The 56029-nt window shown below is 66.3% G+C and carries 56 protein-coding genes, 1 tRNA gene and 1 pseudogene (1 of these 58 cut by a window edge); 45 read left to right on the top strand and 13 right to left on the bottom strand.

Annotation, left to right across the window (positions count from 1 at the left end; all coding sequences use genetic code 11):
- Positions 1–1261 carry the 3' portion of a type II secretion system ATPase GspE gene (gene gspE, locus CFB50_RS00320; protein ID WP_069246749.1) on the top strand. Its footprint begins 239 nt before the window's first position, so 1261 of the gene's 1500 nt are visible here — the last part of the coding sequence; its start codon lies beyond the left edge, outside the window; the stop codon is at positions 1259–1261.
- Positions 1262–1265: 4 nt separating this feature from the next.
- Complete coding sequence (gene gspF, locus CFB50_RS00315) at positions 1266–2483, top strand: type II secretion system inner membrane protein GspF (RefSeq protein WP_069246748.1); 1218 nt, start codon at positions 1266–1268, stop codon at positions 2481–2483.
- 35 nt (positions 2484–2518) lie between these two features.
- On the opposite strand, the gene CFB50_RS00310 is transcribed toward gspF, so the two are convergent.
- Entirely contained in the window at positions 2519–2929 is a 411-nt protein-coding gene (locus CFB50_RS00310) for a type II secretion system protein N (protein ID WP_089444729.1), read from the bottom strand.
- Positions 2930–3105: 176 nt separating this feature from the next.
- Here CFB50_RS00310 and gspG point away from each other — a divergent pair, with 176 nt between their 5' ends.
- The 8 genes from gspG to CFB50_RS00270 are packed head-to-tail and all read left to right on the top strand — an operon-like array spanning position 3106 to position 9123.
- Positions 3106–3558 carry a type II secretion system major pseudopilin GspG gene (gene gspG / locus CFB50_RS00305; RefSeq protein WP_011350483.1) on the top strand — a complete coding sequence of 151 codons (453 nt, stop codon included), beginning with the start codon at positions 3106–3108 and terminating at the stop codon, positions 3556–3558.
- A 38-nt stretch (positions 3559–3596) separates the two neighbouring features.
- Positions 3597–4166, top strand: coding sequence for a GspH/FimT family pseudopilin (locus tag CFB50_RS00300; RefSeq protein WP_089444728.1), 570 nt, complete (start codon positions 3597–3599; stop codon positions 4164–4166).
- Positions 4163–4603, top strand: a complete 441-nt coding sequence (gene gspI / locus CFB50_RS00295; protein ID WP_069246745.1) for a type II secretion system minor pseudopilin GspI — start codon at positions 4163–4165, stop codon at positions 4601–4603. Before CFB50_RS00300 ends, gspI begins: the two co-directional genes overlap by 4 nt.
- A gap of 7 nt (positions 4604–4610) precedes the next feature.
- Entirely contained in the window at positions 4611–5270 is a 660-nt protein-coding gene (locus CFB50_RS00290) for a PulJ/GspJ family protein (protein ID WP_373452939.1), read from the top strand.
- Between the two features lie 2 nt (positions 5271–5272).
- The gene (gene gspK, locus CFB50_RS00285; protein ID WP_089444726.1) at positions 5273–6412 is read left to right on the top strand and encodes a type II secretion system minor pseudopilin GspK; all 1140 of its coding nucleotides are present in this window, start codon (positions 5273–5275) and stop codon (positions 6410–6412) included.
- A 26-nt stretch (positions 6413–6438) separates the two neighbouring features.
- Entirely contained in the window at positions 6439–7800 is a 1362-nt protein-coding gene (gene gspL / locus CFB50_RS00280) for a type II secretion system protein GspL (protein WP_089444725.1), read from the top strand.
- Positions 7797–8303: a type II secretion system protein GspM gene (gene gspM, locus CFB50_RS00275; RefSeq protein WP_069249188.1), complete on the top strand. Its 507-nt coding sequence runs from the start codon at positions 7797–7799 to the stop codon at positions 8301–8303. Before gspL ends, gspM begins: the two co-directional genes overlap by 4 nt.
- A 31-nt stretch (positions 8304–8334) precedes the next feature.
- On the top strand, positions 8335–9123 hold the full coding sequence (locus CFB50_RS00270) for a type II secretion system protein N (RefSeq protein WP_069246742.1): 789 nt from the start codon (positions 8335–8337) through the stop codon (positions 9121–9123).
- Between the two features lie 30 nt (positions 9124–9153).
- Here the strand turns inward: CFB50_RS00270 and CFB50_RS00265 are convergent, their stop codons facing one another.
- Together CFB50_RS00265 and CFB50_RS00260 are read right to left on the bottom strand one after the other, a co-directional pair.
- Positions 9154–10725, bottom strand: a complete 1572-nt coding sequence (locus CFB50_RS00265; protein ID WP_089444724.1) for an efflux transporter outer membrane subunit — start codon at positions 10723–10725, stop codon at positions 9154–9156.
- Between the two features lie 276 nt (positions 10726–11001).
- Complete coding sequence (locus CFB50_RS00260) at positions 11002–11286, bottom strand: multidrug ABC transporter ATPase (protein WP_011350474.1); 285 nt, start codon at positions 11284–11286, stop codon at positions 11002–11004.
- Positions 11287–11460: 174 nt separating this feature from the next.
- Between CFB50_RS00260 and CFB50_RS00255 the strand changes: the two genes are divergently transcribed.
- The 4 genes from CFB50_RS00255 to CFB50_RS00240 all read left to right on the top strand — a co-directional run bounded on the left by CFB50_RS00255 (position 11461) and on the right by CFB50_RS00240 (position 14407).
- Positions 11461–11952: a MarR family winged helix-turn-helix transcriptional regulator gene (locus tag CFB50_RS00255; RefSeq protein WP_089444723.1), complete on the top strand. Its 492-nt coding sequence runs from the start codon at positions 11461–11463 to the stop codon at positions 11950–11952.
- Positions 11953–12129: 177 nt separating this feature from the next.
- On the top strand, positions 12130–13692 hold the full coding sequence (locus CFB50_RS00250; protein WP_089444722.1) for a DHA2 family efflux MFS transporter permease subunit: 1563 nt from the start codon (positions 12130–12132) through the stop codon (positions 13690–13692).
- An 83-nt stretch (positions 13693–13775) separates the two neighbouring features.
- Positions 13776–14024, top strand: a complete 249-nt coding sequence (locus CFB50_RS00245; RefSeq protein WP_089444721.1) for a type II toxin-antitoxin system Phd/YefM family antitoxin — start codon at positions 13776–13778, stop codon at positions 14022–14024.
- On the top strand, positions 14021–14407 hold the full coding sequence (locus CFB50_RS00240; protein WP_089444720.1) for a type II toxin-antitoxin system VapC family toxin: 387 nt from the start codon (positions 14021–14023) through the stop codon (positions 14405–14407). The genes CFB50_RS00245 and CFB50_RS00240 overlap by 4 nt, the downstream gene beginning before the upstream one ends.
- Positions 14408–14428: 21 nt before the next feature.
- Here the strand turns inward: CFB50_RS00240 and CFB50_RS00235 are convergent, their stop codons facing one another.
- The gene (locus CFB50_RS00235) at positions 14429–15355 is read right to left on the bottom strand and encodes a LysR family transcriptional regulator (protein ID WP_089444719.1); all 927 of its coding nucleotides are present in this window, start codon (positions 15353–15355) and stop codon (positions 14429–14431) included.
- Positions 15356–15494: 139 nt separating this feature from the next.
- Here CFB50_RS00235 and CFB50_RS00230 point away from each other — a divergent pair, with 139 nt between their 5' ends.
- The 17 genes from CFB50_RS00230 to CFB50_RS00150 all read left to right on the top strand — a co-directional run bounded on the left by CFB50_RS00230 (position 15495) and on the right by CFB50_RS00150 (position 33375).
- Complete coding sequence (locus CFB50_RS00230) at positions 15495–15971, top strand: CidA/LrgA family protein (protein WP_069246736.1); 477 nt, start codon at positions 15495–15497, stop codon at positions 15969–15971.
- A gap of 13 nt (positions 15972–15984) precedes the next feature.
- Positions 15985–16707, top strand: a complete 723-nt coding sequence (locus CFB50_RS00225; protein WP_069246735.1) for an LrgB family protein — start codon at positions 15985–15987, stop codon at positions 16705–16707.
- Between the two features lie 237 nt (positions 16708–16944).
- A complete protein-coding gene (gene fliL / locus CFB50_RS00220; protein ID WP_069246734.1) occupies positions 16945–17481 on the top strand; it encodes a flagellar basal body-associated protein FliL in 537 nt (178 codons plus the stop codon).
- Between the two features lie 22 nt (positions 17482–17503).
- Positions 17504–18502: a flagellar motor switch protein FliM gene (gene fliM, locus CFB50_RS00215; RefSeq protein WP_069246733.1), complete on the top strand. Its 999-nt coding sequence runs from the start codon at positions 17504–17506 to the stop codon at positions 18500–18502.
- Positions 18495–18986: a flagellar motor switch protein FliN gene (fliN, locus tag CFB50_RS00210; RefSeq protein ID WP_089444717.1), complete on the top strand. Its 492-nt coding sequence runs from the start codon at positions 18495–18497 to the stop codon at positions 18984–18986. Before fliM ends, fliN begins: the two co-directional genes overlap by 8 nt.
- On the top strand, positions 18983–19543 hold the full coding sequence (gene fliO / locus CFB50_RS00205; protein ID WP_089444716.1) for a flagellar biosynthetic protein FliO: 561 nt from the start codon (positions 18983–18985) through the stop codon (positions 19541–19543). The genes fliN and fliO overlap by 4 nt, the downstream gene beginning before the upstream one ends.
- 36 nt (positions 19544–19579) lie before the next feature.
- Entirely contained in the window at positions 19580–20341 is a 762-nt protein-coding gene (gene fliP, locus CFB50_RS00200; protein ID WP_089444715.1) for a flagellar type III secretion system pore protein FliP, read from the top strand.
- Positions 20342–20361: 20 nt separating this feature from the next.
- Entirely contained in the window at positions 20362–20634 is a 273-nt protein-coding gene (gene fliQ, locus CFB50_RS00195; RefSeq protein WP_039351961.1) for a flagellar biosynthesis protein FliQ, read from the top strand.
- A gap of 23 nt (positions 20635–20657) precedes the next feature.
- Positions 20658–21440 carry a flagellar biosynthetic protein FliR gene (gene fliR / locus CFB50_RS00190; RefSeq protein WP_069246730.1) on the top strand — a complete coding sequence of 261 codons (783 nt, stop codon included), beginning with the start codon at positions 20658–20660 and terminating at the stop codon, positions 21438–21440.
- A gap of 175 nt (positions 21441–21615) precedes the next feature.
- The gene (locus CFB50_RS00185) at positions 21616–22620 is read left to right on the top strand and encodes an ABC transporter substrate-binding protein (RefSeq protein WP_089438880.1); all 1005 of its coding nucleotides are present in this window, start codon (positions 21616–21618) and stop codon (positions 22618–22620) included.
- Between the two features lie 121 nt (positions 22621–22741).
- Positions 22742–23539, top strand: a complete 798-nt coding sequence (locus CFB50_RS00180) for an ABC transporter ATP-binding protein (RefSeq protein WP_069246729.1) — start codon at positions 22742–22744, stop codon at positions 23537–23539.
- A 38-nt stretch (positions 23540–23577) separates the two neighbouring features.
- Entirely contained in the window at positions 23578–24435 is an 858-nt protein-coding gene (locus tag CFB50_RS00175; protein ID WP_089444714.1) for an ABC transporter permease, read from the top strand.
- An 88-nt stretch (positions 24436–24523) separates the two neighbouring features.
- Complete coding sequence (locus CFB50_RS00170) at positions 24524–25891, top strand: sensor histidine kinase (RefSeq protein ID WP_089444713.1); 1368 nt, start codon at positions 24524–24526, stop codon at positions 25889–25891.
- Between the two features lie 13 nt (positions 25892–25904).
- A complete protein-coding gene (locus tag CFB50_RS00165; RefSeq protein WP_069246727.1) occupies positions 25905–26582 on the top strand; it encodes a response regulator in 678 nt (225 codons plus the stop codon).
- A gap of 281 nt (positions 26583–26863) precedes the next feature.
- Positions 26864–27994, top strand: a complete 1131-nt coding sequence (locus CFB50_RS00160; protein WP_069246726.1) for a porin — start codon at positions 26864–26866, stop codon at positions 27992–27994.
- 336 nt (positions 27995–28330) lie between these two features.
- The gene (locus CFB50_RS00155; protein WP_089444712.1) at positions 28331–30349 is read left to right on the top strand and encodes a site-specific DNA-methyltransferase; all 2019 of its coding nucleotides are present in this window, start codon (positions 28331–28333) and stop codon (positions 30347–30349) included.
- Positions 30349–33375 carry a type III restriction-modification system endonuclease gene (locus tag CFB50_RS00150; RefSeq protein ID WP_089444711.1) on the top strand — a complete coding sequence of 1009 codons (3027 nt, stop codon included), beginning with the start codon at positions 30349–30351 and terminating at the stop codon, positions 33373–33375. Before CFB50_RS00155 ends, CFB50_RS00150 begins: the two co-directional genes overlap by 1 nt.
- A gap of 258 nt (positions 33376–33633) precedes the next feature.
- Here the strand turns inward: CFB50_RS00150 and CFB50_RS00145 are convergent, their stop codons facing one another.
- From CFB50_RS00145 to egtB, 5 genes are all read right to left on the bottom strand, one after another.
- Positions 33634–34017, bottom strand: a complete 384-nt coding sequence (locus CFB50_RS00145) for a hypothetical protein (RefSeq protein WP_089444710.1) — start codon at positions 34015–34017, stop codon at positions 33634–33636.
- 189 nt (positions 34018–34206) lie between these two features.
- Positions 34207–34461 (bottom strand): hypothetical protein, encoded by a 255-nt coding sequence (locus CFB50_RS00140; protein WP_089444709.1) that lies wholly within the window; start codon positions 34459–34461, stop codon positions 34207–34209.
- Positions 34462–34504: 43 nt separating this feature from the next.
- Positions 34505–34807 (bottom strand): hypothetical protein, encoded by a 303-nt coding sequence (locus CFB50_RS00135; protein WP_089444708.1) that lies wholly within the window; start codon positions 34805–34807, stop codon positions 34505–34507.
- A 294-nt stretch (positions 34808–35101) separates the two neighbouring features.
- Positions 35102–36115: an L-histidine N(alpha)-methyltransferase gene (gene egtD, locus CFB50_RS00130; protein ID WP_089444707.1), complete on the bottom strand. Its 1014-nt coding sequence runs from the start codon at positions 36113–36115 to the stop codon at positions 35102–35104.
- Entirely contained in the window at positions 36099–37322 is a 1224-nt protein-coding gene (egtB, locus tag CFB50_RS00125; RefSeq protein ID WP_089444706.1) for an ergothioneine biosynthesis protein EgtB, read from the bottom strand. The genes egtD and egtB overlap by 17 nt, the downstream gene beginning before the upstream one ends.
- A 551-nt stretch (positions 37323–37873) precedes the next feature.
- Here egtB and CFB50_RS00120 point away from each other — a divergent pair.
- From CFB50_RS00120 to tnpC, 5 genes are all read left to right on the top strand, one after another.
- Positions 37874–38350 carry a carboxymuconolactone decarboxylase family protein gene (locus CFB50_RS00120; RefSeq protein WP_069246718.1) on the top strand — a complete coding sequence of 159 codons (477 nt, stop codon included), beginning with the start codon at positions 37874–37876 and terminating at the stop codon, positions 38348–38350.
- The gene (locus tag CFB50_RS00115; protein WP_089444705.1) at positions 38350–39231 is read left to right on the top strand and encodes a sigma-70 family RNA polymerase sigma factor; all 882 of its coding nucleotides are present in this window, start codon (positions 38350–38352) and stop codon (positions 39229–39231) included. Before CFB50_RS00120 ends, CFB50_RS00115 begins: the two co-directional genes overlap by 1 nt.
- A gap of 151 nt (positions 39232–39382) precedes the next feature.
- Positions 39383–39859 (top strand): IS66-like element accessory protein TnpA, encoded by a 477-nt coding sequence (gene tnpA, locus CFB50_RS00110; protein ID WP_144020614.1) that lies wholly within the window; start codon positions 39383–39385, stop codon positions 39857–39859.
- On the top strand, positions 39835–40185 hold the full coding sequence (tnpB, locus tag CFB50_RS00105; protein WP_027810102.1) for an IS66 family insertion sequence element accessory protein TnpB: 351 nt from the start codon (positions 39835–39837) through the stop codon (positions 40183–40185). Before tnpA ends, tnpB begins: the two co-directional genes overlap by 25 nt.
- A gap of 31 nt (positions 40186–40216) precedes the next feature.
- Positions 40217–41773, top strand: coding sequence for an IS66 family transposase (tnpC, locus tag CFB50_RS00100; protein ID WP_089444703.1), 1557 nt, complete (start codon positions 40217–40219; stop codon positions 41771–41773).
- A 72-nt stretch (positions 41774–41845) separates the two neighbouring features.
- Here tnpC and CFB50_RS00095 read toward each other — a convergent pair whose 3' ends face one another.
- Entirely contained in the window at positions 41846–42349 is a 504-nt protein-coding gene (locus tag CFB50_RS00095) for a DUF2628 domain-containing protein (RefSeq protein ID WP_069246716.1), read from the bottom strand.
- Positions 42350–42657: 308 nt separating this feature from the next.
- A tRNA-Val gene (locus CFB50_RS00090) sits at positions 42658–42734 on the bottom strand.
- 588 nt (positions 42735–43322) lie between these two features.
- Between CFB50_RS00090 and CFB50_RS00085 the strand changes: the two genes are divergently transcribed.
- From CFB50_RS00085 to CFB50_RS00055, 7 genes and pseudogenes are all read left to right on the top strand, one after another.
- Positions 43323–43577, top strand: a complete 255-nt coding sequence (locus CFB50_RS00085) for a hypothetical protein (protein ID WP_069246715.1) — start codon at positions 43323–43325, stop codon at positions 43575–43577.
- Between the two features lie 142 nt (positions 43578–43719).
- Entirely contained in the window at positions 43720–44436 is a 717-nt protein-coding gene (locus CFB50_RS00080) for a hypothetical protein (RefSeq protein ID WP_144020613.1), read from the top strand.
- Between the two features lie 179 nt (positions 44437–44615).
- Entirely contained in the window at positions 44616–47390 is a 2775-nt protein-coding gene (locus CFB50_RS00075; protein WP_089444702.1) for a type VI secretion system Vgr family protein, read from the top strand.
- 2 nt (positions 47391–47392) lie between these two features.
- Entirely contained in the window at positions 47393–48970 is a 1578-nt protein-coding gene (locus CFB50_RS00070) for a hypothetical protein (protein ID WP_089444792.1), read from the top strand.
- Positions 48967–50040, top strand: coding sequence for an Imm72 family immunity protein (locus tag CFB50_RS00065; protein ID WP_069246712.1), 1074 nt, complete (start codon positions 48967–48969; stop codon positions 50038–50040). Before CFB50_RS00070 ends, CFB50_RS00065 begins: the two co-directional genes overlap by 4 nt.
- An 88-nt stretch (positions 50041–50128) precedes the next feature.
- A pseudogene (locus tag CFB50_RS00060) lies at positions 50129–50967 on the top strand (Imm72 family immunity protein).
- A gap of 681 nt (positions 50968–51648) precedes the next feature.
- Positions 51649–52209, top strand: a complete 561-nt coding sequence (locus tag CFB50_RS00055; protein ID WP_256978635.1) for a hypothetical protein — start codon at positions 51649–51651, stop codon at positions 52207–52209.
- A 248-nt stretch (positions 52210–52457) separates the two neighbouring features.
- Here CFB50_RS00055 and CFB50_RS00050 read toward each other — a convergent pair whose 3' ends face one another.
- The gene (locus CFB50_RS00050; RefSeq protein ID WP_069246710.1) at positions 52458–53216 is read right to left on the bottom strand and encodes an anti-sigma factor family protein; all 759 of its coding nucleotides are present in this window, start codon (positions 53214–53216) and stop codon (positions 52458–52460) included.
- Positions 53213–53734 carry a sigma-70 family RNA polymerase sigma factor gene (locus tag CFB50_RS00045; protein WP_089444700.1) on the bottom strand — a complete coding sequence of 174 codons (522 nt, stop codon included), beginning with the start codon at positions 53732–53734 and terminating at the stop codon, positions 53213–53215. The genes CFB50_RS00050 and CFB50_RS00045 overlap by 4 nt, the downstream gene beginning before the upstream one ends.
- Before the next feature lie 156 nt (positions 53735–53890).
- Here CFB50_RS00045 and CFB50_RS00040 point away from each other — a divergent pair, with 156 nt between their 5' ends.
- Positions 53891–54985: a catalase family peroxidase gene (locus CFB50_RS00040; protein ID WP_069246708.1), complete on the top strand. Its 1095-nt coding sequence runs from the start codon at positions 53891–53893 to the stop codon at positions 54983–54985.
- Complete coding sequence (locus CFB50_RS00035; RefSeq protein WP_069246707.1) at positions 54985–55515, top strand: cytochrome b; 531 nt, start codon at positions 54985–54987, stop codon at positions 55513–55515. Before CFB50_RS00040 ends, CFB50_RS00035 begins: the two co-directional genes overlap by 1 nt.
- The last annotated feature ends 514 nt before the right edge of the window (positions 55516–56029 follow it).

The raw sequence follows: 56029 nt of genomic DNA, 5'->3' as shown, positions 1-56029 counted from the left end.
GCTCGCGCAGGCGATCAACCATGCGTACGCACGCCAGGACGGCAGCGCCGCGCAGGTGGTCGGCGAGGTCGAGGGCGAAGTCGACCTGTCGCGGCTGATGCAGGACATCCCCGAAGTCGAGGATCTGCTCGAATCGGAAGACGACGCGCCGATCATCCGGATGATCAACGCGCTGCTCACGCAAGCGGCGCGCGAACAGGCATCGGACATCCACATCGAGCCGTTCGAGAACGCCTCGGTCGTGCGCTTTCGCGTCGACGGCACGCTGCGCGACGTCGTGCGGCCGAAGAAGGCGCTGCACGGCGCGCTGATCTCGCGGATCAAGATCATGGCGCAGCTCGACATCGCCGAGAAGCGCCTGCCGCAGGACGGCCGCATCACGCTGCGCGTCGGCGGCCGGCCGGTCGACGTGCGGGTGTCGACGCTGCCGACCGGGCACGGCGAGCGCGCGGTGCTGCGTCTGCTGGAAAAGGATGCGCAGCGGCTGAACCTCGAAGCGCTCGGGATGGGCCGCGACACGCTCGTGCAGTTCGACAAGCTGATCGCGCGCCCGCACGGCATCGTGCTCGTCACGGGCCCGACGGGTTCGGGCAAGACGACTACGCTGTATGCGTCGATGTCGCGGCTCGAAACCGCGACGACCAACATCATGACCGTCGAGGACCCGATCGAATACGACCTCGGCGGCATCGGCCAGACGCAGGTGAACGAGCGGATCGGGATGACCTTTGCCCGTGCGCTGCGCTCGATCCTGCGCCAGGATCCGGACGTGATCATGATCGGCGAAATCCGCGACCTCGAAACCGCGCAGATCGCGGTGCAGGCATCGCTGACGGGCCACCTCGTGCTCGCGACGCTGCACACGAACGATGCGGCCTCGGCCGTCACGCGTCTGACCGACATGGGCGTCGAGCCCTACCTGCTCGCGTCGTCGCTGCTCGGCGTGCTCGCGCAGCGGCTGGTGCGGCAGCTGTGCCCCGTCTGCAAGGAAGAACGCCAGGAAGAAGGCCGCACCGTGTGGCATCCGGTCGGCTGCGACAAGTGCGGGCATTCGGGTTATTCGGGCCGGCGCGGCGTGTACGAACTGTTGCTGGTCGACGAGTCGATCCGCTCGCTGATCCACCGCAACGCGGCCGACGCGGAGATCCTCGCCGCCGGCCGTGCGGAAGGGATGCGCACGCTGCGCGACGACGCCGAGCGCTGGCTCGCGTCGGGCGCGACGTCGCTCGAGGAAGTGCTGCGCGTGACGGGAGGCGCATAGCGCGATGCCGGCATTCCGTTTCGAAGCAATCGATTCGGCGGGACGCGCGCAGAAAGGCGTCATCGATGCCGACAGCGCACGTGCCGCGCGCGGCCAGCTGCGTACGCAGGGGCTCACGCCGCTCGTCGTCGAGCCGGCCGCCAGCGCGACGCGCGGGGCGCGGTCGCAGCGGCTCGCGTTCGGCCGCAAGCTGTCGCAGCGCGAACAGGCGATCCTCACGCGCCAGCTCGCGAGCCTCCTGATCGCCGGGCTGCCGCTCGACGAGGCGCTCGGCGTGCTGACCGAGCAGGCCGAGCGCGACTACATCCGCGAACTGATGGCCGCGATCCGCGCCGAAGTGCTCGGCGGCCATTCGCTCGCGAATGCGCTGGGCCAGCATCCGCGCGATTTCCCGGAAATCTACCGCGCGCTCGTCGCGGCCGGCGAGCACACCGGCAAGCTCGGCATCGTGCTGTCGCGCCTGGCCGACTACATCGAGCAGAGCAACGCGCTGAAGCAGAAGATCCTGCTGGCGTTCACGTATCCGGGGATCGTCACGCTGATCGCGTTCGGCATCGTCACGTTCCTGCTGAGCTACGTGGTGCCGCAGGTCGTCAACGTGTTCGCGAGCACGAAGCAGCAGCTTCCCGTGCTGACGATCGTGATGATGGCGCTGTCGGATTTCGTGCGGCACTGGTGGTGGGCGATCCTGATCGCGGTGGTGCTCGTCGTGTGGTTCGTGAAGGCGACGCTGTCGCGCGACGGGCCGCGCCTCGCATTTGACCGCTGGGTGCTCACCGCACCGCTCGCGGGCAAGCTCGTGCGCGGCTACAACACGGTGCGTTTCGCGAGCACGCTCGGCATCCTCACCGCGGCGGGCGTGCCGATCCTGCGCGCGTTGCAGGCGGCCGGCGAGACGCTGTCGAACCGCGCGATGCGCGCGAACATCGACGACGCGATCGTGCGCGTGCGCGAAGGCTCCGCGCTGTCGCGCGCGCTGAACAACGTGAAGACGTTTCCGCCGGTGCTCGTGCACCTGATCCGTTCCGGTGAAGCGACGGGCGACGTGACGACGATGCTGGATCGCGCGGCCGAAGGCGAAGCGCGCGAGCTCGAGCGTCGCACGATGTTCCTGACGAGCCTGCTCGAGCCGCTGCTGATCCTGGCGATGGGGGGCATCGTGCTCGTGATCGTGCTGGCCGTGATGCTGCCGATCATCGAGCTGAACAACATGGTGCAGTGACGGCCTGACCGCGGGTCGGGCCGTCGCCTTCGGCTTCAGCGCACGTAGATCGCCGGGGACGGCGTGTTGGCGGGCAGCTGGACTTCGGTGCGGGCGCCGTTGCGCTCGACGATGATCGAGCGGGGGCGGACTTCGGCGAGCTTCGCGCCGGACGTGACGTCCGCGCCGAGCGACACGGCACGCGGCGGTTCGCCACCGACACCGATGATCGCGGCACCGCCGTGGTCGAGCGCGAGGATGCCGAACAGGTGGATGTCCTGCACGGGATTCTTGTCGAGCTGACCGCCGAAGAGCGCCGCGGCGTCCTCGGTGCGGATCGGCATCCGCGCGGCGGCGGCGGGCAGCGGCGCTTCGCGGGCGGACAGCGTGACGACCCAGTAGGTGGCCGTCGCGCACAAACCCGCGAAGAGGGCTAGGGAGAGGATCCGGATCGAGAGCGCGTTCATGCGCGCTATTGTACGGATGTATATGAAATTTGCGTTGGGTGAAAGCCCTCGGCAATGCGCGCCTTACAATGCGTGCTCCGCGCCCGCGGGTTCGGAAGGTTGCCGTCAGGCCATCGTCCGGTGCGCCGGGTGCGTCACTCAAACCACGACATTTTTTTGGAAAGAGGTAGTCAGTCATGCAAACGTGGATCACTCGCCGCAACGCGGCCGTGCGTCGTCAGCGCGGTTTCACGCTGATCGAGATCATGGTGGTGGTCGCGATCCTCGGGATCCTGGCGGCGCTGATCGTGCCGAAGATCATGAGCCGCCCGGACGAGGCACGCCGCATCGCCGCGAAGCAGGACATCGGCACGATCATGCAGGCGCTCAAGCTGTACCGTCTCGACAACGGGCGCTATCCGACCCAGGATCAGGGCCTGAACGCGCTGATCCAGAAGCCGTCCACCGATCCGATTCCGAACAACTGGAAGGACGGCGGCTATCTCGAGCGCCTGCCGAACGATCCGTGGGGTAACGGCTACAAGTACCTGAACCCGGGCGTGCACGGCGAGATCGACGTGTTCAGCTACGGCGCCGACGGCAAGGAAGGCGGCGAAGGCAACGACACCGACATCGGTTCGTGGCAATAAGCGCTCACTGACCGGCCCGACGCTTCGTTCCCTTCTTCATGCTCGCCACTCGCACGACCTTCCGCTGCGGCCGCGATTGCCGTGTGCGTCGCGGCGCGGCTTCGTCCGTGCCGGTGCGTGCCGACGGCGGGCAGGCGTTGCGTGGTGCGCGGCGTCATCGCGCGCGCGGCTTCACGCTGCTCGAAATGCTGGTCGTGCTCGTGATCGCGGGGCTGCTCGTGTCGCTCGCGTCGCTGTCGCTCACGCGCAATCCGCGCACCGACCTGCGCGAGGAAGCGCAGCGCATCGCGCTGCTGTTCGAGACGGCCGGCGACGAAGCGCAGGTGCGTGCCCGGCCGATCGCGTGGCAGCCGACCGCGCACGGCTTCCGTTTCGACGTGAGCTCGCCCGACGGCTGGCGCACGCTGCGCGACGACCTGCTGCGCCCGCGCGACTGGGACGGTGGCGTCACCGGCGCCGACATCGACTATCCGGGGGCCGACACGCATGCGAATCGCGTCGTGTTCGGTACCGAGAGCATCGACACGCCGGTGCGCGTGACGCTGCATTCGGCGGTCGGCAGCGCGACGATCGTCAGCACCGGCAATGGCCGCTACGAGGTGCAATGACGATGCGTCGTCGCCTGCCCTTCCCCGTTGCTTCATCGCGCCGCCCTTCCCCGACGGGACTTTCTTCGCGCCGCGGTTTCACGATGATCGAGGTGCTGGTCGCGCTCGCGATCATCGCGGTCGCGCTCGCCGCGTCGATCCGCGCGGTCGGCACGATGGCGACCAACGCGTCCGATCTTCATCGCCGCCTGCTCGCCGGCTGGAGCGCCGACAACGCGCTCGCGCAGATGCGGCTCACGCACGCGTGGCCGGAGATCGGCGAACAGAGTTTCGACTGCTCGCAAGGCAACGTGCAGCTCGTCTGCACGCAGCGCGTGAGCACCACGCCCAACCCGGTGTTCCGGCGCGTGCGGATTTCGGTGAGCATGCCCGGGCACACCGGCGTGCTCGCGCAGATGGTGACGGTGGTCGCGAATGAAACCAGCCGTCCGCTCTGACGCGCCGATGCGACGCCCGCTCGCCCGCCCCGCCCGCGGCTTCACGCTGATCGAGCTGATGATCGCGATCGCGATCCTCGCGGTGGTCGCGATCCTCGCGTGGCGCGGGCTCGACCAGATCATGCGCGGTCGCGACAAGGTCGCGGCCGCGATGGAAGACGAGCGCGTGTTCGCGCAGATGTTCGACCAGATGCGCATCGACGCGCGGCTCGCCGCGACCGACGACGAAGCCGGCCAGCCGGCGATCGGCGTGGCCGGCAATACGCTGCAGATCGTCCGCGAACTCGAGGTGCCGGGCGTGGCGCCGCGGCTGCAGGTGGTCCGCTACCGGATCGCCGGCGGGCGCGTCGTGCGCTATGCGTCGCCGCCGATCGACGACGCGAACCGGCTGCGCGGCATGCTGAAGGACAGCAGTGTCGAAGGCTGGAGCTGGGTCGCCCTGATGGGCGGCGTCGGCGCGATCGACGCGAAGCTGTACGTGTCGCGCGTGGGCTGGACCACCAACCTGCAGACGGCCGACGAAGCGCTCGCGCAGAACAACGATGCGCTCAAGGTGCCGCAGATCGGCAACGCGCCGCCTGCTCGCGCGGTGACGGGACTGCAGGTCAGCATCGGCGCGACGTCGCTGCGCGTGCCGGTCACGCGCATCTTCCTCGTCGGGGAATGACGATGCGCGCGCGCCCTCCCCGCTCATTGCTTTGCGCCCGCGCCCGCGCCGGCGGTCGCGCACGGGCACGCGGCCGCGAGCGCGGCGCGGCGATCATCACCGCGTTGCTGGTCGTCGCGCTGTCGGCGATCCTCGTCTCGGGGATGCTGTGGCGCCAGCAGGTGCAGATCCGCCGGATCGAGAACCAGCGCGTGATCGCGCAGGCGCAGTGGGTCGCGCGCGGCGCGCTCGACTGGACGCGGATGATCCTGCGCTCCGAAGGCGACACGGCGCCCGGCATCACGTATCTCGGCGGCATCTGGGGCGTGCCGATCGCGAAGACGAAACTGTCGGACTTCCTCGGCCGGATCGGTGCGCCCAACGACACCGGCGGCGAAGACACCTATATCTCCGGCTCGATCGAGGATGCGCAGGCGAAGTTCAACCTGCGCAACCTCGTGGCGTCGCCGGCGCCCGGCGTGCTGCAGTTGAACGTCACGCAGGTCCAGGCGTTCCAGCGCCTGCTGACGACGCTCGGCTACGACGGCGCGTTCGCGAAGCGCATCGCGCTGCAGGTGCGCGCGAGCCTGCTGAATTCCGCGACGCGCTTCCAGATGCCGACGCTGCCGGGTGGCGGCACGGCGCCGCCGGTCACCGCGCCGGTGACGACCGATCAGCAAGGCGGCGGCGGCTTCACCGACGATCCCGGCATGACGGGCGGCGATCGCGGGCCCGCGCCGCTGATGATGACGGGCGTCGACAGCCTGCTCGACGTCGACGGCGTGACGCCCGAGATGGTCGCGCGGTTGCGCCCGTTCGTCACCGTGCTGCCGACCACGACGCCCGTGAACATGAACACCGCGCCGGCCGAGGTCATTGCGGCGCTGATGCCGGGGATGAGCGTGTCGTCCGCGCAGGCGCTCGTGTCGCGCCGCGAGACCGTGTTTTTCCGCAACGTCGCCGACGTGCAGCTCGCGCTGCGCGGCGCCGGTGCGCCGCCGAACGTGACGCCCGACTCGAGCCTCGTCGACGTCAATTCGAGCTATTTCATCGTGCATGGCCGGATCCAGCATGACCGGGCGGAGGTTGATCGCACCTCGCTCGTGTATCGTGATCCGACCACGCACTCGACACGGGTCGTGCGCATCCGCGACCAGCTATAACGACGCCAATCGGGAGAGGAGCTCTTGTGAGCACGTTGATTGTTTCTTTGCCGCCGCGCGAGCCTGCCGTGCCGTTGCAGGAATGGCAGTGGCCCGAGCTGCCGTTCACGCTCGTCGACAAGGCCGGCCACGTGCAGCGCGCCGGCCGCGCCGCGCTTGCGTTGCTGCCGCGCGCGAATGCGACGGTGCTGATCGTCGCCGCGCGCGACGTGCTGCTGCTGGCCGCGACCGTGCCGCCGCTGAAGGGACCGAAGCTGCGCCAGGCGCTGCCCAACATCGTCGAGGATCAGCTGATCCAGGATCCGCTCGGCTGCCATATCGCGCTCGATCCGGACGCGCTGCCCGACGGGCGCCGCGTGCTGGCCGTCGTCGATCGCGCGTGGTTCCGCACGATCTGCGAAGCGTTCACGGCGGCCGGCCACCGGCACCTGAGCGCGGTGCCCGCGACCCGCTGCCTGCCGGCGCCGCACGTGCCCGCCGCGCCGGCCGACAGCGAAGTCGATGCCGCCGCGGTTGCCGCCGACGCCGTCGAGGTACCGCCCGCCCGTCCGGCGACGGTGGCCGCGGTGCTCGGGCTTGCGACGTCGGTCGAACCGGTGCTCGTCGAGGCCGGCGCACTGCCGGCTGCAGCCGGTGCGCCGCGCCTCGAACTCGCGGTCGCACGCGGTGCGCTCGGCGAAGGCTTCGCGGCGCCCGCGTCGCGCGCGGCCGGCACGCTGGCCGCGCTGGCAGGTGGCGGCGATGTCGAACTGTACGAACTCGGCGAACCGGGCGCGGAGCCTCGCCTCGCATCGGTCGGCCGCACCGACGGCGGCCCGCTGCTGCCGGGCGCAGCGCCGCTGTCGTTCGACGCGTTCGCGCGGCGCGCGCTGACCGAGAAGTTCGACCTGTGCCAGTTCGAATTCGAGTCGCAGCCGTGGCGCTTCGACCGCGCGACGGTGAAGCGCCTGCGCGTGCCGCTCGCCCTCGTCGCGGCGACGCTCGGCGTGGCGGTGATCGGGATGAACCTGCACTGGTGGAAGCTGTCGCGCGAGCGCGATGCGCTGTCCGCGCAGATCACCGAGACGCTGCTGTCCGCGTTCCCGAAAACGACGACGGTGCTCGATCCGCCCGCGCAGATGCAGCGCCAGCTCGACCAGTTGCGCCTGGCTGCCGGCGAGCTGTCGCCGAACGATTTCCTTGCGCTGTCGAGCGGGCTGTCGCGTTCGATGGGCGCGCTGCCGCTGAACGGCATCGCGTCGCTCGACTATCACGACCGGCGGCTCGACGTCGGCTTCAAGCCGGAGGTCAAGGTCGATCCCGATTTCACGCAGCGCCTCGCGCGTAACGGACTGTCCGGCGAAGTCGACAGCAATACGGGCAAATGGACGATCCGGAGCCGCTCATGAAGACGGAACAACTGAACCAGACGCTGGCCCAGTTCTGGGGCGAGCGCTCGCAGCGCGAAAAGATGCTGCTCGGCTGGGGCGGCGCCGTGCTGGCGGTCGCGATCGCGTATTCGGTGCTGTGGTCGCCCGCGCAGGAAGGCCGCGCGCGGATCCAGCGCGAGCTGCCGACGATGCGCCGCGAGCTGGCGCAGATGACCGCGCAGGCGAACGAGGCGAAGTCGTTGACGGCCGCCGCGCAGGGCGTCGCGCCGACCGGCCTCGCGCTGAAGGACGCGCTGACCGCATCGCTGTCCGATCACGGGCTGCAGGGCGCGCAGGTGCAGATCGTCGGCAACGGCGTACAGATCCAGATGAAGAACGTGTCGTTCCCGGCGTGGACGCAGTGGCTCGACGATGCGCGCCGGCAGTTCAAGGTGCAGGTCGGCGAGGCGCATGCCACCGCGCTGAAGGACGACGGCCAGGTCGACCTGACGGCCGTGATGCAACCGTCTACGCAGAAATGACGCAGTGGATGACGCAAGTGGCGGTCGGCCGATGAGGCCGGGATTGAAGCGGCTCGCCACCGCATTGCCGTGGGTACTGGCGGGTGGCCTGGCGACGGCGGTGACGCTCGTCGCGCTCGCGCCGGCCGCATGGATCGCGCCGCAGTTCGCGCGCGCGACCGGCGGGCACGTGAATCTCGTCGATCCCGACGGGTCGCTGTGGCACGGCTCGGGCACGCTGATGCTCGCGCCGGGGGCCGACCAGAGCGCGGCGACGCTGCTGCCGGGCCGGGTCGAATGGACCACGGGCTTCTGGCCGCTGCTGACCGGGCGCGTGCAGATGCGCATGCGGCAGACCGAGGCGATGCCCGAGGCGGTCACGCTCGATGCGACGTGGCGCGGCGCGGTGCTGTCGGCGGGCACGATGGCCGTGCCCGCGTCGCTGCTCGCGGGGCTCGGCACGCCGTTCAACACGCTCGACCTGCAGGGCGACGTGCGGCTCGGCTGGAGCGACTGGCGCCTGATCGGCAACAACGCGTTCGGCCAGCTGACGGTGACGATCGACTCGATGAGTTCGCGCGTCTCGCGCGTGAAGCCGCTCGGTTCGTACCGTGCGGTGCTGCAGGCGAAGGGAGCCGGCGCCGACCTGGACCTGTCGACGACGCAGGGCCCGCTGTTTCTCGACGGCCACGGCACCTTCGGCCCGGGCCAGGGATCGTTCCGCGGCACCGCGCACTCGGCGCCCGAGCAGCAGGCGAACCTCGCGGGGCTGCTGAACCTGCTCGGCCACCCCATCGGCAACAATGAGGTGTCGCTGATCTTCGGCGACGCGCAGCGCTGACGCGCGCGTCCCCCTTTCCTTCCTACTTTTCTACTTCTGCGCGAGCGGCGCGGCGACCGCCGGTGCGGTGGCCGCGGGCGCGGCCGCGCCGGACGCCGGCACGGGCGCCGGTGCCGCCATGTCGCCGTTCTCGCGCGCCATCTCCGCGACGTTCCAGCCGCCGCCGAGCGCCTTCACGAGCCCGACCGACGACGTCATCCGCTGCCCGGCGATCGTCGCGAGCTTCTGCTGCGCGGTGAACGCGGTGGTCTGCGCGGTCAGCACGTTCAGGTAGGCGACCGTGCCGGCCTTGTACTGGTTCGTGACGATCGCGAGCGCATGCTCGGCGCTGTCGACGGCCTGCCGCTGCACGTCGATTTCCTGCGCGAGGATACGCTGCGACGCGAGGTTGTCCTCGACGTCCTGGAACGCGGTGAGCACCGCGAGGCGGTACGCGGCGACGTCCTGGTCGTAGGTCGCCCGCGCGGCGTCGGTCTGCGCGGCGCGCAGCCCGGCGTCGAACAGCGTGGCCGCGAGCTGCGGGCCGACCGTCCAGAAGCGTGCCGGCAGCGTGAACAGCTGCGACCACACCGAGCTCTGGAAGCCGCCGGTGGCCGACAGCGTGAGCGTCGGGAAGAACGCGGCGATCGCGACGCCGATCTGCTCGTTCGCGGCCGCCGCACGGCGCTCCGCCGCCGCGATGTCGGGGCGGCGCTCGAGGATCGCGGACGGCACGTCGACCGGCGTGATCGGCGGCTCGGCTGTGAGCGGATTCGGCGGTAGCGAGAAGGTCGACGCCGGTTCGCCGATCAGCGTCGCGATCGCATGCTCGTACTGCGCGCGGGCCACGCCGTTGTCGATCGATGCGGCCTGTGCGCTCTGCAGCTGCGTCTGCGCCTGGATCACGTCCGCGCGCGCGGCAACGCCCTGCGCGTACTGGTTCTGCGTGAGCTTCAGCGACTGTTCGTACGACTTCACGGTGTCGTCGAGCAGCTTCTGCAGCGCATCGGACGTGCGCAGCTGGAAGTAGGTCTGCGCGAGCAGCGCCTGCTGCGACAGCCGCGCGTTCGCGAGATCGGCCGCGGCGGCGGCTTCGCCGGCACGCTGCGCGCTGACGGTACGGCTCACCTTGCCCCACAGGTCCGGTTCCCAGCTCGCGTCGAGGCCGACGCTGTAGCTGTTGTTGATCGACCCGGTCGATCCGCTGCCGAAGCTCGACGACGAACCCGACGACACCGACGTGCGCGGCGTACGGGCGCGCGAGCCCGATGCGGTCAGCCCGACGGTCGGGAAATACGCGGCACGCGCCTCGGCGACGAGCGCGCGCGCCTGCCGGTACGCGGCCGCCGATTGCGCGATGGTCTGGTTCGACGCGTTGAGCCTGCCGATCAGCGCATCGAGCTGCGGATCGTTGTAGACCGTCCACCACGCGCCGCGGTCGGTGCGGTCGGCGGGCTGCGCGACCTTCCAGCCGGCCGGCGCTTCCTTGTATGCGGCGGGGATCGACGTGTCGGGCCGGTGATAGTCGGGCCCGACGGCGCAGCCGGCGAGCAGCACGGCCGTCGCGATGGCGACGGCGGCGCTCAGCGGGCGAAGGGCGCGCGGGAGGGAGGCGTACGGCATGGTGATTTTCCTGTCTGGGCGCGACGTCCGGCGAGCGGCGTCGCGCGATGCGGTCGTCGTGCCGCTGGCGGACAAATGGTAACTGACGGCGGGAAAGCTGCGCAGCCCCAAGGGTACGGTGCGCGGCGACAGGAATGTGTTACCGGCGCGAGCGGCCGGTTTACCGGTCATTACGGCTCGCTGACGGGAAGCCGGGGATGCGACGCCGGCCGTGCGGGGCGCGGCCGGCGCTCGGTCCTCAGTCGGAGCAGTCAGGAAGGCGGGAGGCGCGCGACGTCAGTGGCAGCGCGCGGGCAGCGGGAGCGGCTCGGCGGCGGACCGCCATGTCGACGGCTCCGTCGCGGCCGGCTGGCCCGTGCGGCGAGCGCCGTCTTTCGCGTTGCGCTGCCGGCGATGATCGAACCATGCGAACCCGAGCGCCGCGAGCGAGCCGCCCGGGACCACCAGCATCGTCACGTACAGCGCGATCTTCCAGCCGCGGTGCGGCCCGGAAAACGCATGATGAGCGGTATCGGTCAGGTTGCGGCGCAGCGCGCCGGCGGCATTTTTCAGGAACAGCATCGCGAACATCCTCGGGGTGCCCGCAGCGCGGGCGCATCGGTCAGAACATAGTCTCCGGCAGTGCAACATGCACGTCGTAACTGGTTGCCTCAAATAATATTGACTAAGCAATCATTTTTCAAGATACTGGGCGCGTTTAAATCTGAAACGCACTATTGCTGCGTGCGCAATCGCATGACCGGCAGCCTCTACGATCCCGAGAACATCGCGCTGGAAACGAGCCTCGGCTATTACCTGTCGAAGGCGAAGCAGGCGCTCGTCGAGCGGATGGACCGTGCGCTCGAGCCGCTCGACCTCACCGCGCAGCAGATCGGCGTGATCCTGCTGTTGTCGCGCGGCTATGCGCGCACGCCGTTCGAGCTGTCCCGCAAGATGTCGTACGACAGCGGGTCGATGACGCGGATGCTCGACCGGCTCGAACGCAAGGGGCTGGTCGCGCGCTCGCGCAGCGAGCAGGACCGCCGGATGATCGAGCTGACGCTGACCGAACGCGGCGCCGAAGCCGCGCGTGCGCTGCCGTCGCTGATCGCGACCGCGCTCAACGCGCAGCTCGACGGCTTCTCGGCCGACGAGCTCGCGACGCTCACCGGCCTGCTGCAACGCTTCATCGCCAACGGCCCCGGCTCGACCGGTTGCCCGAAACCCGACGACGAAGCGGACAGCTGATGTGCGCGGAGGCCCCATGTCTAGGTTAAACATTCGCTTATTTATCTGTCTGGGCAGAAGATGACAGGGCACGCGCTCCCTTTTTCCGTTGATTCGTTCCACCCGGCCGGGTTGCGCTGTGGCGCACACCCGTGCGTTGTGCCGGCGCGTCGCGCGCGCCGCGTCTAGGAGATTCCGATGTCCGCCACCACGGCATCCACCGCCGCCCCCGCCGCCGAACCCGCGCCGCTGTCCGGCGGTGCGCTCGCGCTGCTCACCGTCGGGCTCGCGCTCGGCACCTTCATGGAAGTGCTCGACACGTCGATCGCGAACGTCGCGGTGCCGACCATTTCCGGCAGCCTCGGCGTCGCGACGAGCGAAGGCACCTGGGTGATCTCGTCGTACTCGGTGGCGTCCGCGATCGCGGTGCCGCTGACCGGCTGGCTCGCGCGGCGGGTCGGCGAGGTGCGGCTGTTCACGCTGTCGGTGCTCGCGTTCACGGTCGCGTCGGCGCTGTGCGGCCTCGCGAGCAACTTCGAGACGCTGATCGCGTTCCGGCTGCTGCAGGGCCTCGTGTCGGGGCCGATGGTGCCGCTGTCGCAGACGATCCTGATGCGCAGCTACCCGCCCGCGAAGCGCGGGCTCGCGCTCGGGCTATGGGCGATGACGGTGATCGTCGCCCCGATCTTCGGTCCGTTGCTGGGCGGCTGGATCAGCGACAACTACACATGGCCGTGGATCTTCTACATCAACCTGCCGATCGGCATCTTCTCGGCGACCTGCGCGTATTTCCTGCTGCGCGGCCGCGAGACGAAGACGACGAAGCAGCGGATCGACGCGGTCGGCCTGGCACTGCTCGTGATCGGCGTGTCGTGCCTGCAGATGATGCTCGACCTCGGCAAGGACCGCGACTGGTTCAACTCGACGTTCATCGTCGCGCTCGCGCTGATCGCGGTCGTCTCGCTCGCGTTCATGCTCGTGTGGGAGGCGACCGAGAAGGAGCCGGTGGTCGACCTGTCGCTGTTCAAGGACCGCAACTTCGCGCTCGGCGCGATGATCATCTCGTTCGGCTTCATGGCGTTCTTCGGCTCGGTCGTGATCTTCCCGCTGTGGCTGCAGACGGTGATGGGCTACACGGCCGGCAAGGCCGGCCTCGCGACCGCGCCGGTCGGGCTGCTCGCGCTCGTGCTGTCGCCGCTGATCGGCCGCAACATGCACCGGCTCGACCTGCGGATGGTCGCGAGCTTCGCGTTCATCGTGTTCGCCGGCGTGTCGATCTGGAACTCGACGTTCACGCTCGACGTGCCGTTCAACCATGTGATCCTGCCGCGGCTCGTGCAGGGGATCGGCGTCGCGTGCTTCTTCGTGCCGATGACGACGATCACGCTGTCGAGCATTTCCGACGACCGGCTCGCGAGCGCGTCGGGGCTGTCGAACTTCCTGCGCACGCTGTCCGGCGCGATCGGCACCGCGGCGAGTTCGACGTTCTGGGAGAACGACGCGATTTACCACCACGCGCGGCTGTCGGAATCGGTGAGCGTGTATGCGCAGAGCACGACCGACTATCAGGGCGCGCTGTCGCAGCTCGGCATCGTCGGCCAGACGGCCAATGCGCAGCTCAACCAGCTCGTCACGCAGCAGGGCTTCATGATGGCGACCAACGACTTCTTCCTGCTGTCGGCGTTCATGTTCGGCGCGCTCGCGGCGCTCGTGTGGGTCACGAAGCCGAGGAAGGGGGCGGGGCCGGCGATGGGGCATTGAATGCGCAGAGACTCGCCTTGCTTGTTTTTCCTAATTAAACTAAGCTAAGTCAATATTTGAACTTAGTTCAATTGGAAGACGCAATGCATACCTACAACATGCACGACGCGAAGACGAACCTGTCGCGGTTGATCGACGAAGCTGTTCATGCTGGCGAACCGTTCGTGATCGCAAAAGCGGGCAAGCCGCTCGTCAAGGTGGTTCCGATCGATACGCCGGACCCTGTGAGGCCGAGCCGGATCGGCTTCATGAAGGGGCAGATCCGTATTCCGGACGATTTCGACACGATGGGGAGTGACGAAATCGGCAAGCTGTTCGAGGGTGACGCATGAAGTTGCTGCTCGACACACATTTGCTTCTTTGGGCGGCAGCCGGTGCGGCCGAACTGCCCGCCCGCGCCGGCGCGCTCATCGAGGATCCAGCCAGTACACCGCTATTCAGCGTTGCGAGCCTCTGGGAGATCGTCATCAAGCGTGGGCTGGATCGCGACGATTTCCAGGTGGATCCGCACGTGCTCCGTCGCAATCTCCTTGATGTCGGCTACGTGGAATTGCCGATCACGAGCACACACGCACTTGCGGTCGAACAATTGCCGTCGATCCACCGCGATCCGTTCGACCGTCTCCTGGTCGCCCAGGCGATCTCGGAAGGCATCACGTTGCTCACGCACGACCATACCGTCGCTCGCTATCCCGGCCCGATCAAGCACGTCTGATTACGCCCGCCTCGGCGGGCCTCACCCCCTCGCCCGCAACCCGCCGAACGCCAGATCGTCACCCGGCGCGATTGGCAGCGTCGCCCGCGCCACTTCAAGCCACGCGCGCGCCGCGTGCGACAGATACCCCTTCTTCAGCCAGCCGAGCGCGATCGCCCACGTGATCTCCGGCTCGACGATCGGCCGGCACGTGAACTGGCCCGCATCGAGCCGCCGGCAATAGGGTTCGGGCAGCAGCGCGATGCCGACCCCCGCATGCACCAGCGCCGCCATGAAATCCCAGTGGCCGCTGCGGCTCACGATCGACGGCGTGAAGCCGACCTGCCGGCACGCGTCCAGCACCGCGTCGTGCAGCGCGAGGCTTTCCGCGTAGAACACGAACGACTCGCGCGCGAGATCCGCGAGCGGCACGGCCGCGTGATCCTCCCAGCGCGATTCGCGCGGCGCGACGAGCCACAGCGGCGCGCGCACCATCGGCAGCCGCTCGAAGGTGCCGGGATCGACCGGCTCCAGCAGCCCGCCCAGCTCCAGTTCACCCGACGTCAGCGCCGCCTCGATCATCCGCGCGCCCTGCTCGAACAGCTTCAGCTCGATGTTCGGATAGCGCTGCTTGTACGCGGCGATGATCGGCGTGAACAGCGAGCCGCCGAGCGGCGGGATCCCGATCGTCAGCTCGCCGCGCCCGAGCGTGCCGAGATCGTTCAGCTCCGACTGCAGCTGCGCCTGCGCGGCGAGGACGTCCTGGCCGCGCTGGAACACGATCCGCCCCGCGTCGGTCAGCACCATCTGCCGGCCGTCGCGCAGCAGCAGCGGCGAGCCGATCTCGTCCTCGAGCGCCTTCACCATCTTGCTGATGGTCGGCTGGGTCACGAACAGCTTGTCGGCGGCCGCCGTGAAACTCTGCTGGCGAACCACCTCGACGAAGTACCGCAACGCGCGCAATTCCATCGATGACTCCCCAAAGTGGTGCGGCGATCAAAAACGAATTCCGAATTGGAATGACAAGGATAGAGACAAGTCATTTTATTTATGGTTAGGGGAAACCCTATACTCCCATCATCAATGGAATATCTGCAGGGAGCCCACCATGACCAAGCCGACCGCCGCACTCGCCGCCCGCCCCGCCGCTTCGGGCAGCCTGGCCCGCACGGGCCGGATCGCGCTGCAGGCCGCCGCGCTCGGTGCGCTGTGGATGGCGGTCGACTGGGCCGTGCGCAAGATCGGGCTGCCGATTCCGTCCGGTGTGATCGGCCTCGCGGTGCTCCTCGTGCTGCTGTTCTCGGGCCGCGTCGCGCCCGCCTGGGTGAAGGACGGCGCGAACTGGCTGCTGTCCGACATGCTGCTGTTCTTCGTGCCGGCCGCCGTCGCGGCCGTGCAGTACGGCGGGCTGTTCCGCGAGGACGGCTGGCGCATCGCGCTGGTGATGCTCGCCGGCACCGCGTTCGTGATGGTCGCGGTGGCCGTCGCGGTCGACCTCGCCGCGAAACTCGAGCGCCGGCTCGCCGCGCAGCGCGTGTTCGCCGAACGCCGCCGCACGCGCCTCACCGCCGCGTCCGCCCACTGAGCCGGAGCCTGCCATGCTTGCCGCATTGTCGAACCTGTCCGCCGACCAGGCGAACACCGCGATCTCGTTCGGCTGCTTCGTGCTGACGGTCGTGCTGTATTTCGCGTCGAAGCGGCTCTACGCGTACAAGAAGACGCTGCTGTTCTCGCCGCTCGTGTTCGTGCCGGGCGTGCTGGTGCTGCTCGTCCTGCTGACCGGCATCCCGTATTCGGTCTACTTCCACGACACGCGCTGGCTGATGTGGCTGCTCGGCCCGGCGACGATCGCCTTCGCAGTGCCGATCTACGACTATCGCGACCTGATCCGCCGCCATTGGCTGTCGCTGTCGGTCGGCGTCGCGGTCGGGATCAGCGCGGGCGTGTGCGGGTCGCTGCTGCTCGCGAAGCTGCTGCACCTGTCGCCCGAGCTGCAGCGCTCGCTGATGACGCGCTCGGTGTCGACGCCGTTCGCGCTCGCCGTGTCGGACAAGATCCACGCGCCGAAGGATCTCACCGCGCTGTTCGTGATCGCGACCGGCATCTGCGGGATGCTGCTCGGCGAGCTGGTGCTGGCGCTGGTGCCGATGCGCACGCGGCTCGCACGCGGCGCGCTGTTCGGCGCGGCCGCCCACGGCGTGGGCACCGCGAAGGCGCGCGAGATCGGCAGCGAGGAAGGCGTCGTGTCGAGCCTGACGATGATGATCGCGGGTGTCGCGATGGTGCTGATCGCGCCGCTCCTGACGCTGCTGCCGATCTGACCGGGCGGCGGCCGCCCGCCAGGCGCCGCGCGATCGTGCCCGCCGCCATCGGCGCGGCAGGCTTCGCACGGCGGGTACGGCGCTCACGGCCCACCACACGCGCTCCGGCCGCCATCCCGGCGGCCCTTTCCGCCCCCACTTACCCTGCATCGAGCCGACACCCGGCCGACAATCGGCTGAGATAGCCGCAAATCCCCCCTCTTTTCCGCCCATCGGGCTCGGCCCGGATGCCGAACAATGCATGCTACGAGACATCACGCACGCATTCACATGGCCTCCACGACCGCAAACCCGACCGCCGACAAGCCGGCTTCCTCCGGCAAGTTCAAGCGCATCGCGCTCATCGCCGTCATCGCGCTGGGCGCGGCAGCTGCCGCAGCCGGCGGCATGTACGTGTTCCTGAGCAAGCAAGGCGTCGGCCATGCGAGCGCGCCCGCCGAGCCGGCGCCGCTGGCCGCGCCGGTGTTCTTCCCGCTCGACCCGCTGACCGTGAACCTGCAGTCCGACGACGGCGCGCAGCATTACCTGCGCGTCGGCCTGTCGCTGAAGCTCACCGACCCGAAGGCGCAGGAGCAACTGACCGCGCGGATGCCGGAGATCCGCAGCCGGATCCTGCTCGCGCTGTCGAACAAGCATCCCGAGGATCTCGCGACGCCGGACGGCAAGCATTCGCTCGCGAAGGAACTGCGGGAGCTGGTCGAGCAGCCGACGCAGCCGGGCAACCAGCGCGCGAAGGTCGACGACGTGCTGTTCACCGAGTTCGTCGTCCAGTAACGCGGCCGCGAAAGGAGCGCGTATGGGTCACCAGGAGTTCATGTCCCAGGAGGAGGTCGATGCCCTCCTCAAGGGCGTCACGGGCGAAGCCGATTCAGTCGACGAGCAGCGCGACACATCGGGCGTCCGTCCCTACAACATCGCGACGCAGGAGCGGATCGTCCGCGGCCGGATGCCCGGCCTCGAGATCATCAACGACCGCTTCGCGCGCCTGCTGCGGATCGGCATCTTCAACTTCATGCGGCGCACGGCGGAAATCTCCGTCAGCCAGGTGAAGGTGCAGAAGTACAGCGAGTTCACCCGCAACCTGCCGATCCCGACGAACCTGAACCTGGTGCACGTGAAGCCGCTGCGCGGCACGTCGCTGTTCGTGTTCGACCCGAACCTCGTGTTCTTCGTCGTCGACAACCTGTTCGGCGGCGACGGGCGCTTTCACACGCGCGTCGAAGGCCGCGACTTCACGGCCACCGAGCAGCGGATCATCGGCAAGCTGCTGAACCTCGTGTTCGAGCACTACACGACCGCGTGGAAGAGCGTACGGCCACTGCAATTCGAGTTCGTGCGCTCGGAAATGCACACGCAGTTCGCGAACGTCGCGACGCCGAACGAGATCGTGATCGTCACGCAGTTCTCGATCGAGTTCGGGCCGACGGGCGGCACGCTGCACATCTGCATGCCGTACTCGATGGTCGAGCCGATCCGCGACGTGCTCGCGTCGCCGATCCAGGGCGAGGCGCTCGAAGTCGACCGCCGCTGGGTGCGCGTGCTGTCGCAGCAGGTGCAGTCCGCCGAGGTCGAGCTGACCGCGAACCTCGCCGAGATCTCGTCGAACTTCGAGAAGATCCTGAACCTGCGCGCGGGCGACGTGCTGCCGCTGGAAATCGAGGACACGATCACCGCGAAGGTCGACGGCGTGCCGGTGATGGAATGCGGCTACGGAATTTTCAATGGTCAATATGCGTTGCGCGTGCAGAAGATGATCAGCGCGGGCGATTCGATGAAGGAAGGTGGATATGAGTGAGCTGAACCAGACGCCCGAGGACGACGCACAAGCGATGGCCGACGCGGCTCTCGCGGCATCGGCTGCCGCCACGCAGGCGGCACCGGCCGCGGCGGAAGAAGATCCGGGCATGGACGACTGGGCGGCCGCGCTCGCCGAGCAGAACGAGCAGCCGGTGCCGGCCGGTGCGACCGGTGCCGGCGTGTTCCAGCCGCTGTCGAAGGCCGCGGCAAACACGACGCACAACGACATCGAGATGATCCTCGACATCCCGGTCAAGATGACCGTGGAGCTCGGCCGCACGAAGATCGCGATCCGCAACCTGCTGCAGCTCGCGCAGGGTTCGGTCGTCGAGCTCGACGGGATGGCCGGCGAACCGATGGACGTGCTCGTGAACGGCTGCCTGATCGCACAGGGCGAGGTCGTGGTCGTCAACGACAAGTTCGGCATCCGCCTGACCGACATCATCACGCCGGCCGAACGCATCCGGAAGCTGAATCGGTGAACGTCGTGAAGCCTGGCCGCCGCGTGTGCAGCGCGATTGCGGCGGTGACGCTTGCCGTCGCCGTATCGCTCGCCTGCGCATCGGCCGGCGCCGCCGACATGAACGCGGTGAACCACCCCGGTTCGATCGCGTCGAGCGTGATGGTCGGTTCGGCCGCGCCGTCGCTCGGTATCGGCGCGGTGCTGCAGACGCTGGTCGGGCTCGCGGTCGTGATCGGCCTCGTGTTCGCGTGCGCATGGCTCGCACGCCGCTTCGGCTTCCAGCCCGCGCGGCGCGGCGGTCCGCTGAAGGTCGTGTCGAGCGTCGGGCTCGGTGCGAAGGAAAGCGCGACGATCGTCGAGATCGGCGACACCTGGCTCGTGCTCGGCGTCGCGCCGGGCAACGTGCGATTGCTACATACGCTGCCGGCCGGCTCGGCGGCGGCCCCGGTTTCCGCTGACGCACCCGCCGGCGCCGCCCCGTCCGACGGCGGCCTGCCCGGCACGTTCGGCTCACGGTTTCGCGACGCGCTCGCGGGCGAAGCCGCGAAGCGCCTCGGTCGCGGCAAGGACCGCTGACATGGCGCCGTGCCCTCTTTCCGTCTCCGCATTCCGATGAAACACGCATTCTTGCGTCACGCGGCGCGCGTCGCGCCCGTGCTGATCCTCTGTCTCGCGCCCGCGCTCGCCTGCGCGCAGGCGAACGGCCTGCCCGCGTTCAACGCGAGCCCGGGCCCGCACGGCGGCACCACGTATTCGCTGAGCGTGCAGACGATGCTGCTGCTCACGATGCTGTCGTTCCTGCCGGCGATGCTGCTGATGATGACGAGCTTCACGCGCATCATCATCGTGCTGTCGCTGCTGCGCCAGGCGCTCGGCACCGCGACGACGCCGCCGAACCAGGTGCTCGTCGGCCTCGCGATGTTCCTCACCTTTTTCGTGATGTCGCCGGTGCTCGACCGCGCGTACAACGACGGCTACAAGCCGTTCTCAGACGGCTCGATGCCGATGGAGCAGGCCGTGCAGCGCGGCGTCGCGCCGTTCAAGACCTTCATGCTGAAGCAGACCCGCGAGACCGATCTCGCGCTGTTCGCGAAGATCTCGAAGGCCGCGCCGATGCAGGGGCCCGAAGACGTGCCGCTGTCGCTGCTGGTGCCGGCGTTCGTCACGAGCGAGCTGAAGACCGGCTTCCAGATCGGCTTCACGGTCTTCATCCCGTTCCTGATCATCGACATGGTCGTCGCGAGCGTGCTGATGTCGATGGGGATGATGATGGTGTCGCCGTCCACCGTGTCGCTGCCGTTCAAGCTGATGCTGTTCGTGCTGGTCGACGGCTGGCAGCTGCTGATCGGCTCGCTCGCGCAGAGCTTCACGTAAGCCGCGGAGGAACACGCACGATGACGCCCGAACAAGTGATGACGCTCGCGCACCACGCGATGATGGTCGGCCTGCTGCTCGCGGCCCCGCTGCTGCTGGTCGCGCTCGCGGTCGGCCTCGTCGTGAGCCTGTTCCAGGCCGCGACGCAGATCAACGAAGCGACGCTGTCGTTCATCCCGAAGCTGCTCGCGGTGGCCGCGACACTCGTGATCGCCGGCCCGTGGATGATGACGACGATGCTCGACTACCTGCGGCAGACGCTGCTGCACGTCGCGACGCTCGGCGTCGGCTGAGCCGCGCGCACCACCCGGCGGCGATGTTCTCGGTTACCTACGCGCAGCTCAACGGCTGGCTCACGGCGTTCCTGTGGCCGTTCGTGCGGATGCTCGCGCTCGTCGCGACCGCGCCCGTCGTCGGCCATGCGGCGGTGCCCGTACGCGTGAAGATCGGCCTCGCCGCGTTCATGGCGCTGGTCGTGGCGCCTACGCTCGGCGCGATGCCGGACGTCACCGTGTTCTCCGCGCAGGGCATCTGGATCCTCGTCACGCAGTTCCTGATCGGCGCCGCGATGGGCTTCACGATGCAGATCGTGTTCGCGGCCGTCGAGGCGGCCGGCGACTTCATCGGGCTGTCGATGGGGCTCGGCTTCGCCACCTTCTTCGATCCGCACACGAGCGGCGCGACGCCCGCGATGGGCCGCTTCCTGAACGCGGTCGCGATGCTCGCGTTCCTCGCGGTGGACGGCCACCTGCAGGTGTTCGCCGCGCTCACCGCGTCGTTCCAGTCGCTGCCGGTGTCGGCCGACCTGCTGCACGCGCCCGGCTGGCGCACGCTCGCGTCGTTCGGCACGACGGTGTTCGAGATGGGGCTGCTGCTCGCGCTGCCGGTAGTCGCGGCGCTCCTGATCGCGAACCTCGCGCTCGGCATCCTGAACCGCGCGGCGCCGCAGATCGGCGTGTTCCAGGTCGGCTTTCCCGTCACGATGCTCGTCGGGCTGTTGCTCGTGCAGCTGATGATCCCGAACCTCGTGCCGTTCGTGGCGCACCTGTTCGACATGGGGCTCGATGCGATGGGACGGGTGCTGACCGGGTGGCGCTGAGCGCCGCCCGCCCCCCTGTTCCCCGTTTACCGCCTGTTCCGGCCCTCCGTTGCTGGAAAACCCCTAAAGGAACCGCCAACCCGCGAAAGGTTGCAGAAGGTTTCGCCTCCCTATACTCGTCAGGACGATGCAGCAAGCATCGCGCCATACGAATACAACGAAGGAGACGATCCCGATGCGACCCATCCTGCGCACCCTCGCCGTTGCAGCCAGCCTCAGCTGCGCGCTCGCCGCTCAACCCGCTTTCGCCGACGACGGCGGCAAGATCACGATCATGGTCGGCGGGATCGCGAAGCTGATCTACCTGCCCGCGCGGCTCACGCAGGAGCTCGGCAACTTCAAGGCCGAAGGGCTCGACGTCGAGCTGCTGTCGCAGCCGGCCGGCGTCGACGCCGAGAACGAGCTGCTGGCAGGCGCCGTGCAAGGCGTGGTCGGCTTCTACGACCACACGGTCGACCTGCAGAGCAAGGGCAAGGACGTGAAGGCGATCGCCGTGCTCTGCCAGGTGCCGGGCGAAGTCGAGATGGTGTCGACCAAGGCCGCGCCGACCTTCAAGTCGATGGCCGATTCGAAAGGCAAGACGCTCGGCGTGACGGGCCTCGGCTCGTCGACGAGCTTCCTCACCCAATACCTCGCGCTCCAGCACGGCGTGCAGTCGACCCAGTACACGATGCTGCCGGTCGGCGCCGACGCGAGCTTCATCGCCGCGATCAAGCAGGGCCGTATCGACGCAGGCATGACGACCGAGCCGACGGTGTCCGCGCTCGAGAAGATGGGCGACGCGAAGGTGCTGGTCGACCTGCGCACGCTGGAAGGCACGCGCGCGGCGCTCGGCGGCACCTACCCGGCCGCGAGCCTGTACGTGCAGTCGGCGTGGGCCGACGCGCACAAGGATCAGGCGACCAAGCTCGCGCACGCGTTCGCGAAGACGATGCAGTTCATCCACACGCACAGCGCCGACGAGATCGCCGCGAAGATGCCGGCCGACTACCAGAAGGACAAGGCGCTGTACGTGAGCGCGCTGAAGGCGTCGCTGCCGATGTACACGGCCGACGGCAAGATGCCGGCCGACGGCCCGGCGACCGTGCTGAAGGTGTTGTCGGCGTTCAACCCGTCGGTGAAGGGCAAGCACATCGACCTGGCGCGCACCTACACGAACGATTTCGTGAACGCGAAGTAATCGAACTCGGCAGTCGCGCCGGCGGCGGCGATCCCGCCGCCGTGCGCTCCCCGTTCCGGCCCGGTTGACCGGCCCGGCGCCGCCACGCTGCGACGCTCTCCTCACCCGCAGGATCAATGCGATGAATCAGGCAGTCTCCCCGAGCACACCGGCGATCGAGTTTCGCAACGTGTCGTGCCGCTTCATTTCGCCGGAAGGCAAGGCCACCGTCGCGCTGCGCGACTTCAGCATGAGCGTCGCGCGCGGCGAATTCATCGCGATCGTCGGCCCGACCGGCTGCGGCAAGTCGACCACGCTGAACCTGATCACCGGGCTGCTCAAGCCCGCGTCGGGCGAAGTCCGCGTGATGGGCCGCCCGGTCGACGGGATCGACCCGCGCATCGGCTTCGTGTTCCAGGCCGACGCCGTATTCCCGTGGCGCAACGTGATCGACAACGTCGCGGCGGGCCCGCTGTTTCGCGGCCGCTCGAAGGACGTCGCGTACACGCAGGCCGAGGAATGGATCCGCAAGGTCGGCCTCGACAAGTTCACGAAGCACTACCCGCATCAACTCTCCGGCGGGATGAGGAAGCGCGTCGCGCTCGCGCAGACCTTCATCAACCAGCCGGAAATCCTGCTGATGGACGAGCCGTTCTCCGCGCTCGACATGCAGACGCGCACGCTGATGCAGGACGAGCTGCTGCAGCTCTGGTCCGCGAACAAGGGCTCGGTCGTGTTCGTCACGCACGATCTGGAAGAGGCGATCGCGCTCGCCGACCGCGTGTTCGTGCTGACCGCACGGCCCGCCACGCTCAAGCGCGTGTACGAGATCGACCTGCCGCGTCCGCGCGTCACGTCCGAGATCCGCTACCACACACGCTTCATCGAAATTTCCAAGGACATCTGGCACGACCTGCGCGAAGAAGTGCAGATCGGCTGACGCATACGCTCAAGGCAAGAAACAGCAAGGACAGGAGCATGACCGACATGACGCTTCCCCCCACCGCCCTTCCGGCGACGACGCTCGAGGACGAGTCGCGCGCCGCTCAAACCCGCCTGCGCCGCCGCCGGCAACTGATCATCGGCCTGCGGATCGCCGTACTCGTGATCGTGCTGGGCGGGTGGGAACTCGCCGCACGGCTGAAGTGGATCGATCCGTTCTTCTTCTCGCAACCGACGCTGATCTTCGCGCAGATCCAGGACTGGTTCGTGAACGGCACGTCGCAAGGCCCGCTGCTCACGCAGGTGTGGGTCACGCTCGAGGAAACCACGATCGGCTTCCTGATCGGCTCGGTCGCCGGCGTGATCTGCGGGATCGTGCTCGGCCGCAACAAGCTGATGGCCGACGTGTTCGGCCTGTACATCCAGATCGCGAACTCGATTCCGCGCGTCGTGCTCGGCTCGGTGTTCGTGATCGCGCTCGGCCTCGGGATGGCGTCGAAGATCGCGCTGGCCGTCGTGATGGTGTTCTTCGTCGTGTTCGGCAACGCGTTCCAGGGCGTGCGCGAAGCCGACCGCTACCTGATCGCGAACGCGCAGATCCTCGGCGCGTCGCGCCGGCAGATCACCACGTCGGTCGTGATTCCGTCCGCGCTGAGCTGGATTCTCGCCAGCCTGCATGTGAGCTTCGGCTTCGCGCTGGTCGGTGCGGTGGTCGGCGAATTCCTGGGTTCCAAACAGGGCATCGGCCTGCTAATCTCCACCGCCCAGGGCGCATTCAACGCGAGCGGCGTGTTCGCGGCGATGATCGTGCTAGCCGTGGTCGCGCTGGCCGCCGACTATCTGCTGACGCGGATCGAGAAGCGGCTGCTGAAGTGGCGCCCCGCGGCGTTCTGAACGCCGCCGGCCGGCGCCTGACATGACACCTCCGACCGCGCCGGCGACCCCGGCGCGGTTCGGCATTTCGGAGAAGGAGCGCAACAGGATGGCGCACAGCCTGCGCGGGCGGCTGCTGTGGTGGCTGCTGCTGCCGCTCGCGGTGTTCGTGCTGATCGCCGGCGCGATGTCGTACGACACCGCGCGGACCACGGCCGCGCTCGTGCAGGACAGCGCGCTCGTCGCGTCCGCGCGCACGATCGGCGAGGACGTCGAATGGCGCAACGGGCGGCCGGCGGCCGACGTGCCGCCCGCCGCGCTGGAGATCTTCGAATCGCCGTCACGCGACTCGGTGTTCTACAAGGTGATCGATGGCCACGGCGGCCTGCTCGCCGGCAATCCTGCGCTCGACCTGCCCGCGCGGCACGGCGTCGAGCCGACGCTGTACGACACGTCGCTCGACGGCGTGCCGCTGCGCGCGGTGGCCTACGATCGCCAGCTGTACGACGAGGGGCAGATCGAGACGGTGACGGTGGTCGTCGCGAAGACGACGCGTTCGTACGGCGCGATGGTCGCGACGATCTGGCGACCGCAGCTCGTGCGCCTGTCGCTGATGCTGGTGCTCGCGGTGGTGCTCGTCTATCTCGGCCTCACCCTCGAGCTGCGCCCGCTGATGAAGCTGAAGGACGACGTGGCCGACCGCGGGCCGATGGAGCTGGAGCCGATCCGCCCCGAGCGGCTGCAGCACGAGTTGCGGCCGATCGTCGACGCGATCAACCAGTGCATCGCGCGGCTGAACACGCATACGGCCACGCAGCGCCGCTTCATCGCGGATGCCGCGCATCAGCTGCGCACGCCGATCGCGGTGCTCGATACGCAGATCCAGTACGCGCAGCAGCGCGGCAACGACGATCGTGAGCTCGCGTCGGTGCTCGACAGCATGCAGCGCAGCAGCCGCAAGATGGCCGACGTGACCGACAAGCTGCTGCTGCTCGCGCATGCGGAAGCGACGCCGTCGACGCTGCTCACGCATCGCGTCGATCTCGCGGCCGTGGTGTCGAGCGTGCTGGAAGAGACGATCGTGCTCGCGCAGCGGCGCAATATCGATCTCGGCGCCGATCTCGGCGAGCGGCTCGACGTCGCCGGCAGCGACAGCCTGCTGACCGCGCTGGTGATGAACCTCGTCGACAACGCCGTGCGCTACACGCAGCCGGGCGGCTGCGTGACGGTCTGCGCCCGCCGCGACGGCGACGCGGTCGTGCTCGACGTGGTCGACAACGGCCCCGGCATCCCGGCCGAAGCGCGGCCGCACGTGTTCAAGCGGTTCTACCGCGTGTCGGCCGACACCGAAGGCTCGGGCCTCGGGCTCGCGATCGTCCGCGAGATCGCGCAGGCGCACGGCGGCAGCGCGTCGCTTGCGCCGGGGGCCGGCAATCGCGGTATCGTCGTAACCGTGCGGTTGCCCGCTTTCGATTGAAGAGAACGCCGTCATGAAACTTTTGCTGGTCGAAGACAACGCCGAGCTCGCACACTGGATCGTGAACCTGCTGCGCGGCGAGGATTTCGCGGTCGATGCCGTCGGCGACGGCGAGCGCGCCGACACGGTGCTGAAGACCGAGCGCTACGACGCGGTGCTGCTCGACATGCGGCTGCCCGGCATCAGCGGCAAGGAAGTGCTCGCGCGGCTGCGGCGCCGCAACGACAACGTGCCGGTGCTGATGCTGACCGCGCACGGCTCGGTCGACGACAAGGTCGACTGCTTCGGCGCGGGCGCTGACGACTACGTCGTGAAGCCGTTCGAATCGCGCGAGCTGGTTGCGCGGATTCGCGCGCTGATCCGCCGGCAGGCCGGCGTTGGCACGACGCAGCTCGTGTGCGGCGATCTCGTCTACGCATTCGGCACGCGCGAATTCCGCTGCGGCGAAACGGTGCTTGCACTGCGCCGCCGCGAGCACGCGATCCTCGAAACGCTGATGCTGCAGCAGAACAAGACGGTGTCGAAGGCCCGCCTGATGGACAGCGTGTTCGCGCTCGACGACGAGCCGAGCGCCGATGCGATCGACATCTACATCCACCGGCTGCGCAAGCATCTCGCGGGCAGCACGGCCGAGATCATCACGCTGCGCGGGCTGGGTTACATCCTGCGCATGAAGAGCACGCAGGACTGACGGGCCCCACTGCGAGCCCTGAATACCGATTCGCAGCACGAAACGTCATCAATGCATGCCGGCGCTCCCGGCTTGCCTGCTTCCACCCGCCTGCCCGATCCGCGATTATTGCGCGTTCGGTGTTTTCACCGATCCGATTCTTTCCTCCGGGAAAGCGTCGTGAAGGATTGCCCCCTCTACGATGCTACGCGTCGGCCCTCTCGCTGTGGCCGGCAAGAGTCGGCATACATTGCGTACTGCCAACGACCAGATTCCAATGCGGCAGCTCGGAGGAGACGATCTTGAAACGAAAAACCCTTGCCCTTTCCATCGCGGCGGCTGGCCTGTGCGCCGGTACCCAGGCGCATGCGCAGTCGAGCGTGCAGCTCTACGGCCTGATGGACCTGAGCTTTCCGACCTACCGGACCCACGCCGACGCGAACGGCAAACACGTGATCGGGATGGGCAACGAAGGCGAACCGTGGTTCAGCGGCAGCCGCTGGGGCCTGCGCGGCGCTGAAGACATCGGCGGCGGCACGAAGATCATCTTCCGCCTCGAAAGCGAATTCGTCGTCGCGAACGGCCAGATGGAAGACGAAGGCCAGATCTTCGACCGCGACGCGTGGGTGGGCGTCGAGGACGAGCGCTTCGGCAAGCTGACGGCCGGCTTCCAGAACACGATCGCGCGCGACGCGGCGACGATCTACGGCGACGCGTACGGTTCCGCGAAGCTGACGACCGAGGAAGGCGGCTGGACCAACTCGAACAACTTCAAGCAGATGATCTTCTACGCGGCCGGCCCGACCGGCACGCGCTACAACAACGGCGTCGCGTGGAAGAAGCTGTTCAGCAACGGCATCTTCGCGAGCGCCGGCTACCAGTTCAGCAACTCGACGTCGTTCGCGACCGGCTCCGCGTATCAGGCCGCGCTCGGCTACAACGGCGGGCCGTTCAACGTGTCGGGCTTCTACAACCACGTGAACCACAACGGCTTCCGGAACCAGACGTTCTCGGTCGGCGGCAACTACACGTTCGACATCGTGCGCCTGAATGCCGGCTACTTCCGCTACAACGGCGACCAGGGCCCGCTCGGCCAGCGTCACGACGATTCGTGGACGGTGTCGATGAAGATCGCGCCGAAGGGCGCGCTCGACTACGAGCTCGGCTACCAGCAGATGCGGATCAAGAACGCCGCGAACAACGCGGACGGCTTCACGCCGAACGCGAACCTCGGCGCGTTCAGCCTGACCAACGGCGTCGCCAACGGCTTCAAGGAGACGATCTACGGGTCGGTGTTCTACCACCTGAGCAAGCGCACCGAGGTGTACCTGGCCGGCGACTACATGAAGCTGCATGGCGGCTACACGGTGTCGTCGACGTTCGGCGCGAAGAACCAGCTCGAACTGACGTCGGGCATCCGCACGCGCTTCTGACCTGAAACGGGGCCCGACGGGCCCCGCCGCACCCTCCGTCCGGGATTCTCCATGCGGGCACGCCGGCGCCAGGCGCCGACCGTGCCCTTTTTTTCGTCCTTTCCCGAGCGCGCCCGGGACGCCCGCCAGGCATCCGCCGGCCGGCCCTGCGACAACCGGCTCGAAGCCGCTTGCGGCCCGTCCGGCGGGCAATCGCGGCCGATGCCCGCACGATCGCCTCACATCGGTGCTTGACCTGCGCCGACCGACTCGCTAGCGTTTCGGGTTTGCCCGGGCGGCCATTGCCGCCGGTGCCGTGAGCACGCCCGACGTCCTGGCGCGCGCGGCCGGGCTCCGATGGAAAAGACGATGCAGAAACTCGATGCGGCCAGCCCGCAGGCGATGTCGACGGATTTCACCGCCGACAACGTCGCGCGCCTGAAGGCGCTGTTCCCCGAACTCGTGACCGAAGGCCCCGACGGCGCGTCGGTCGACGTCGACGTGTTGAAGGCGCTGGTCGGCGACCGCACGGTCGGCGACGCCGACGAGCGCTACGGCTTCCACTGGCACGGCAAGCGCAGCGCGCGCCAGGCCGCGCTCACGCCGTCGACCGGCACGCTGCGGCCCTGCCCCGACGACAGCGTCGCGTGGGACGACACGCGCCATCTCGTGATCGAGGGCGACAACCTCGACGTGATGAAGCTGCTGCACAAGAGCTACGCCGGCAAGGTGAAGCTCGTCTACATCGACCCGCCGTACAACACGGGCAGCGATTTCGTCTATCCGGACGACTTCAGCGACAGCATCCGCCACTACCTGGCGATGACCGGACAGACCCAGGGCGGCGTGAAGCGCAGCACCAACACCGAGGCGAACGGCCGGTTCCACACCGACTGGCTGAACATGATGTATCCGCGCCTGAAGCTCGCGCACGCGCTGCTGTCCGACGAAGGGCTGATCGCCGTGCACATCGACGAGCATGAAGTGCATGCGCTGGTGCTGATGCTGCGCGAGATCTTCGGCGAGGAGAACGAGCTCGGCGTGGCCGTATGGGACAAGCGCAACCCGAAGGGCGACGCGCGCGGCGTCGCGTACCAGCACGAATCGCTGGTGCTGTTCGCGCGCAACGCCGAGACGCTGCTCGAGCGCGCGCCGCTCAAGCGTCCGAAACGCAATGCGCAGCGCATGCTGGACGCCGCGCACGACGCCGTGTACCGCAGCGGCAACCCGAAGGATGCGCAGAAGGCGTACCGCGCGTGGATGAAGGCGCAGACCAACTTGTCCGGCGGCGAAGTGATGTACGACCGGCTGTCGCCGGAAGGCCGCGTGTACCGCCTCGTGTCGATGGCGTGGCCGAACAAGAAGAAGGCGCCGGACGAGTATTTCACGCCGCTGATCCACCCGGTCACCGGCAAGCCGTGCGCGATGCCGGCGCGCGGCTGGCGCAACCCGCCCGCGACGATGCAGGCGCTGATCGAGCGCGGCCAGATCGAATTCGGCCCGGATGAAACCACGCAGCCGCAGCGGATCTACTACCTCGACGAGAACATGTACGAGAACGTGCCGTCGGTGCTGCCGTTCGCCGGCTCCGACGACGCGTTGCTGAAGACGCTCGGCATCCCGTTCGACCTGCCGAAGCCGGTCGATTTCGCGGCGGCCGTGATCGGCTGGTGCACGCGCGGCGACGACATCGTGCTCGACTGCTTCGCCGGCTCCGGCTCGACCGGCCACGCGGTGATGCAGGTGAACGCGACCGACGGCGGCGCGCGCCGCTACATCCTCGTGCAACTGCCCGAGGCGCTCGACCGCCGCGACAAGACGCAGACGGCCGCTGCCGATTTCTGCGGGAAGCTGAAGAAGCCGCTGACGCTCGCCGAAATCACGAAGGAACGCCTGCGCCGCGCCGCGCAGCAGGTCGCGCGCGACTATCCGGAAAGCTATGGCGACCTCGGCTTCCGCGTGTACCGGCTCGACACGACCAACGTGATCGAGTGGGACCCGCGCCGCGACGACTTCGACCACGCGCTCTTCGCGTCCGTCGAGCACGTGAAGACCGGCCGCACCGAGGACGACCTGCTCGCCGAGCTGACGCTGAAGCTCGGCCTCGACCTGTGCACGCCGGTCGAGCATCACCAGGTGGCCGGCAAGACCGTGCACCTGATCGGCCGCTCGATCGTCGCGTGCTTCGATGCGCGCATCGCGCGCGACGACGCGGGGCCGCTGGCCGACGGCATCGTCGACCTGCTCGATGCGACCGGCACGACGCACGACGTCACGTGCCTGTTCCGCGACAGCGGCTTCGTCGACGACGTCGCGAAGCTCAATCTCGCCGCGCTGCTCGAACAGCACGGCGTGAAGCGCGTGCGGAGCCTGTGATGCGGCTGCATTTCGAAGCGGATCTCGACTACCAGCGCGAGGCGATCGACGCCGTCTGCGACCTGTTTCGCGGCCAGGAATCGTATCGCGGCGATTTCAGCGTGCTCGCGAACGCCGCGCCCGGCACGACGGCCGCCGCCCAGGGCTCGCTCGGCTTCGCGGTGTCGGAACAGGGCGTCGGCAACCGGCTGTCGCTGACCGACGACGCGCTCGCGCGCAATCTCGCCGACGTGCAGCTGCGCGGCGGGCTGCCGCCGTCCGGCCTGCCCGGCTCGCGCGACTTCACCGTCGAGATGGAGACCGGCACCGGCAAGACCTACGTGTACCTGCGCACGATCTTCGAGCTGAACCGCCGCTACGGCTTCACGAAGTTCGTGATCGTCGTGCCGTCGATCGCGATCAAGGAAGGCGTGCACAAGACGCTCGCGATCACCGAGGATCACTTCCGCGCACTGTACGCGGGCGTGCCGTACGACTACTTCCTGTACGACTCCGCGAAGCTCGGCCAGGTGCGCCACTTCGCGGCGAGCGCGGCGATCCAGATCATGGTGATGACGGTGGCCGCGATCAACAAGAAGGAAATCAACAACCTCTACAAGGACAGCGAGAAGACCGGCGGCGAGAAGCCGATCGACCTGATCCGCGCGACGCGGCCGATCGTGATCGTCGACGAGCCGCAAAGCGTCGACGGCGGGCTCGAAGGCCGTGGCCGCGAAGCGCTCGCCGCGATGGCGCCGCTCTGCACGCTGCGCTATTCGGCCACGCACGTCGACCGTCACCACATGGTGTACCGGCTCGACGCGGTCGACGCGTACGAGCGCAAGCTGGTCAAGCAGATCGAGATCGCGTCGGCGATCGTCGAGGATGCGCACAACAAGCCGTACGTGCGGCTCGTGGGCGTGTCGAACCGGCGCGGCGCGATCAGCGCGCGCGTCGAGCTCGACGTCGCGACGACGGCCGGCGTGAAGCGCCAGATCGTGACCGCCACCGACGGCGACGATCTCGAACGCCTGACCAAGCGCGCGCTGTACGCGGGGCTGCGGATCGGTGAAGTCCATGCGGTGAAGGGTGCCGAGTACGTCGAGCTGCGCCATCCGGAAGGCGAGGCGTTCCTGTCGCTCGGCGAGGCGTTCGGCGACATCGACACGCTCGCCGTGCAGCGCGAGATGATCCGCCGCACGATCCGCGAGCATCTGGACAAGGAGCTGCGCCTCGCCGAGCGCGGCGTGAAGGTGCTGTCGCTGTTCTTCGTCGACTCGGTCGAGCGCTACCGCCGCTATGACGAGAACGGCATGCCCGTGAAGGGCGACTACGCGCTGATCTTCGAAGAGGAATATGCACGCGCGGCGCGCGTGCCGGCCTACCGTGCGTTGTTCGACGGCGTCGACGTGACGCTCGAAGTCGAGCGCGCGCACAACGGCTACTTCTCGATCGACCGCAAGGGCGGCTGGACCGACACGAGTGAAAGCAGCGCGGCGGCGCGCGAGAACGCGGAGCGCGCGTACGGCCTCATCATGCGCGAGAAGGAAGCGCTGCTGTCGTTCGACACGCCGCTGAAGTTCATCTTCTCGCACTCGGCGCTGAAGGAAGGCTGGGACAACCCGAACGTGTTCCAGATCTGCACGCTGCGCGACATCCAGACCGAACGCGAGCGCCGCCAGACGCTCGGCCGCGGGCTGCGCCTCGCGGTCGACCAGGACGGCGAACGCGTGCGCGATCCGGGCGTGAACACGCTCACCGTGATCGCGACCGAGCGCTACGAGTCGTTCGCGGAGAACCTGCAGAAGGAAATCGAGGCCGATACGGGCATCCGTTTCGGCATCGTCGAGGAACACCAGTTCGCGGCGCTGCCCGTGCAGGAAGGCGACGGGCCCGCGCATGCGCTCGGCGTCGAGCTGTCGCGCGTGCTGTGGAACCACCTGCACGCGCAAGGCTACGTCGATGCGCAGGGCAAGGTGCTCGACCGGCTGAAGGATGCGCTGCGCCAGAGCGCGCTGGTGCTGCCGGAGGCGTTCGAGATGCTGCGCGCACCGATCGTCGCGACGCTGCGCAAGCTGTCGGGCCGCTTCGCCGTGCGCAACGCGGACGAGCGCCGTGCGATCGCGCTGCGGCGCGATGCGTCGGGCAAGGCCGTCGTGTTCGGCGAGGATTTCCGCGCGCTGTGGGACCGCATCCGCCATCGCACCGTGTACCGCGTCGAGTTCGACAACGCGAAGCTCGTGCGTGACTGCGCGGCCGCGCTGCACGACGCGCCGGACATCGCGCGCGCACGGCTGCAGTGGCGCAAGGCCGAGATCGACATCGGCAAGGCCGGCATCGAGGCGATCGAGGTGGACGGCGCCGGCACGGTGCTGCTCGACGAAGGCGAGCTGCCGTTGCCCGACCTGCTCACCGAGCTGCAGGACCGCACGCAGCTCACGCGCCGTTCGCTGGCGACGATCCTGGCCGACAGCGGCCGGCTCGAGGACTTCCGCGTGAATCCGCAGCAGTTCATCGCGGTCGCGGCCGATGCGATCAACCGCTGCAAGCGGCTTGCGCTCGTCGCGGGCATCGCGTATCACAAGCTCGGCGAGCGTCATGTGCATGCGCTCGAATCGTTCGAGAGCGAAGCGCTGACCGGCTATCTGCGCAACCTGCGGCCGGATGCGCAAAAGTCGATCCACGAGGCGGTCGTGTGCGAGACGGACGCGGAGCGCGCGTTCGCCGATGCGCTCGAGGCGCACGACGGCGTGAAGCTGTACGCGAAGCTGCCCGCGTGGTTCCGCGTGCAGACGCCGCTCGGCAGCTATCACCCGGACTGGGCCGTGCTCGCGGAACAGGACGGCGGCGAGCGGCTGTACTTCGTCGTCGATACGCCGAATACGGACGGCCACGTGCCGAGCGAGCACGAGCGCGCGAAGCTCGCGTGCGGCGAAGCGCATTTCCGGGCGCTGGTGGACGGCGACGGCGCGGCGCGCTTCGTGCGCGTCAGGCAGGCGGACGCGTTGTTCGAACCTGCGGCGCCGCTGGCGGGCGCCGGGCGATAAGACGAAAGGCGGCGTTGTGAGCCGCCCTTTTTTATCGGCGTTCCGGACGCGGCCGGGCGCGCGCGTGATGCGCGCGCCTCGCGCCGAATTCCCGTTTGTTAACCGCGTGTAAGCGATCCGTATGCGCGCCCGTCTGAGGCGCGGTTACGGCTGGTTGCAAATCGGGTCGGCACGATGTTTTCGCGCGACAGCCGCGTTGCATTCCCGCCATGGAAAAAGGGCGCCGAAGCGCCCTTCCATCACGTTTGCACGCTGCGCTTAAAGCGTGCGGCCGAATGCGTGGTGATGCGAACGATGCGTGGACGTCGACGCATGCGTGGTGTGGCCATGCGCATGTGCGTGCGCGTGACCGCGGCCCGGCTGCGCGCCGGCGCGATCGGCGATCGTGTCGGAGCGGTCGGCCGCGCGCGACAGGCCCTTGTCGCGGTCGCCCGCGTGCATGCCGTTCGAGTTGCTCAGCGCGTGGCCGCTCATGTGGCCGGCGGACATGCCGCCTGCATTACCGCCCAGGCCGCCTGCACCGTGACCTCCGCCGCCACCACCGTTTCCACCGCCATTGCCGCCGGCTGCGGCATACGCGGACACCGTGCCGAGCGCGAGTAGCGCGGCCATCAGTACGGACAGATATCGTTGCTGTTTCATCTTGTGCTCCCTGGAGCGCGTTCGTGTGACTGCATTCTATGAACGCGCCAGATTCGCGCCACGCGACGTTGTAAATGATCGTAACGATACGTGCGGCGCGCATTCGTCAGATCAATCCGGATCGTGCGTGGACGGGGGAACGAGGCAGGCGGGCGCGGCGCCGCAGCGCCGCCCCGGTGACGATGATGCTTACTGCGCCGGCTGCATGCCCTGCGCGGCGGCCTTGTGTTGCGCGGCCTGCTCCTGCGCCTGCTTCTTCGCCATGTGGTGGCCGACGATACAGCCGCCAACCGCGCCGACGACCGCGTGGTGCCCCGCATAGTGGCCGGCCACACCGCCGACCACCGCGCCCTTCATGCAGCCCGCCGCGTGCGCGCTGCCGATGGTGGCAAGCGCAACGATGGCCGCGGTGGCACCCAGCCTGATGTGTCGAATGGGCATCATCTTTTCATTCTCCTCGTGTGGCGATCAAGTCGAGCCGCTTCGCTCAATCCCAGCGGCCGCCGCGCCAGCCGCCGCGATCGCGCCACTCGTGCTCGCGCCATTCATGGCGACGCCATTCGTGTTCGCGCCATTCGCGCCGACGCCAGCCGTCGCCACGCCAACCGTCGTCGCGATAGCCGACCGGCGCGTACATGACGGGCGGAGGCGGCGCCACGTAGACGGGCGCCGGCGCCGCATAGGCAGGTACACCGATGCCGACCGACAGGTCGACGTGGGCCGATGCGACGCCCGAAGCTGCCAGCGCCGCTACACCGAGAACTGCACCGAGAATGAGTTTCTTGTTCATCTCGCAACTCCCTGCACGTGTCGTGCGTCATGTGAATACGGTTCGGAGTCTAGGCACCGGACGCTGACACAGGTGAAACGGGTATGCGAGACAGGTAACGGACGTTTACGGGTTCCCGCAAAGCCTTGCGGGACAAGGAAGAGGCGGCACTCCAAACACCGTTGCAGCGGTGCATCGGACCGGTAAAAACGGGATTTTCGGCACGAACCCGCGCAATCGACACACGCAGGCGCGTGCCTGAATACGCCGAAAGCGAACCGCCCGCACTTGATGCGAGCGGTCCGCAAGCGCGCATCACGCGCGGATATCGTCGACGCTGCGCAGCCAGTGCACGCTGAACAGGTTGTCCGTGTCGGTCCACACGGTATCGGGCGCGAATCCTGCGCGGCGCGCGATCGCATGGAAGCCGTCGATCGTGAACTTGTGCGAATTCTCGGTGTGGATGCGCTCACCGGCATCGAAGCGGAACGCGTGGCCGCGTACGTGCACGGTCTGCGCGATGTCGCTGACGAGATGCATCTCGATGCGCTGCCGCACGCTGTCGTAGAACGCGCAATGCGAGAACGCGTCGACGTTGAAATCCGCACCGAGCTCGGTGTTCGCGCGCACCAGCAGGTTCAGGTTGAATTGCGCGGTCACGCCCTGCGCATCGTTGTACGCATCGTGCAGCGTGCGCTCGTCCTTCACGAGATCCGCGCCGACCAGCAAGCCGCCGCCACGCAGCAGCCGCGCGGCATCACGCAGGAACGCATCGGCTTCTTCCGGCGCGAAGTTGCCGATCGTCGAACCGGGAAAGAAGCCGATGCGCCGCGCCGGTGTCGCGGTCAGCTCGGCCAGTTGCTCGGCCTTCGTGTAGTCGGCCGCGATCGGTGCGACGTCGAGCCACGGATACGCGGCACGCAGCCGCGCGGCGGCGCCGTGCAGGTAGTCGGCCGAGATATCGACCGGCACGTAGCGCGCCGGCGCGTTCGCATAGTTGCCCGCGAACGCGTCGAGCAGCACGCGGATCTTCTCGAGCGAGCCCGCGCCGAATTCGACGAGTTCCGCATGCGGGCCGACCCGCCGCACGATCTCGGCCGCGCGATCGCGCAGGATGCCGAGCTCGGTGCGGGTCGGGTAATACTCGGGCAACTCGCAGATGCGATCGAATAGCGTGGAGCCGGCCGCATCGTAGAAGTATTTCGGCGGAATGCTGCGCGGCGTACGCGACAGCCCGTCGATCAGGTCGCGCTCGAACGCGCTCGGCCGCGAATCGCGGGCGGGTTGCTGGCCACCGCTCGTGGCCGTCCGGTCAGACGTCTCGCGCAAGTCGCACTCCCGTGAATTGCCAGCGCGCGGCCGGCGGAAAGAAATTGCGGTACGTCGGCCGTTCGTGCCCGGGCGGCGTTGCGATGCTGCTCCCGCGCAGGACTTGCTGGCCAACCATGAACTTGCCGTTGTATTCGGCGGCGACCCCGACGAGCGGCCGAAAGCCCGGGTACGGCTCGTAGGACGAGCGCGTCCATTGCCACACGTGCCCGAGCATCTGCCGGATGCCTTCGGCGGGGAACGCGGCTTCCCATTCGAATTCGGTCGGCAGGCGCGCGCCGGCCCATTCCGCATACGCGGCCGCTTCGTAGAAGCTCACGTGGCACACCGGCGCGTCGGGTGCGAGCGGCTCGACGCCGTGCAGGCCGAACGTGCGCCGCACGCGCGTGGCGGCCGCATCGTCGTCGTCGGGCATCCAGTACGCGGGCCCTTGCCACCCTTCCCGCTGCACCGTGGCCCAGCCGTCCGACAGCCAGAACTCGGGGCGCGTATAGCCGCCATCGGCGACGAACGCCGCGAATTCCGCATTCGTCACCAGGCGGTTCGCGATCTCGTACGGCCGCACGAGCGCCGTATGGCGCGGCCGTTCGTTGTCGAACGAGAACGCCTCGCCGTCGTGGCCGATCTCGACGAGCCCGCCCGGCTGGTGCAGCCAGTGCTGCGCGCCGGCGTCGCCCGCGGCCATCGCGCCTGTGTCCGTCCCGTTGCGCGGCCGGAATGCCGGCTTCAGCGGGTTGCACGAGAACGCATGCAGCATGTCGGTGACGATCAGCTCCTGATGCTGCTGCTCGTGATGCAGGCCGAGCACGAGCTCGGGCGCGATCGTCTCGAGCAACGCCGCGTCGGCGCCGGCCAGCGCGCGCAGCATCGCGTCGTCGACGTATTGCCGGTACGCATGCACCTCGTCGAGCGACGGGCGCGTGAGCAGCCCGCGTTGCGGCCGCGGATGGCGCGGGCCGAGCGCTTCGTAATAGGAATTGAAGAGGAACTGGAATGCCGCGTTGAATGGCGCGTAGCCGGGCACGCGTCGCATCAGCACGACGGTTTCGAAGAACCAGGTCGTATGCGCGAGGTGCCATTTCGTCGGACTGGCATCGGGCATCGACTGCACGGCCTGGTCCTCGGCGGACAACGTCGCGGTCAACGCGACGCTATGGGCGCGCACGTCCTGGTAACGGCGCTGAAGCTGTGATGCAAGGAGGCTCATCGGTTTACCGTCCACGTCGCGATTCGCTGCGTTGCGTGTTGCCGGAAAAAGGAAAGCCTTGCGCGTGATGCGCGCGGCTGACGTGCGACCTGCTGCTGCGTCGTCGGGCAGCCGGCGCGCGCGCCGGGCCGCGGATGCGGCGTCACTTCATCTGCCCATGCAGAATAGTATGGGCCAGAAATGTGAATGTTGCTGACCGAGATGCGGATGAAACGGCAGATAAATGTAAATGAAAGCAACCGATCACCTGCCAATTGCTGACATCAGCGCGTATCGAGGGGCATGCGTCAGCCGTTGAGATCGACACGCCGCGGACGTTCGCGCGGCCATGATCGTCTCCCTGACGTGAATGCGGAATCGTCTGACCAGCACGGGCGCGCGAAGCATGCTCGCCGCGTTCATTGCGTTCGACGCGCACCCTGCCCGCCCTGGCCCTGCGGCCTTCCACGTCGATCCGCTCGCCGGTTTCGAAAAAAATTTCGCGTCGATGTCACACACGCGGGGGGCTCGCTCGTCATATCACCGGAACCCACACGAAAAGGAGAAGGACCATGACTGCGAAACTCAACCCGTTTGCCGCCGCGCCTGCCTTGATGAAGCACTGGATGACCGTCTCGGTCGCCGCCGCGCAGAGCCTCGAGCCGACGCTGGTCGAGCTGGTCAAGATCCGCGCATCGCAGATCAACGCATGTGCGAACTGCATTAACATGCACACGGCCGAAGCGCGCGAGCAAGGCGAGACCGAGCAGCGCATCTACCTGCTGTCCGCGTGGCGCGACGCGCCCTGCTACACCGACCGCGAACGCGCGGCGCTCGGCTGGACCGACGCGCTCACGCGGTTGTCGGAGGGCCACGCGGCGCACGAAGCGGCCTATGCGGCGCTGAACGACCACTTCAGCCAGGAGGAACAGGTGAAACTCACGCTGATGATCAACGTGATCAACGGCTGGAACCGGCTTGCGGTCGGCTTCGGCCTGTGGATCGAGCCGGCCGATGCAAAGGCCGCCGCCGCGAAGATGGTGGCCTGATGCCGAACCTCGACCCGGCCACCGGCAGCGCCGAAGCAAGGGCCGATGCGGCGGCGAGCTTCGACCCGCTGCGCCGCACGCTGATCCGCGTCGCGTACCGGATGCTCGGTTCCGTTGCGGATGCCGAGGACATGGTGCAGGAGGCGTTCATCCGCTGGATGGACGTCGACCGCACCGAGGTGCGCGTGCCTGAAGCGTTCCTGCGCCGCATGGTGATGCGCATGTGCCTCGACCAGTTGAAGTCCGCGCGGCACCAGCGCGAGACCTATGTCGGCCCGTGGCTGCCCGAGCCGGTCGTCGAGGAAGACGAACAGGAGGACGTCACGCTGCCGCTGCTGCTCGCGCTCGAACGGCTCTCGCCGCTGGAGCGCGCGGCGTTCCTGCTGCACGACGTGTTCGGTCTCGAGTTCGACGAAGTCGCCACGACGATCCAGCGCGACCCGGCCGCGTGCCGGCAGCTCGCTGCGCGGGCCCGCACGCATGTGCGCGAGGCGCGGCCGCGCTTCCATGTCGAGAAGCAGCGCGGGATCGAATTGGCGGAGGCGTTTTTTGCGGCATCACGCAGCGGCGACATGCGCGCGCTCGGCGCGATGCTCGCCGAGGACGTGAGCCTGCACGCGGATGGCGGCGGCAAACGCCCGGCCGCGGGCATACCGGTGCTCGGCTTCGAGCGTGTGATGAAGGTGCACGAGTACCTGGCCAGGCTGTTCGCCACGCATGCGTCGAAGCTCGTGCGTGCGGGGTTCATCAACGGGCTGCCGGGTTTCGTTACGCAAGAAGCGGACGGCGAGCTGCAGACCACGGCGCTCGAGATCGAGGACGGGAAAATCGTCGCGATCTATGTCGTGCGGAATCCTGACAAGTTGAAGCATCTGCATTGAGTGCGGCGGGATCACGCGTCGGGTGCCGCGCGCATGCGCGGCCGCGATACGACCTGTTTCTTCGTAAGCGCTCTTTGATTGACGCCATTGCACGGCGAGGCTGATTCACCGAGGCTACGTGTCCATGTTCAATGAGCGTGGACAGGTGTGCATGAACGAGCAACGCGGAGGTTTGCAGAGCCGATTGGTGGTCGATCGCAAGCGAGACGGACGGCGTAAGTACGACGAGGATGCGAAGCGCGAATTGATACAGGCGTGTCTGAAGCCCGGGGTGTCGATCGCGCGGACGGCCATGGAGCACGACGTCAATCCAAACCTCGTTCGGACGTGGATTTCCAAGTATCAGCGCGAACAAGCCGCGGGCGAGATAGTCAGCTCCGTGACGGAGCCGTCACGAGAGGCTCGCGTCGAACTGCCGGCGGCTTGCGTGCCTGAGGAATCAGCCTTTATGCAGGTCGTCACCTCCGCGGTTGCTCCCACTCCGACTAAATTGGCTGCGGCATTCTCACTGAATGTGCACCTGCCAAACGGCGTTTCCTTAGAATTGGGCCCGGCGAACTTCGATGAACTGACGGCCGTTGTGCAAATGCTCGGGAGGCTGCCATGTTCCGGTTCGACGAAGGGCTGAAGGTTTATCTGCATCGCGATCCAGTCGACTTCCGCATGGGCATCAACGGACTGTCGATCCTGGTCGAACAGGCGATGCGCCTGAACCCGATGACCTCGGCGCTGTTCGTCTTCGGCAACCGCCGGCGCGATCGAATCAAGATTCTCGGCTGGGGCGGCAACGGCTTCTGGTTGCTGCTCAAGCGACTCGAAGCCGATCGCTTCATCTGGCCGAACGGAGGCGACACAATCACGCTCAGCGCCGAGCAATTGCACTGGCTGCTCGACGGCATCGACCTGGCCGTGATCCAGAAGCATCCCCAGCGATATTACGCGCGGATGAGCTGAACACCGCGCGGGTGACATGGTCTAATCGGCCATGCCGAACAGCCCCGTCATGCCGAGTGTTGAGGAATACCAGGCACTGCTCGCCGAACGCGATGCGCTGCGCGGTGAGCTTCGACTCGTGACGGCCCAGCGCGATCTGGCCGAAGAGAAGCTGCGGGCCTACAAGCACGAACTGTTCGGTGCATCGAGCGAGGCGCGCCATGCCGACCAGCTCGGCCTGTTCAACGAAGCAGAGGCATTGGCGGCGACTGCCGACGCGCCCGCGCGTGAAGACGTGCCCGGCACCTCGGTCGCCGCCCACACGCGCGGCAAGCGCGGGCGCAAACCACTCAATCCGAGCCTGCCGCGCGAGGTCGTGCGGCACGAGTTGCCAGAAGCTGAACGATTCTGCGCGCACGACGGCCACGCCCTCGTCGAGATTGGCGTAGAAACGAGCGAACAGCTCGACGTGATTCCCGAGCAAGTGCGCGTCGTTCAGCACCAGCGGGTCAAGTACGCCTGCCCTTGCTGTGATCTCGGCATTAAGGTCACGCCAGCGCCGACGCGCATCATCCCTCGCGGGCTGCTCACGGAATCCGCGCTGGCGTGGATCATCACTGGCAAGTACCAATACGGCATGCCACTGTATCGCCAGGCCACGCTGCTGCGTCGCTTCGGCGGCGACATCTCGTCGAACACGCTGGCCGCTAGCGTGGTGCGAGTGGGGCTTGCTACGCAGCCGGTGATCAACCTGATGCGTGACGCGCTGCTCGAATCCGACCTGATCTACGGCGACGAGACAACGTTCCAGGTGCTGAAGGAACCGGGACGAAGGCCGCAGGCAAAGAGCTACCTGTGGGCGCAGGTCAACGGCTCAGGGCCGCCCGTGCGGATGTTCTCGTACTCGCCGGGACGTGGTGCCCAACATGCGCAGAAGCTCTATGCCGGCGTGCAGCCCGGCACTGTGCTGATGACGGACGGGTACGAACTCTATAACGGCATCGCCCACGATCACCAGCTCGTGCATCTCGGATGCTGGGCGCATGTACGCCGCGGCTTCATCAAGGCCGAGGAGTCGGTGCCGAAAGCGGCACGCTCATCGGATCTGCTGGCGACGCGCTTCGTTAAGCTGATCGGCAAGCTGTTCACGGCCGAGGCGCGAAGCGCGAAGTGGACGCCTGAACGCCGGCAGCGATTGCGTACCCGATACAGCGCCCGAGCGCTCTCCCTCGTCGAATGCATGATGGTCGAGCATCTGCCCGCCGTCGTGCCGTCGAGTCTGCTCGGCAAGGCGCTGCAATACATGAGCGGGCAATGGCCCAAGCTGGTCCGCTACATCGAGAACGGCAACTGGCCACTCTCGAACAACCTGTGTGAAAACGCGATCAGACCGTTCGTCGTCGGCCGCAAAGGCTGGCTGTTCTCCGACACTGTCGCCGGCGCGCAGGCCAGCGCCAATCTGTACTCCCTCGTCGAGACGTGCAAGGCGAACGGCATCGAACCGTATCGCTACCTCGTCTGGCTGTTCACGAAGCTGCCTCTCGCTGCAACCGCCGACGACTACGCGGCCCTCATGCCATGGAGCATGCCTGCCACTCCCAACCTCTGATGGGTGTCGTTAAAAGACCGCATACGTTTCTTCGCCCTGCCGCCCTGCTTTACCGGCCGCCGGCTCCTGCGATCAATACGTCCCGGCCACGATGTAGATCAGGAAGCCGAGCAACGGCGTTGCTATCGCAAAACCGGCGGCCGCGAGCCAGTTCGTGCCGCCCTGCGCTTCCAGCAGCGCGAGCAACGATTCGCGGGACGTCGCGCTCGGGCGCAGCTTTTCGATCCTGCGTTCGACGTGCGTCCTGTAGAGGCTGTTCCCGCACCAGCCGAGCGTGACCGCGATCCCGATGGTGACCGGGTCGAGCGTGCTCGATTCGAAGTATTTCGGGAAGAACAGCAGCTCGACCAGCGTGATCGCGAGCGACGCGCCAAGGACGGCCGCCGCCTGCCAGTACATGCATCGATACGCCATCCACACCGGGCCCAGGAAACAGGCTGCCCAGTTCCACGACTGCCGGTTCTTTCGCGACGCGGCGATCTCCCACTTCCTTTCGAACCAGGCGGCTTTCTTGCCGACATAAGCGGCGATCTCGTCGTTGCTCGCGGATGATGTGGCGGTCGTGACGTCGGACATGGTCGTGTGCTCTCAGTCGCGCGGATCGCGCGTCGTTGTTTTGATGTGTGGGAAATCGGGCGACGGTCGGAACAGCCGCTTCGATGCGCACACGATTCTACGCGCGGCGCAGTGGCCGTTGTATGGCGGATCGAGGTGTCGGTGAGGAACGATGCGATGCCGCGGATCGCGCAACGCATCGGGGCGACAGGCGTTGTTTCGGCCGGAAAAAGAAAAACGCCACGCGATGTTGCCGCGTGGCGTTTGTATGTTGGCGAGCCGCATTGCCTGTAGGCAAGTTGTGCTGCCAGACCCCTTCATTTGTTCGTTGGTAGGCTCGATTGGATTCGAACCAACGACCCCCACCATGTCAAGGTGGTGCTCTAACCAACTGAGCTACGAGCCTAAGAAGCCGCGAATTATAGAGAGGGTTTTTGAGGAGCACAAGCCCCTTCGTGAAAATTTTTTGAATCGAGGTGCGCGGACGCCGACGATCGACGTGGGCTGGCGATGCCGGGAACGTTGGCTTCACCTGTTCGCATCACAGCAAAACGCGTCCATGCGCTGTGATGTTATCCACATTGCCCTCTGGATAACCATCCGGCAAGCCTCTGGATTCACAGTGGAGCGATTGAGGATATGTCGCCGCGGCTGTGAATCGACGAAAAGTTGTTCTGTGCTGCCGGGAGCTGTTCACGTCGCGCACCCAGGGTTATGCATTCTGCTTCCCGTCGAGAATTCATGGGGTTAGGGACGTTATCCACTGTGAGGCACAGGGTTTGTTAACTATCACTACGTATGTATACGAACTCTGTTAACACCTTTGGATAAGCACAGTCCGTCGACTGTGATCCGCGCAGGATATGCACTGCGTGCGGTGATCGGATGAATGAAGCGGCGAGCTGTGAGACGCATCGGACGATGCATGTGCAGCTGTGTCTGTAGAATCGCCGGCATTCAGGATCCGAAGGCCTGGCGCACAGGCTCGCGACAGATGAGCGATTCCTCGTTGACCCGGCTCGACGCACTCGATATCGATGCTGTCGTACACCGGTTGCAGCAACATCCGGGCGACATCGTGTTCGAGCAGCGCGTATCGATGCCCGAAGCCGATGTCCTGTGTTGCCGCTACAAAGGCGAGCGATTCAACGTGAAGTTCGATCTCGACTATGGGGTGTTCGTCGATCGCATCGGGAAGCTGTCCCGCAAAGACATCGACGATATCGCCAGGTGGTTCGCCACGATATGAACCGGATACGCCGAGACGTCCCGGTAAAAGATCGATTCACTGACCGCGTTGCAGCGCTGCGAAGAATCGATGTTTTCCGCGACGAGATGAACCCAGGCAAAAAGCAGGGCGATACCAACGATGCTCGCAAGGGGAGCCAGTGATGGGACCGATTGTTTGCCATCGGCACGGGCTCAACGTTGTCAGAATGACCTCGGAGCGTGTCCATGCACGCGTCCGGGTGCGCGGCCAGTTTGCGCCCGGGGAACTGGTCAAGGTCTCGCTCGACCGGCCGAAGTACAGCCGTGAAATGTGGGTGCTGCGTGCCGAGTTCGACGAACTTGAAGTCGAAGCGTCGTTCGTCGGGAACGTTGCCCATGTCACCGCGTTCCCGAAAATTGCAGCGCTCGAGCGTTTGCGGGCCTATGGCTGCTCGACGTGTGTTGACGAGTTGCTCGTGCGGTCCGGTGAAACACCACGTGAGCCCAGGTCGCTGCAGCAGGCATTCGACACATCCGTCGTCGCGGCCGATGCGACACGGTCGGAGGGTTTCATGCGATGCGAGCTTCACGGGTTGATCTCGCCGGTACCGACATCGCCTGATATCGAAGCAGCGATCCTGTCGACTGACGGGATTCGCGATTGTCGTGTCGTGCAGGTGACCGATGGCACGACGAGGCATGAGCTGAAGTACTGGTTCAGCGAAGCGTTTCTGCATCAGGTGCTTGGGCCGGGAGGCGGGGTCGAGGATTCGGCGCTCAGAATCGCTGACGAGGAAGCGTTCCGGATGCTGTGGAATGCCGGCGAACCCGTGTGCCGGTACTGCCTGCGCGAAACGTTGAAACGCAGCGGCCTGGGTGACGACGGCACACCAGCCTGAACCGAACGAAGCGACGACGGCCGGGGCGATACATGCGACGGATCACCCCGCGCGGGTTGCTGTCATGTCCCTTTTCCTGGTCCGACGATTAGCCTTAATGCCCTGATTAAACGGTAGAATCTCGCGCGACTGAGTCATAGACACCATCCGAGGGTGCTGAAATAAAAAAGGGCTGCATCATGAACGTGCCGGACATCTACGCCGCGCTTCGCGGTGGATTGCTTCAGCAGGACCGCTTGCTCAAGTTGGATACGCCGCTGGGCGCCAACGTACTCGCCGTACAGCGCGCGATCGGCCGATCGCGGATCGGGCGGGACTATTCGTTCACGCTCGACGTCGTCGCGGGCACCGACGATCTCGAACTCAAGAAGCTGATCGCCCAACCGGCCACGCTGTGGATCCAGCAGGCGAACAATGCGTACCGGCCCGTCAGCGGCTACATCTACACCGCGCGCCGGCTTGGCGCGAACGGCGGGGTGACGACCTATCAGCTGGAACTGCACGCGTGGATGCATGTGCTGCGGTTCCGCCGCGACGAGAAAATCTGGATCGACAAGAATGCAGAGGAAATTATTTCCGATGTGCTCGGCATGCATCCGGAAGCACGCGGACGGTTCCGGTTTGCGTTGTCGCAGCCCCTGGAGAACCGGTCGAATACGCGGCAAAGCGAGACGGACTGGAACTTCGTGCACCGGCTGATGGAAGACGAGGGGCTGTACGGCACGTGGCAGCAGGCCGACGACGGCAAGTCGCACACGCTCGTCATCACCGACAACCTGCAGGCGCTCGTGCCGCTGTCGCCGGAAACGCTGCGCTTCTACAGCGGCGGCGTGGGCAGCGACGCCGACGCATTCACGCAATGGTCGGGTACGCGCACGCTGCAGAGCGTGACGCGAACGACGCGCACGTTCGACTACAAGAATCCCTCGCAGTCGGCGAACCCCAAGGGCACGTCGCTGCCGACGATGGGCGGCCAGGGCGAGCTGCCGGATCAGCTCGAGGTCTACGAATACACGGGCGCCTACACGTATCTCGACCAGTCGCGCGGCGACCATCTGACGAAGGTGCGGATGGAGGAATGGGAGTCGCAGGCGAAGCGCTTTCATGGCGCGGGCGGGGTGCGCGCGATCGATGCGGGCCGGCGCTTCACGCTGGCCGATCATCCCGCGCACGATCGCGATCCCTCTGATCAGCGTGAGTTTGCCGCGATCGGCGTTTCCTGGTGGATCGAGAACAACTTGCCCGTCTCGGGCACCGACTCGGATTTCCCGCACAGCCTGGGTCGCGCGCTCGATCAGGTGCGCGCGCGATACGAAAATACCGCCGGCCTTCAGGTATCGCACGACGACGGCTCGACCGGCTTCTATCTCGTCGAAGTCGAAGCGCAACGCGTGAGCATGCCGTATCGCAGCCCGTTCGAGCATCACAAGCCGGAGATGCACCTCGAGACGGCGATCGTCGTCGGGCCGCAGGGCGAGGAGGTCTATACCGACGAGTTGAACCGGATCCGTGTGCAGTTCGTGTGGGACCGGTTGAATCCGGGCAACGAGAACGTGTCGTGCTGGGTGCGCGTCGTGCAGTCGGATACGGGTGGCGGCTACGGCGGCGTGCACGTGCCACGCATCGGCGAGGAAGTGCTGATCGACTACGTCGGCGGCGACTGCGACCGGCCGCTCGCGGTCGGGCGCGTGTACAACGGCGCGAACCAGCCGCAGTGGCATACCGACGGGATCCTGTCCGGGTATCGGTCGAAGGAGTATTCGGGCGGCGGTTACAACCAGCTCGTGATGGACGACGCGACCGGGCAGAACCGCGTGCAGCTGATGAGCAGCAGCGCGAACAGCTTGCTGCATCTGGGCTACATCATCGACCAGAACGGCAATTCGCGCGGGTCGTACCTCGGCAGCGGGTTCGACCTGCGCTCGGATGCGTATGGCGCGGTGCGGGCGAGCCAGGGCCTGTACGTCACCACCCATCCGAAGGCGGCGAACAGCCAGCCGCTCGACGTGAAGGAAGCGCAGCAGCAGCTCGTGACGGGCGAGAGCCTCGTCGAGGCGATGTCGGGTGTAAGCGAGCAGCATCAGGCGGAAAGCCTGAAGGACGCGCAGGACACGATGCGCGCGTTCACGGATGCGACGCAGGACAGCGCATCGGGCAGCGCGGCGGGCGGACGAACGGCCGGCGGGGGCATGGGTAGCGCGAATGCATTCAAGGAACCGGTGATGCTGTTCGGCAGCCCGTCAGGGATCGGGATGTCGACGCAGCAGTCGGTGCATGTGGTTGCGAACGATCACGTGAACGTGGCGAGCGGGCAGAGCGTGCACATTGCGGCGGGCAAGTCGCTGATCGCGAGCATCGGGCAGAAGCTGAGCCTGTTCGCGCAGAACGCGGGGATGAAGCTGTTCGCGGGCAAGGGCAAGGTCGAGATCCAGGCGCAGGCGGACAACATCGAGGTGACCGCGCAGAAGGCGGTGAAGGTGGTGTCGTCGACGGATCGGATCGAGATCGCGGCCGATCAGGGGATCCTGCTGACGAGCGGCGGCGCGTACATCCGGATCCAGGGTGGAAACGTCGAGGTTCATGCGCCGGGCAAGGTCGACATCAAGGGTGCGTCGCATACGTTCGCGGGGCCGACGAGTCTCGCCTATCCGTTGCCGGCGCTGCCGACTTCCGTGCATGCGGCCACGCTGCAATACCAGTATCACGACAACGAGCCGGTGCAGGGCGCGAAGTACATCGCGACGCTGTCCGATGGCGCCACGCGCGAAGGCGTGCTGGATTCGCAGGGGCGGATGCATCTGGAGAACGTGCCGGCCGGCGCGATCAAGGTCGAACTCGGGCCGGACGCGCGCCCGTATGCGCGCAAGGATACGACCGCCAATCCCGACTACAAGGGAGAAAGCCTCTCCGAAGCCGACATTGACGCAATCATCAACAAGCACGGGGGAGCGTGAGCGTGAGCTGGACGATCGAGGATTTCAAGGCAACGTCGCTGGAGGTCGGGCAATGGTGCTGGGGAACGCTGGAAGGCGCATTCAACGAAAAGCAGACCATCAGCCAGATCATCGTCGATGCCGCGATCGGCATGGTTCCGCTCGTGGGTGACGCAACCGCCGTTCGCGACCTGCTGGCCGTCAGCATCGGCATGAGCCAGGATCCGGCCAAGCGCGACGACAAGATGCAGCGCTTGCTGCTGGTCGTGCTCATCTTCGCGCTGATCCCGGTCGTGGGTGGCGTCATCAAGGGGCTCGGACGCTTGCTGCTGAAGGTCACCGGCGATGTCGCGAAGGATGCCGAACTGCTCAAGGCGGTCGTGCAATTCCTGAACCGGATGGGGCACGGCGACGCGCCGAAGTGGTTGAAGGCGCTGGACTTGACCAAGTACCAGGCGCTGGTCCTCGGGAAGCTGAAGGACTTTTGCGCGGGCATACGAGTTTCCATTAGTCGTGTGCTCGAGGCAGGCGTCGGCAGGTTGCTCCCGGACAAGTATCGCGCCGCGCTCGAGCGCGTCAGCAGCGGTTTTCACGCGATTCAGGATATGGCCGACAAGATCGTCCCGGAGGCGATCAAGGAGCTGAACGCGAAGCTCAGGGTGCTGCAGAACATGGTCTATCGCGGCGAGATGCACGAAATCGCGACGGGCGGCGCACCGAAGATCGCGCGCGAGGCAGAGGCGTATCTGCAGGAGCGCAAGTTTGCCCGCGATATTCGTCGAGGTCGTTTTCCGTCCGAGGAGTGCCTGGCGAACAAAAGTGGCGAGGCGCGGCTCAAGGCGAAATACGGCAAGAAAATTGCCCAGGGTTGGCCGAACATCATCGACCGGAAAGGCAAGATGCCGCTATACGGCGATAAGGATGTGTTTCTCGACATCGCGTCGTTCAGCGGCCCGATCACGGCGCTGAGTGCGAAGGAGCTCGCTGGCAAGAAGGTGTATCGCGTGTTCGGTAACCCGTCCGAACTTGCGACATGGGAGGCCGGCAGTTCGGCGGGCGGCCGGAACCCCGCGTTCTGGGGCGTCGGCGAGCCGCCGAAGAGCGCGGAGGAGTGGCGCAGGCTCTCCGCGGTGCTGGATACCTGGAACGGCAACGGGTTCATCGTCGTCATGCAGTTGCCGCACGATTTCGGCGAGCGGATGCCGACGGCTAATGCGTGGGCCGGAAAGATTGCCGAACAGTATGGCACGGCGACGCCCGTGCAGTATCTCGAAGGCGGCGCCGATCAATTGGTTGTCGACTTCGGCGCACTGTCGGCGTTTGTGACCGAAGAAGGGAACAAGATCAAGAAGCAATTCGAGAATTTCACCGGGCACGCGGATCTGCACGTCAAGCAAGAGTACAACGGCGTCAAGATCGAGTTTCACAAGACGAACTGGGAGAATGTCGAGAAGGTGTACGGCTACAGCAAGTACGAGGACAACATCCACTACTCGACGAAGACACGCCGGCTGGCGGGTGATGAAATCCAGACCAAGGCAACCAACAGTAAAGTGACTGCAGCGACTCGATCGGCAGCGAACAATGAAGGTCAGAGATGACGGATACGATCAAGCAGGACGACATGACGGATGACGCGACGCGGCGCAGGATTTTCTGGCTGCTTCAACGTCTGACCAGCTATTCGCTCTGGAAGCGCAAGCGTGATGCGTTTGCGATCTTCGCAAACGAATACGAGCACGCGGTGAAGACTTGGCCAGAAGACGATTCTGAGCGCGTGCCGGCAGACAATTTGCCGACCATCTTCGAGATTCTCGCCGCTTATGATCGAGGATTGCCCGAATTGGCCCGCGGGTATCGGTTTGTCTGGCAGCGCGGTGAGCCGCTGCAATACGCGATCGATCGGTACAACCATTTGAACGCGTATTTCTTCCCCCATTACGATTACTGGGATCGCGGTGCGCAGGCTGCCCCCTATCCGCCGAAGGTCGACGCGCTGGCTCAACTGCTACATGCGTCGGAATACCAGATAGAGTATGCGCCGTTTGAGCCGCCACCTTTGGAAGACTACGTCGCACAACTGACTTCGATAGATTTGCTGCTGTCCCCGCATGCATACGAGCACAGCTTCTACACCCTTCCGTATCCCGTGTTTCCGATGGATTTGCCGGAGGTTCCTGAGCCAGTCGGCCAGGTGATCAAGTCCGGCGACAAGGTGCCTTGCGACGGTATCTGGGAACCCGTTGCCGTCGAGCAATCGAAATTGCTGGGTATCGTGCCGGTCGGCAATCGTAGTTTGCGCGGCAATGGCTGTTTCAATTATTTCATTCGGGACATCCGCGCACCGAACTTCAGCGACGATGACACGGGAGAGGTCTTCAAGACGCACTGGCGACTGTTGTGGGAAGACAAGCGATACGCGGACGGCGTCATTCCTGACGAATCGCAGTATTTCCTTGAGCCGCCGGCGCCGCAGCCGGACCGGGAAACCGTCACGCAGGTCCGGACCGGCGATCGCTGCCCGGTTTCAGGCGAATGGCAGACGGCCGAGTACGGTGGCAAGACGCTGCACGTCGAAGCCGGCGCGGCGATGCCGGACATGCTCGTCAGGGACAATCTCGGCGAGCTCAAGGTGCACTGGGTGACGTGGCATCTGGTGAAGCGTTCGTAGTGCGGGCGGGCGGCGACATCCAGACCAAGATGATCAACAACAAAATGACCGCAACGACTCGATCGACGGCGAATCGCGAAGGTCGGCGATGACGGACACGATCAAGCTGTACGACATGACGGACGACGCCACTCGACGCAAGATTTTCTGGCTGCTTCAACGTCTGACCAGTTATTCGCTCTGGAAGCGCAAGCGCGATGCGTTTGCGATTTTCGCGAACGAATACGAGCACGCGGGTCCGAGTTGGCCCGCGGGCAGCGGTTCGTCTGGCAGACCGGCGAGCCGCTGGAATACGCGGTCGATCGGTCCAACTATTTGAACGCGTATTTTTTCCCCCACTGCGACTACTGGGAGCGTGGCGCGCAGTTCGCCCCGTATCCGCCAAAGATCGATGCGCTGGCCCAACTGCTTCACGCATCGGAATACCAGATGGACCATGTGCCACTCGAGCCGTCGAGGTTGAACAACGATCTGGCGCAACTGCGCTCGGTGGGGCTGCTGCTGTCCCCGGACGCATACAGGAGCACCTTCTACACGGTTCCGTATCCGGTGTTTCCGGAGGACTTGCCCGAGGTTCCAGAACCAGTTGGCCCGGTGATCAAGTCCGGCGAGAAGGTGCCTCGTGACGGCATCTGGGAGCCTGTTGCCGTCGAGCGATCGAAATGGCTGGGCATCGTGCCGGTCGGCGAACGCAGTCTGCGCGGCAATGGCTGCTTCAATTACCTCATTCGGGACATCTGTGCGCCGAACCTCAGGGACAACGAGATGAGAACGCCCGTCAAGACGCACTGGCGATTGTTGTGGGAGGACAATCGATATGTAGACGGCGTTATCCCGGACGAATCGCAGTATTTCCTGGAGCCGCAGCAGGTGCCGAAGATGAGCCCGAACCCGCAATATCCGGGCAACGTCATGAGCAAGCCGTGAACGAGAAGCACGAACGCTATATGAGCGGTGCCTCGATTTTGCATACCGCCGAGGTTCGGAGACGATGAAGGTAGTCAGCCCTCATATGTGGATAACCAGGCACAAAACGATGCGAAACGCTGTGCGGGCAAAAGGTGAGCGTGTGCCCGGATCATAAGCTGGGCGCGACTGAACGGAGAGAAGCAAGCCCTGAGCACGAGGTGCATGCGGAACGTGCATCGGGTTTCGTGCGCTTGTCCACAGCGCGCATGTGGACAACCCGCACGCCCAACCAGTCGAATCGCTGTGCGTCGGACAGGTGAGCACCATGCATTCGACCATGCGAATCAGCCCGAACGTCTTGTCTGACAGGGATTGTCCGGAATAGCGCAGGCGATGTGGAGCGTGTTCGCACGATCTGCCGTGATGGAATGCCTTGTGGATATCGAGCCGCCAACGCACTCGAAATCCTGTGCATTCAATGGGTGAGGGTACGCGAATTCGGCGAGGAGGTTCGCGTTACTTCACGGGTCGTGGATATCGCGCTTCCATACAACTCGACGTCACGATTCCCGGTGCGGTTCAGATACCGACTCGGCTAGCGTCGCGAGAGAAGGCGGCATAGAGCAGGACAAAGTCGCACAGCGAGGATGATCGTTCGCTATGCTGCCGGTGACAACGCACCGATTCCCTCCGATACACATGAGCGCAACTGCACGGACCATTCTCAAGGCCATTCTGAGCATCCCCATTGCCTTTGGGCTCGCCTATCCCCTTGTCTATCCCTCCGAAGACGGGGGCGTTCTCGGCGAAATAGCGGTGCTTGGAACAATCGGAAGCATCGTCGTCATCGCGGTTTTCCTGGCGCTGGTCTATGCCTACGCGAGCGACCTCAGGACTACCCTGAAATCGGTCAATCGAGGATCGCGTGCGGCTGAACCCAACAGCGTCTGGCTGATGTTCCTCTTGCCCTACAACTTCATCGAGGACTTCTTCATTATTTCCAACGTTGCGAAGTCTCTGGAAGCGGAGTCTCGTATCAATCCGGCTCTGTCGGGGTTGCGCTCGTTCGGCCGGATCAGCGGCATCGGGTGGTGTCTTGCCCAGGTTCTTTCGTTGATACCCAATACCATTGGCTCCATCGCTGGCGGCGTCGCGGTTTTCCTCTGGGTTTGGCACTGGGTGTTTGTGCGCCGAACGAACAAGATGCTTGCCGGCAGCCAGGTCCCGGTGGCGACTCTACCTGGACGGACAGGATCGTAGCCCGCCTTGGAAGGCGGATCGCTTACGTGTGATCGATGTGGATATCCTGCTCCACGGCGACTCGAAACCCTGTGATTCCAAAGGTGAGGGCACCGGCGTGGCCTCGATGTGCATAACAGCCAGGGAAAGTCAGTCGAAACGCTGTGCATTCGAGTGGTGAGCGTGCGCCCATTCAAGCCCGCCGGGCCGCCCCACCAAAGGCGCTGGCGGCTACCACCAACCGCCAACCGGGCGCGCATCCTGCTACTTCAAGTCTGCCGATCGAGCGCCTGCACGACCGCTTTCTCCCCGAGACTCCCGGCCGGCCCGACCACCGCATAGTTGAGCCCATTCACCGATCCATATCGCGCGAGCAACGCACCATCCACGCGTTGCCCGGCCGGCAACAGCCGATGTTTCGATTCGGCCGGCCGGAGATAGAAGCTCAGCGTCCGTCCGGCCTCGTCCTCATAGAGCACCATCGCAGCGGTAGCGCCGCTGTCTGTCGTGAACAACCGGCCGCCGACCGGCCTGAACCCCGCCGCACTCAAATCCGGCAGCTTCGCTGATGCGCCCACGCCTTTGGTGAGCCATCCCTGCAAATCGCCCGCACCGGTCGGCCGGTAATCGACCTTCGCCGTCCGATCGACCACCATCATCTGGTAAGCCTTGACCGCATCGCTCATCGGCGCGATGGGCGGCGCCGCGTTCCACCCGCGCGCCTGCCATCCGCCGAACGTCCCGAGCCCGACGCAAAACACGAACGAAGCCGCCATTGCGAACCGCATCCGCGAGCGCTCCGCCCGCCGGCCGCGAATCGCCGTCGGATCCAGCGCCGGGTTGTCCGCCGGCATTCGCACGCTCTCAAGCGCGGCCCGCAACCGCTGCGCATCCTGCTGCCATTGCTTCACCTGTTCCGCGCGTTCAGGATGCAGCGCGAGATAGCGCTCGACCGCGGCACGCGCATCGTCGTCGAGCTGGCCGTCGACATAGGCCTGGAGGTCGTGTTCGTTCGGAGGCGTGTTCATTTTTTCATCAAACGCAAAGAAGGAGCGGGGAGCTCGCCGTCGCTCAACTGGCGCAGCGCCTGGCGCGCGCGGGAGAGCCGCGACATCACGGTGCCGATCGGCACCTCAAGCAGGTCGGCGACTTCCTGATAGGTGAAGCCTTCGACCGCGACGAGCAGCAGCAGGCTGCGCTGCTCGTCGGAGAGCCGGCCGAATGCTTCGAGCGTCGCGCGCGCCGCGAATTCGCGTTCGGCGGAGGGCCAGTGCGCGTCATCGTCGTCGCGGATGCGCCCAAGCAGCCACGCGTAGCGCTTCGCGCTGCGCTTGCCGTCGAGAAACTGCCGGTACAGGATCGTGAAGAGCCAGCTGCGCAGCGAGGCGTCGTCGCGGCGGCTCGTCCAGCGCGACAGCGCGCGCTCGAGCGTCGACTGGACGAGATCGTCGGCTGCGTGGACGTCGCGCGCGAGCCAGAGCGCGAAGCGTCGCAGCCTGGGGATGAGTTCGCGCAGTGCGTCGTCGTCGAGGGCGGTAGAGGGCATGGCTAGGCCGGTTGCCGAATGGGTCGAGATGCCACGTAGGACGCCGGTCGGCGCCGCTTATTCCACCAGCATACGAAAAAACTTTTCTTGGAATAAAGCGGCGCGGGCGGCGTCCTACGCGGGTTCGACAATGACCTGACGGTCGGGAGCCTATATATGGAGCGATCTTCTTCCTCTTCTTCGCCGCAGCGCGAGCCCGGGCGCGGGTGGTGGCGCTGGGCCGCGATCGGCGGCGCGGTGGCCGGCGTGGCCGTGGCGTTCGGGTATGTCGGCGGCTGGCTCGCGCCGGCGCGTCTGACCCCGCACCGGGTCGTCGATGCGTTGCAGACGGCCGGCGGCGGCATTCACCCGGGTTTCCGGCGCAATCACGCGAAGGGCGTGTGCGTGACCGGTTACTTCGAAGGCAACGGCGCCGCGAGCGCGTATTCGGTCGCGCCATTCTTCAAGGCGGTGCGCACGCCGGTGGTCGGGCGCTTCGCGTTGCCGGGCGGGAATCCGTATGCGCCCGACAGCAGCGTGCCGATCCGCAGCCTCGCGCTGAAGCTCACCGCGCCCGATGGCGAGCAATGGCGCACCGGGATGAACGCGATGCCGGTGTTCCCGGTCGCGACGCCGCAGGCGTTCTACGCGCAATTGCTGGCGACGCGAGCCGATCCGAAGACGGGCAAGCCCGATCCGGCGAAGGTGAAGGCGTTTTTCGGTGCGCACCCTGAGACGGCCGCGTTCCGCGAATGGGTGAAAGGTGCGAAGCCGAGCGCGAGCTACGTCACCGAAAGTTATTACGGATTGAACGCGTTCTACTTCGTCGACGCGGCGGGCAAGCGCCAGGCGGTGCGGTGGCGCGTCGTGCCGGAGCAGACGGCCGGCGCCGGCGACGTCGCAACGGCGGCGGACCCGAACGTGTTGCAGCAGGACGTGACGCAGCGCATCGCGGCCGGTCCGCAGAAGTGGAAGCTGCTGGTCACGCTGGCGGCGCCTGGCGACCCGGTGGACGACGCGACGAAGGTCTGGCCTGCACAGCGCACGACGCTCGATGCGGGCACGCTCGTGCTCGACCGCGTGGAGGCGCAGGACAGCGGGCCGTGCCGAGATGTGAATTACGACCCGACGGTGCTGCCGCAGGGGATTCAGGCGTCGGGGGATCCGTTGCTGGCGGCGCGGTCGGCGGCCTATGCGGATTCGTATCTGCGCAGGACGAGTGAAGAGGCCGGGGTAGCGGGCGTGGCGCGATTGAGTGGGGAGGGACGGTGATGAAGGCTTCGACGACGTTTGGCTTGCCGGCGCGGGTGCTGCACTGGGTGATGGCCGCGATGATCATCGCGATGCTGTTCATCGGGGTGGGGATGGTGGCGTCTGTCTCTGAGCGGCATGCGCTTCTGGTGGCGATCCACAAGCCTCTGGGTATTGCCGTGCTCGTGCTGGTTTGCGTGCGGATCGTGGTGCGGGTTCTGTCGAAGCCGCCGGCATTGCCCGAGGATCTGCCGTGGTGGCAGAAGGTTGCCGCGCGCGGGTCGCATCTCGCGCTGTATGCGCTGATGCTCGCGATGCCCCTGATCGGGTGGGCGATGCTGTCGGCCGGCGGGTATCCGGTGACGTTGGGCGGTGGTGTGCAGCTGCCGGCGATCGTGGCAGCGGATCCGGTGACGTTTGCCTGGCTCCGGGTCGCGCACCGGGTGCTGGCGTATCTGTTCTTCGCGACGTTCCTCGCGCACTTTGCCGCTGCGCTGTATCACGGGCTGATTCGCCGGGACGGCGTGGTGAGGGCGATGGTGGGGCGGTGAGCGGCGGAGGATTGAGCTCGATGCGGCGGGGCGGTTCACGGGCGACCGAGGCTGCTTCTGCCGTGTCGCTTATATAAGACTATTCGAGAGGTTCGGCGACCCCCGGCACCGCATGTCAAAATAATTTCACAAAAGGGGTTGCGGAGACTGGGGCAGGTGCTTAGAATCACGCCTCTTTCGCGCTAACGGAAACGCAGCGCGGGGGAAAAAGAGAAGTGGTGCTGTTGATGTCGGTTTTAACGACTCCAGCGCAAACGGAATAAAACCGCAGTCGTCGCAACGAAGTAGTTAAAAAAGTTGTTGACGGATTTAAAAAAACGGTTCATAATCTCGCTTCTCTGCTGCTGAAAACGCAGCGCTGCTGAGAAACACGAAGTTCCTCGCAGAAATGCTCTTTAAAAATTAACAGCCGATAAGTGTGGGCGCTTGATGAAAGCGAGCTGATCCTCGGATCAGATAGCGAAAGTATCAAGAGTCTCACACTAAAGTAAGTCAGGTTTATGAAGTGATTCAT

The sequence above is a fragment of the Burkholderia sp. AU33423 genome, from assembly GCF_002223135.1.
Taxonomy (GTDB): Bacteria; Pseudomonadota; Gammaproteobacteria; order Burkholderiales; family Burkholderiaceae; genus Burkholderia; species Burkholderia lata_D.
This window is presented reverse-complemented; position numbering and strand designations above follow the sequence as displayed.

Excerpts from the sequence above, each read along its gene's own strand:
- fliL (WP_069246734.1), top strand. The coding sequence starts at position 16,945 with ATGCATGCTACGAGACATCACGCACGCATTCACATGGCCTCCACGACC.
- CFB50_RS00085 (WP_069246715.1), top strand. The coding sequence starts at position 43,323 with ATGAGCGATTCCTCGTTGACCCGGCTCGACGCACTCGATATCGATGCT.
- CFB50_RS00045 (WP_089444700.1), bottom strand. The coding sequence starts at position 53,734 with ATGCCCTCTACCGCCCTCGACGACGACGCACTGCGCGAACTCATCCCC.
- tnpC (WP_089444703.1), top strand. The coding sequence starts at position 40,217 with ATGCCGAACAGCCCCGTCATGCCGAGTGTTGAGGAATACCAGGCACTG.
- CFB50_RS00300 (WP_089444728.1), top strand. The coding sequence starts at position 3,597 with ATGCTCGCCACTCGCACGACCTTCCGCTGCGGCCGCGATTGCCGTGTG.
- CFB50_RS00260 (WP_011350474.1), bottom strand. The coding sequence starts at position 11,286 with ATGCTGTTCCTGAAAAATGCCGCCGGCGCGCTGCGCCGCAACCTGACC.
- gspM (WP_069249188.1), top strand. The coding sequence starts at position 7,797 with ATGAAGACGGAACAACTGAACCAGACGCTGGCCCAGTTCTGGGGCGAG.
- CFB50_RS00235 (WP_089444719.1), bottom strand. The coding sequence starts at position 15,355 with ATGGAATTGCGCGCGTTGCGGTACTTCGTCGAGGTGGTTCGCCAGCAG.
- CFB50_RS00165 (WP_069246727.1), top strand. The coding sequence starts at position 25,905 with ATGAAACTTTTGCTGGTCGAAGACAACGCCGAGCTCGCACACTGGATC.
- gspG (WP_011350483.1), top strand. The coding sequence starts at position 3,106 with ATGCAAACGTGGATCACTCGCCGCAACGCGGCCGTGCGTCGTCAGCGC.
- CFB50_RS00140 (WP_089444709.1), bottom strand. The coding sequence starts at position 34,461 with ATGATGCCCATTCGACACATCAGGCTGGGTGCCACCGCGGCCATCGTT.
- fliQ (WP_039351961.1), top strand. The coding sequence starts at position 20,362 with ATGACGCCCGAACAAGTGATGACGCTCGCGCACCACGCGATGATGGTC.
- CFB50_RS00250 (WP_089444722.1), top strand. The coding sequence starts at position 12,130 with ATGTCCGCCACCACGGCATCCACCGCCGCCCCCGCCGCCGAACCCGCG.
- CFB50_RS00180 (WP_069246729.1), top strand. The coding sequence starts at position 22,742 with ATGAATCAGGCAGTCTCCCCGAGCACACCGGCGATCGAGTTTCGCAAC.
- CFB50_RS00150 (WP_089444711.1), top strand. The coding sequence starts at position 30,349 with ATGCGGCTGCATTTCGAAGCGGATCTCGACTACCAGCGCGAGGCGATC.
- CFB50_RS00175 (WP_089444714.1), top strand. The coding sequence starts at position 23,578 with ATGACCGACATGACGCTTCCCCCCACCGCCCTTCCGGCGACGACGCTC.
- CFB50_RS00270 (WP_069246742.1), top strand. The coding sequence starts at position 8,335 with ATGAGGCCGGGATTGAAGCGGCTCGCCACCGCATTGCCGTGGGTACTG.
- CFB50_RS00095 (WP_069246716.1), bottom strand. The coding sequence starts at position 42,349 with ATGTCCGACGTCACGACCGCCACATCATCCGCGAGCAACGACGAGATC.
- CFB50_RS00055 (WP_256978635.1), top strand. The coding sequence starts at position 51,649 with ATGAGCGCAACTGCACGGACCATTCTCAAGGCCATTCTGAGCATCCCC.
- CFB50_RS00225 (WP_069246735.1), top strand. The coding sequence starts at position 15,985 with ATGCTTGCCGCATTGTCGAACCTGTCCGCCGACCAGGCGAACACCGCG.
- CFB50_RS00050 (WP_069246710.1), bottom strand. The coding sequence starts at position 53,216 with ATGAACACGCCTCCGAACGAACACGACCTCCAGGCCTATGTCGACGGC.
- CFB50_RS00040 (WP_069246708.1), top strand. The coding sequence starts at position 53,891 with ATGGAGCGATCTTCTTCCTCTTCTTCGCCGCAGCGCGAGCCCGGGCGC.
- CFB50_RS00120 (WP_069246718.1), top strand. The coding sequence starts at position 37,874 with ATGACTGCGAAACTCAACCCGTTTGCCGCCGCGCCTGCCTTGATGAAG.
- CFB50_RS00065 (WP_069246712.1), top strand. The coding sequence starts at position 48,967 with ATGACGGATACGATCAAGCAGGACGACATGACGGATGACGCGACGCGG.
- CFB50_RS00310 (WP_089444729.1), bottom strand. The coding sequence starts at position 2,929 with ATGAACGCGCTCTCGATCCGGATCCTCTCCCTAGCCCTCTTCGCGGGT.
- CFB50_RS00155 (WP_089444712.1), top strand. The coding sequence starts at position 28,331 with ATGGAAAAGACGATGCAGAAACTCGATGCGGCCAGCCCGCAGGCGATG.
- fliR (WP_069246730.1), top strand. The coding sequence starts at position 20,658 with ATGTTCTCGGTTACCTACGCGCAGCTCAACGGCTGGCTCACGGCGTTC.
- tnpA (WP_144020614.1), top strand. The coding sequence starts at position 39,383 with ATGAACGAGCAACGCGGAGGTTTGCAGAGCCGATTGGTGGTCGATCGC.
- gspK (WP_089444726.1), top strand. The coding sequence starts at position 5,273 with ATGCGCGCGCGCCCTCCCCGCTCATTGCTTTGCGCCCGCGCCCGCGCC.
- gspI (WP_069246745.1), top strand. The coding sequence starts at position 4,163 with ATGACGATGCGTCGTCGCCTGCCCTTCCCCGTTGCTTCATCGCGCCGC.
- CFB50_RS00230 (WP_069246736.1), top strand. The coding sequence starts at position 15,495 with ATGACCAAGCCGACCGCCGCACTCGCCGCCCGCCCCGCCGCTTCGGGC.
- CFB50_RS00135 (WP_089444708.1), bottom strand. The coding sequence starts at position 34,807 with ATGAACAAGAAACTCATTCTCGGTGCAGTTCTCGGTGTAGCGGCGCTG.
- tnpB (WP_027810102.1), top strand. The coding sequence starts at position 39,835 with ATGTTCCGGTTCGACGAAGGGCTGAAGGTTTATCTGCATCGCGATCCA.
- CFB50_RS00170 (WP_089444713.1), top strand. The coding sequence starts at position 24,524 with ATGGCGCACAGCCTGCGCGGGCGGCTGCTGTGGTGGCTGCTGCTGCCG.
- CFB50_RS00245 (WP_089444721.1), top strand. The coding sequence starts at position 13,776 with ATGCATACCTACAACATGCACGACGCGAAGACGAACCTGTCGCGGTTG.
- CFB50_RS00145 (WP_089444710.1), bottom strand. The coding sequence starts at position 34,017 with ATGAAACAGCAACGATATCTGTCCGTACTGATGGCCGCGCTACTCGCG.
- CFB50_RS00290 (WP_373452939.1), top strand. The coding sequence starts at position 4,611 with ATGCGACGCCCGCTCGCCCGCCCCGCCCGCGGCTTCACGCTGATCGAG.
- fliM (WP_069246733.1), top strand. The coding sequence starts at position 17,504 with ATGGGTCACCAGGAGTTCATGTCCCAGGAGGAGGTCGATGCCCTCCTC.
- CFB50_RS00255 (WP_089444723.1), top strand. The coding sequence starts at position 11,461 with ATGACCGGCAGCCTCTACGATCCCGAGAACATCGCGCTGGAAACGAGC.
- egtB (WP_089444706.1), bottom strand. The coding sequence starts at position 37,322 with ATGAGCCTCCTTGCATCACAGCTTCAGCGCCGTTACCAGGACGTGCGC.
- CFB50_RS00075 (WP_089444702.1), top strand. The coding sequence starts at position 44,616 with ATGAACGTGCCGGACATCTACGCCGCGCTTCGCGGTGGATTGCTTCAG.
- fliN (WP_089444717.1), top strand. The coding sequence starts at position 18,495 with ATGAGTGAGCTGAACCAGACGCCCGAGGACGACGCACAAGCGATGGCC.
- CFB50_RS00185 (WP_089438880.1), top strand. The coding sequence starts at position 21,616 with ATGCGACCCATCCTGCGCACCCTCGCCGTTGCAGCCAGCCTCAGCTGC.
- gspF (WP_069246748.1), top strand. The coding sequence starts at position 1,266 with ATGCCGGCATTCCGTTTCGAAGCAATCGATTCGGCGGGACGCGCGCAG.
- CFB50_RS00240 (WP_089444720.1), top strand. The coding sequence starts at position 14,021 with ATGAAGTTGCTGCTCGACACACATTTGCTTCTTTGGGCGGCAGCCGGT.
- CFB50_RS00035 (WP_069246707.1), top strand. The coding sequence starts at position 54,985 with ATGAAGGCTTCGACGACGTTTGGCTTGCCGGCGCGGGTGCTGCACTGG.
- CFB50_RS00265 (WP_089444724.1), bottom strand. The coding sequence starts at position 10,725 with ATGCCGTACGCCTCCCTCCCGCGCGCCCTTCGCCCGCTGAGCGCCGCC.
- CFB50_RS00080 (WP_144020613.1), top strand. The coding sequence starts at position 43,720 with ATGGGACCGATTGTTTGCCATCGGCACGGGCTCAACGTTGTCAGAATG.
- fliP (WP_089444715.1), top strand. The coding sequence starts at position 19,580 with ATGAAACACGCATTCTTGCGTCACGCGGCGCGCGTCGCGCCCGTGCTG.
- CFB50_RS00115 (WP_089444705.1), top strand. The coding sequence starts at position 38,350 with ATGCCGAACCTCGACCCGGCCACCGGCAGCGCCGAAGCAAGGGCCGAT.